Genomic DNA, 48,658 nt, shown 5'->3' with positions numbered 1-48,658 from the left:
GTCACCCGGCGCCTGGTACGTGGTGCCCGGCACCCCTGATCCGGACGCGGGGCACTCGGAGCCCGGCGCGGGGCGCCGCCACCTTGAGGCCCCGCCCGTACGGGGCACCGCGGGCCGATGCCCGCATGGCCTCGGGTCTCGCCCATCCGGCGCCTGGTATGTGGCGCCAGGTACCCGGTGCCAGGCACGTGGCGCCCGGCACCCGGAGCCCGGCGCCGGCCCCGGAGCCCGATACGCGGCGCCCGGCACGCGCCGCCGGCCCCCGCGTGTCAGGGCTTGCGGGCCACTCCCGCGTACACCGGCACGATGCCCTCCGCCTGGAGGGCCACGTCCTGCGGGTCGGGCCGCCAGCCGGAGACCGGGATCACGCCCGGACCCAGCAGCTCCAGGCCCTCGAAGAAGCGGGAGAACTCCGCCAGTGAGCGGGGGTGGAAGGGCGTGCCGCCGCGCCGGAAGTGGTTCGCCGCGTTCTCGATCGCCTCCGGGTTCAGGTCGGGGGTGACCTGGGAGAGGATCAGGTAGCTGCCGGGCGCGAGCGCGTCGACGTACCGCTTCAGCAGCCCGTACACGTCGTCGCCCGCCGGATCCTCGCCCAGGTAGTGGGTGAGCGCGACCAGTGACAGTGCCACCGGCCGGTCGAGGTCCAGGGAGTCGGCCGCGCGGCGCAGCAGGGCGTCGACGTCACGGACGTCGGCGTGCACGTAGTCGGTGGCACCCTCGGCCGAGCCGTGCAGCAGCGCCTGTGCGTGCCGCAGCACGATCGGGTCGTTGTCGGCGTAGACGATCCTCGACTCCGGGGCGACGGTCTGCGCCACCTGGTGCAGGTTGGGTTCGGTGGGGATGCCCGTGCCGATGTCCAGGAACTGGCGGACGCCCGCCTCGGCGACGGTGCGTACGGCACGCTGCATGAACCGGCGGTTTGCGCGCGCCCCGCGCAGCACCGTGCCGTCCACGGCGAGGATCTTGCGGGCCAGTTCCTCGTCCACGGGGTAGTTGTCCTTGCCGCCCAGCCACCAGTCGTACACCCGGGCCGGATGCGGCCTGCTGGTGTCGATGCGGACGGCGGCCTCGGACTCGGATCCGGTCATGCGCGGTCTTCTCCCGGTGAGTTGAGACGGTGGGACGGGTGGGACCAGCAGGGCGGTGCGGCGAGCGGGAACGGTCGGAAAGCGGTTCAGAACTGCGCGCGGACATCCCGCAGGAGTTTCAGGGTGTCCTGGGCCGACGCGGCGTGCGTCGTCATGTGGTCGAGGACCTCCAGATGTGCGGAGACCTCCTTGCGCGAGTCCAGGTACAGGGCGCCGGACAGGTACTCGGTGACGACCATGTCGGGCAGTTCGGGCTCGCCGAAACGGAACAGCGAGAACGGCGCGGACGTCCCCGGATGCGGGCCGCTCGCGAACTCCGCGACCTGGAGGGTGATCCGGTCGCGCTCCGCCAACTCCAGCAGTCTGTCGATCTGTTCGCGCATGACGCCGGCGTCGACGCTGACCGGCCGGCGCAGTACCGTTTCATCCAGGACGGCCCACAGATGGGGCGGGTTGGGGCCCTCGATCAGTCGTTGCCGGGCCAGTCGCAGCGACACGTGCCGTTCGAGCGCCTCCGGGCTCGTCACGCCGACCGTCCCGGCCTCCAGCACGGCACGCGCGTACCGTTCCGTCTGCAACAGCCCCGGCACGAAGTGGGGTTCGTAGGAGCGGATGAGGCGGGCCGCGCCCTCCAGGCTGACGTACAGGCTGAACCATTCCGGCAGGACGTCGTGGAACCGCTGCCACCAGCCGGGCCGGTTCGCCTCCTCGGCGAGCGTGACGAAGGTGCCGGTCTCCTCCTCGGACACCCCGTAGGTCTCCAGCAGCACCTGCACGTAGGGGATCTTGAGGGAGACCTCGGCCATTTCCATGCGTCGTACGGTCGCCGGGGCCACCCGCAGTGCGCGGGCCGCCGCCTCGCGGCTGAGGCCCGCCGCCTCGCGCAACTCCTGCAGCCGCCTGCCGAGCACCACCTGGCCCACCGTGGGCGCCGGCCGCCGTTCACTCACGCCACGTCTCCCCTGCGTGTCGAAACACGCCGGTCAGTGTGTCATGTTCCGGCTGTGCGGCGACAGGGACGACGGGGACTACAGGGACGACAGGGGCGGACGCGGGGCCCGCGCGGTGCATTACCTCAGGGGTAATCGACGGCAAGCCCGCGCGGACGGGATCGTGGGGGCAACGGGTTCCGGGGCGGCGCACTCCGCTCCGGAACCCGGTCCCACCAGGCCGTTCCCGACCTCGACGGAGGGTGATTCATCATGTCCGCAACCCAGCCCGCCACACTCACCGCACTCGCCCGCACCGCCGAGCCGCACAGCGCCCTGCGCCGCTTCCTCGCCCTCGACGCCCTGGTGACCGGAGCGAACGGCGTCGCCTACCTCGCCGCGTCGGGTCCGCTCGGCCGTCTCCTCGGCGTCGACTCCGCGCTGCTGCTGCCACTCGGTCTGGTCCTCACGGTGTACGCCGTCGCGGTCGGCCTGCTGGCCTCGCGCGCCCGTCCGGCCGCACTGCCGGTGAAGGCGGTCGTCGAGGGCAACCTCGCCTGGTCGGCGCTGAGTCTCGTCGCCCTCGCGCTGTGGCTGTCGCCGACCGCGACGGGGGCGGTGTGGACCGTGCTCCAGGCTGTGACGGTGGCCGGGTTCGCGGCGCTCCAGCACCTCGCTCTGAAAGCGCGCCGAGCCTGACGTCCCATCACATCATGAGGGAGTGCAGGTACTTGACCGTCGCCGGGTCGCCCGGGAGCAGTGTCTCGATGGCCAGCTCGGCGACCGTCACGTCCATCGGTGTGTTGAACGTGGAGATCGACGAGATGAACGACAGCGTCCGCCCCTCGTGCTCGATCAGCATCGGCAGTGCGAAGTACGCCGCCGGCTCGCCGGGTTCGCTCTCCGCGGCGGTCGCCGGAGCGGTATCCGCAACCGGATACGCGGCGACCTCCTCGTACAGTGCGCGCAGCGGGGCGGAGCGGTGCAGGGCGATCTGCCGTTCCATCTGGGCGAGCAGATGGCCGCGCCACTCGGGCAGATTGCGGATGCGCGGCGCGAGGCCCTCCGGGTGCAGCGTCAGCCGCATCGCGTTCAGCGGCGGCGCGAGCAGCTTCTCCGGGAGGCCGTCCATCAGCATGGTGATCCCGCGGTTGGCCGCCAGCACGTTGTACGTCGCGTCCACGACCAGCGCCGGATACGGCTCGTAGCCCTGGATCAGGCGCTCCATGCCGGCGCGCAGCGCGTCCAGCGCCGGATCGTCCAGCGGGGTCTCGCGGTAGCGGGGGGCGTAACCGGCCGCCACCAGCAGGGTGTTGCGCTCGCGCACGGGCACGTCGAGGTGTTCGGCCAGCCGCAGCACCATCTCCTCGCTGGGCCGGGAGCGGCCCGTCTCGACGAAGCTGATGTGCCGGGCCGAGGAGTCCGCGCGCAGTGCCAGTTCCAGCTGGCTGACCCGGCGTCGCTCCCGCCACGCCCTCAACAGGGGGCCGACGCCCCGTTCGGCCGGAGGCGCGGCGGAGCCGGGGGTGCCGGTCGTCAGAAGGGTCATGCGGTCGACCGTAGCCGAGAGGAGGGCGGACGACAGCGCCGCGCACCGGATGAGGTGGGGGCGGCCTTCCGGGGGGCGTCGTACGCCCCCGCGCCCCGCGCGCCCCTGTGCCCGAGGGTCCCGGCCGGACCGGCGGGAACCCTTCTGGCCAGGGCCGTCGCGGCCCTCCTGTGGCAGGCTGGACCGGTACCCGACACCCACCCCCCCCCAAGGAAGGGAGCCAGGTCATGGCCGTCGCACCGCTGTCGCAGCAGGAGATCGACGACCGGCTCGCCGAGCTGCCGGGCTGGTCCCACGAAGCCGGCCGCCTCACCCGTTCCTACCGCCTCGACTCCCACTTCGCCGCGACCGCCCTGGTCATCCATGTCGCCCAGGTGCAGGAGGAGCTGAACCACCACTCGGAGCTGACCCTCGACTACCACAAGGTGTCCCTCGCGGTGCACACCCACAGCGCGGGCGGGGCCGTCACCGACCTCGACTTCGAGCTGGCCCGCCGGGTGCAGGACCTGGCCCCGGCGCACGGGGCGCGGTGACACGCACGGCGGACGGGACGGGGGCCCACGTGCTGGACTACGACCGGGAAGCCGGCTGTTACGACGCCTCCCGCGGCGGCGAACCCCGGGCGGCCGCCGCCGCGGAGGCCGTCCTGGCCCTCCTGCCGGAGGGCACGCGCCGACTGCTCGACGTCGCCTGCGGCACCGGCATCGTCACCCGCAGACTCGCCGCCGGACGCGACGGCCTGCGGGTGACCGGCGTCGACCTCGCCGCGGCGATGGCCCGCCAGGCCGCCGTACGCCTGCCGGGCGCCGTCGTACGTGCCGACAGCCGCCGACTGCCCTTCCGGGACGGCGAGTTCGACGCCGTCAGCAGCGTCTGGCTGCTGCACCTCGCCGCCTCCGACGCGGACGGGCGGGCGATCGTCGCCGAGTGCGCGCGGGTACTGCGGCCCGGCGGCGTGTACGTCACCACCGTGGACAAGGCCGCCGCGCACAACGTGGGCAGCGACATCGACGCCGTCCTCGCCTCCCGCCCGCCCAGCGCGCCGGACGCGGCGGCGCTCGTCGAGTCGTACGCCGTCGGTAGCGGCCTCCTCCCGGCGGGGCGGGGCCGCTTCCCGGGCCGGGGGCAGGGCCGCAGTCCTCGCCGCACCGTCGCCGACCTGCGGCGCGGCTGGTTCGTCACGCTGCCGCCGGGCGAACCGATCGCGCAGACGTTCGCCGCGCGCCTGGCCGCGCTGCCGGACCAGGACCGGCCCCGGCCCGACCCCTGGTTCACCCTGAGGGCGTACCGGAAGCCGGGGGGAGCGCCGGCGGACGCGTGAAGTCCGCGATCCGGTTCGTCACCCGCGCGTCCCCGCGGTCGACCGGGAACGCCCGGTTCGTCACCCGGGTGTCCCCGCCGTCGGCCGGAAAGGCCTGCTCCCAGCGGGCCGCCTTCGGCGACGTCCCCCGAGGCCGTCCCACTGCGTGGAGTACCACGGAAACCGCACGCGCGCGTCCTTGCCGTCGTAGGTGTCCTCGCCGGGGAACTCGCCCCCGTCGCTCGAGTGGCGGCCGACGACGGGCGGGAACAGCCGACCGGTGTCGCTCGACGGCCAGTGCGGCGACCACTGCCCCGTCGACGGGTCGAACAGGCGCGGGGTCAGTCCCCTCGACCCGGGACAGGGCATGTCGATCTCGTCGATGTCCGGGGCGCCGTCGAACAGCGGCCGGCAGTGGCCGGTGCTCGGGAACTCCGGTTCCCGGGAGCTGCCGGGGGCGGGGAAGTCGGAGCGGCGGCGGTGGCCGCCCTGCCACCCACCGTGGAGGAAGCCGAAGTCGTGGGCGGGGCTCATGCGCGGTCTCCCGTGCTCCCCGCGGGCAGCGAGTCGGTCAAGTAGGCCTCCAGGTCGGGCACTTCGGGTGCGAGCAGATGCCGTACCCACGCGTCGCGCTCGTGCAGGAGGGGCGGCAGCTCCCAGACGCAGCCGATCCAAGGCCGGTCCGTCGGGACGAAGTGCGCCGGGTCGCGGTCCGGGCAGCCCAGCACCGGCTGGCCCGCGGCCGCGCCCCGGAAGTGCAGGACGTTGTCCCACACCCAGCTGTAGGCGTTGAGGTAGGCGCCGTCGTCGCCGCCCCGGTGCAGCACGACGAACGTGGCCGGCGGTGTCCCGTCCGGCTCCGGCAGCAGCTCCGGCAGGATCGCGTACGCTGCCCGCTCCACGTCGGGCGCGATGCCCGCCGGGTCGCCGGTCACGTGGTAGCGCTTGACGCGCCGCCCCGCCACCTCGATCGGCGGAGGCACGGTCAGCAGCTTCTCGGTGAATGCCATGGCGTGACGTTAGGGGCACTTCACTGACATCCTCTGTCAGTGAAGTCCAGCCGACTCGTCTCCATCCTGCTGCTGCTCCAGACCCGTGGCCGGATGACCGCCGCCCAGCTCGCGGCGGAGCTGGAGGTGTCGGTGCGCACGGTCTACCGGGACGTCGAAGCGCTGGGTGCGGCGGGCGTCCCGCTCTACGGCGACGCGGGCCACGCGGGCGGGTACCGGCTCCTCGACGGGTACCGCACCCGGCTGACCGGTCTCACCACCGAGGAGGCGGAGGCGCTGTTCCTGGCGGGTGCGCCCGGGCCCGCCGCGCAGCTCGGACTCGGTGCGGTGCTGGCCGCCGCCCAGCTGAAGGTGCGGGCGGCGCTGCCGGCGGAGCTGCGGGGGCACGCCGACCGGATCAGCGGGCGCTTCCATCTGGACGCGCCGGGCTGGTACGCGCGGGGGGAGGAGACGCCGTACCTGCCGGCGGTCGCCGACGCGGTGTGGAACAACCGGGTACTGGACATCGCATACCGTCGCTGGCGTACGCCCACCGATGTGGACCGCCGGCTGGAGCCGTACGGCCTCGTCCTCAAGGCGGGCCGCTGGTACGTCGTCGCCGGTCCCGGCCCGCGGACGTTCCGCGTCGACCAGATCCTCCGGCTCACCGACTCCGGGGAACGGTTCGACCGCCCGGACGACTTCGACCTGGCCGCCTACTGGACGGCGTACCAGCGCGACTTCCACGAGCGGCTGTACACCGCCGAGGCGGTGGTGCGGCTGGCGCCGGGCGTGACCCTGGCGCGGGCGACCCCCGTGGGGGACGCCGTGCGGAAAGGCACGGGGGAGGGCGCGGGCGCCGACGGCTGGACCGTCGTCACCGTCCCAGTCGAGTCCCTGGAGCGCGCGCACGACGAGTTGCTGCGGCTCGGCGCGGACGCGGAGGTACTCGCCCCGCCCGAGCTGCGGGCGCGCCTCGCCCGGACCGTGACCACGCTGGCCGCGCGCTACCGCGCCTGCCCCGGCGATCCGCCCCACGGTGTCGGCAACCCCCGGCCCGCCGGCGGCAACTGAGAGAGCGGAACCCGTCCGCCCTCCCGGGAGGTACGTCACGTGCAGCACCCGCACCCGCACCCGCAAACGCCCACACCCGCGCAGAACCGTCCGGGTCCGCCCGCGCACCGCAGACGACGCAGGACCGCCGTCCTCGCCGCCACGATCGCGGTGACCGCGCTCGCCGGCGCCGGACTCACCGCGCTCTCCACGGACAGCGCGGAAGCCGCCACCGCCCGCCAGGTCGAGAAGCTCGACCGGGGAGTCGTCAGCGTGTACACCGGCAGCGGCAACCTGGTCAGCTGGCGCTGGCTCGGCACCGATCCGAACGACGTGTCCTTCAACGTCTACCGGGCCGGGACCAAGGTCAACTCCACCCCCGTCACCGGCTCCACGAACTACTTCCACTCCGGAGCCCCCGCCCAGGCCGACTACACGGTCCGCGCCGTCGTCGGCGGCGTGGAACAGGCCGACTCCGTCCACGCGGTGCAACTGCGCACCGGCTACAAGGACGTGCCCATCACCCCGCCGGCCGGGGGCACCACCCCCGACGGCGTCGCCTACACCTACGAGGCCAACGACGCCTCCGTCGCCGACCTCGACGGCGACGGCGCCCTCGACTTCGTCCTCAAGTGGCAGCCCACCAACGCCAAGGACAACTCGCAGTCCGGTTACACCGGCAACACGATCGTCGACGCCGTCAAGCTCGACGGAACCCGCCTGTGGCGCGTCGACCTGGGCCGCAACATCCGTTCCGGCGCCCACTACACGCAGTTCCAGGCGTACGACTACGACGGGGACGGCAAGGCCGAGGTCGCCATGAAGACGGCCGACGGCACCCGGGACGGCACCGGCGCGGTCATCGGCAGCTCCAGCGCCGACCACCGCAACTCCAGCGGTTACGTGCTGTCCGGACCCGAGTTCCTCACCATGTTCAACGGCCAGACCGGCAAGGCGATGGGCACGGTCGACTACGCACCGGGCCGCGGCACCGTCTCGTCCTGGGGCGACTCCTACGGCAACCGCGTCGACCGCTTCCTCGCGGGCACGGCGTACCTGGACGGCACCCGCCCGTCGCTCGTCATGGCGCGCGGCTACTACACCCGTACCGTGATCGCGGCCTGGGACTGGCGGGGCGGCGCCTTCACCCGCCGCTGGACCTTCGACACCAGCTCCTCCACCAACTCCGGGAAGGGCTACGACGGTCAGGGGAACCACTCCCTGTCCGTCGCGGACGTCGACGCCGACGGCAAGGACGAGATCGTGTACGGCGCGATGACCGTCGACGACAACGGCAACGGCCTGTGGACGACCAGGCTCGGCCACGGCGACGCGGGCCACCTCGGCGACCTCGTCCCGTCCCGGTCCGGACTCGAGTACTTCAAGGTCTCCGAGGACACCAGCAAGCCGGGCTCCTGGATGGCGGACGCCCGCACCGGCCAGATCCTCTGGCAGACGGCGTCCGGCGCGGACAACGGCCGTGGCGTCGCCGCCGACATCTACGCCGGCAGCGCGGGCGCCGAGGCCTGGTCCGCCTCCGACACCACCCTGCGCTCGGCGACCGGCGCCTCCCTCGGCCGAGAGCCGTCCAGCGTCAACTTCGTCAACTGGTGGGACGGCGACCCCGTCCGCGAACTCCTCGACGGCACCCGCGTCGACAAGTACGGCACCTCCGGCGAGACCCGCCTGCTGACCGCCTCCGGGGTCCACTCCAACAACGGCACCAAGTCCACCCCGTCCCTGTCCGGGGACATCCTCGGCGACTGGCGCGAGGAGGTCGTCTGGCCGACCTCGAACAACACGGCCCTGCGCATCTACTCCACGCCGGTCGAGACCGCCACGAAGATCACCACCCTGCTGCACGACACCCAGTACCGCACAGCCCTGGCCTGGCAAAATACCGCCTACAACCAGCCGCCCCACCCGAGCTTCTTCATCGGCAGCGGCATGGCGACGGCCCCCAGGCCCACGGTCTACACACCCTGACGGTCCCGCGCGAAGGGCGCGTGCCGCTCGCGGCACGCGCCCCACGGGTTCGGTGGCTGCCCGGCCCGGGCCGCTCAGCTCACCGCGCAGTTCTGATCGCCCAGCTTGAAGGCGGCCGGTTTCGCGTTGGTGCCCGACCAGGTGCCCGTGAAGCCGAAGCTCACCGAGGAGCCCGCCGCCACGTTGCCGTTCCAGCCGATGTTCTTCGCGGTCACCGTGGCACCCGACTGGGTGTGTTCGGCGTTCCACAGCTGGGAGACCGTCTGCCCGCCCGGGAAGGCCCAGCTGAGCGACCATCCCGACCAGGCGCTCGTCCCCGTGTTGGCGACTCTCACGTCCGCCTGGAAGCCGCCGGACCACTGGTTGGTGATCGTGTACGTCACCGCGCAGGCGCCCGTCGGCGTCGGTCCGTACCGCCGCCCCCGCCGCCACCGCCTCCGGTGTCCGAGCTGTCGCCGTAGATCACGCCCCGGCCGTTCGTCGAGACGTACACCCGGCCGTAGACCCGCGGGTCACCCGTGATCGCGGCGCCGGTCCAGCCCCACTGGTGGGCGTCGTCGTTGATCCGCGTCCAGGTCGCGCCCTTGTCCGTGGAACGGAAGATGCCCCGCACGCCGGCGATCTGCGCGCTGGTGTAGAGCGTCTGGTACGAGGCGCCCGGGGCCGCCTTGCCGAAGCCGATCGTGTCGGCCTGCTGGACGCCGGACAGCTTGGTGAAGCTCGCGCCGCCGTCCGTCGAGTGCCACAGGCCGTACGCCCCGTCGCTCGCCCCGCCCGCCAGCCAGATGTCTCCCTTCGTGCCGGGCAGCGCCTGGAACCGCACGCTGTCCCCACTGGGCAGGCCGGTCGCGGGGGAGGCGGTGAAGGTCGCGCCGCCGTCCGAACTGACGTAGAACCTGCCCGACTTGAAGCCGTAGAACGTCCTGGCGTCGACGCGGTCGGACTCCACGATCGCGCCGGCCGGGATGCCGCTCGACGCCGACCAGGAGGTGCCGAAGCCCGTCGTGTGGTGCACGCCCGCGCCCGCCGGGCTCCACACGAAGCGGCTGCCGTCCGCCGCCGCGGCCACCGTCCCGCCGCCGCTCACCCCCGAAGGGTCGGTGCCCGCGAACCAGTTGGCGCCGTTGTCGGTGGAGAACGCCACATGCGGGCCCGAGTCGAGGTTCCCGGTCCGCACCACCGTGTTGGGGTTGGACTCGGCGAAGTCCAGGCTCGTCGTACTGGTGAAGTTCGGTGAACCGAACATCATCGACGGGACCTTGGTGAGGTCGGTGTGCCGGAAGCCGCCGATGTCGCCGAGCGCGCTGAGCAGCGGGGCGCCGGCCGGGGGAGCGGCGAGGTCGTTGACCGCGGTCTCCTCCAGGCCCTGCACCATCGGCTTGATGGTGAACTGGGTGCCGGAGTCCCAGTTGGTGAGGTTCTCCGTGCCGTAGACCGTCGCGCCCGTGCCGTACATCATCCGATTCGAGTCGAACGGGTCGATCTCCAGCGACTCCGTCATCCAGCCGAGTTTCGGCGCCTGCTCGGGCGGCGACGGGTTCGCGCCCCAGGTCAGCCAGGGGGACGAGGAGACGTCCATGGTGTAGCGGTTCTGGCGGGTGGGATACGACGAGTAGTCCCAGGCCTTCGTCCAGGTGCCGCCGCTGTCCGTGGAGCGGAAGATCTGGGTGTCCGGCCACCAGGAACTGTACGCGGTCGCCATCACCGTGCCGGGGCGCTGCCGGTCGAGCGTCAGCCCGCTGAAGCCGTAGTAGGTGTCGGCCTCGGCGACCGGGCTGATGTCGGTCCAGGTGCCGGTAGCCGTCGTGTACCGGTACAGCCGGCCCTTGCCGCCGTCGTAGGGGCCGCCCTTGTCGCTGTATGCGACGTACAGCTGGCCGTTGACGGTATCCAGTACACCCTTGTGCGCCAGATATCCCGTGGGCTGTCCGGCCACCCGAGACCAGGTCGCGCCCGCGTCCGTCGAGCGGTACACCGCGTTGCCGGTGTCCGCGACACCGACGTAGATCGTCTTCGTCGCGTTGCCGGACGTGCCCGTGGACTCGTCGAAGGTGACCCAGACGATGCCCTGGTTGTCGGACGAGTAGCCGCTGGTGTCGCTCGGATCCTGCACGTAGTTGCCCACGTTGGGGAAGTTCGCCACCTGCGACCAGGTGACACCCGAGTCCGTCGACCGCCACAGCCCCTTGCCGCTCGGCGCGCCCAGATACAGCACGCTGTTGCGGTTCGGGTCGACGGCGAGCCGCTCGCCCATGCCGCGGCCGGGCATGTTGCCGCCCAGCTTGAACGGCAGATCCGTCTTCTGCCAGCTCGCCCCCCGGTCCGCGGAGCGCATGACCGCCCCGTTCCCCGGGTCCCAGCTGTTGGTGTACGTGCCGACGGCCGCGTACACCCTGTCCGGGTCGACGGAGTCGGAAGCCAGGCTCACCACGCCCGTGTGGCCCCAGTTCGCCCAGCCGACCGAGTCCAGCAGCGGCGTCCAGGTCCTGCCGGCCTGCTGCCAGCGGTAGGCGCCGCCGATGTCGGTGCGGGCGTAGGCGAGGTTCTTCTCCTTGCGGTTGAAGACGATGCCCGGGACGAAACCGCCGCCGTCGATCCGGGCGTTCTTCCAGGTGTACGACTCCGCCGCCAGGGTCGTCGCGGGGGGAGCGCTGTCGGCGGCCAGTGCGGGCGGGGTGCCGGCGAGCAGGCCGGCCGCGAGTGCCAGCGCGGCCGTGAGGATACGGGTTCTTCGCACGGTGGGGGTCCTTCCTCGCGAAGCCAGGTGAGCCCGGATGAGGCCGGGGGAGGCCATGGGGAGGTCAGAGGTCAGAGGTCGGGTGAGGAGTCGTGCGGGAGTGGGCGTGCGGGAGGTGCGGTGAGGGAGGTGCGGTGCGGGAGGTGTCGTGCGGAGGTGCGACGACCGGGCGGTCCCCTGTGCGGGTGGGGACCGCCCGGCGCGGTACGCGGAGCCTTAGCGGGGGCTTATTCGAGAAGCTCCGCGTACGAGCCCATGGCCATGGCGATGTCCGCCTGGGCCCAGAACCGGTGGTACGTGAACACGGGCGCGGCTCCGCCCGCGAGGTAGCTCTCGATCTTCGACCAGGACGGGTCGTCCTCGTAGAAGGACCTGATCGAGTCGAAGGTCGAGGAGGCGCTGATCGGGTCGCCGTTCGGCATCGTGCCGGTCCAGCCGCTCGGGACGTACACGCCGTCGTCGAAGCGGTTGTAGTCGGCGCGGGTCTCGGGGACCGCGATGCCGAGAGCGTCCTGGTTGTTGTTCCACATGCCGTCCAGGAGCGCCTTGGCCGTCGACCCGGCCTCCGCGTCACCGGACCTGGCGGCGTAGTACGTCAGGGTCCTGGCGTACGCGGCGGCCACGCCGACGTCGTTGGTGTAGTCGGCGACGGTGACATGAAGTCCCGTGTTGGCGCCGGGACTCGACGCGTTCCAGGTGTCGGGCTGGCCCGACCACTGGAGGGTGGAGGGGATGAGGAAGGAACCGTCCGGGTTGACCGTGGTCTTGGACAGGGCCCAGTCGACCCACTTGTCCAGGACGACCTTGGCGTCGGCGTCCCCCGTCTGCTGGTAGTACTCCGCCACCCGCTCCATCGACCACGCCTGGAAGCCGAACCACTGGTTGGACGGCGGGTCGTGGTAGACGGGCTGCTGGTCGTAGTACATGCCGTAGAAGGTCGACTTCCCGGCCGGGGGAGTCGCGTAGCGGCCCGCCCAGCTGTTCGTCGCACCGCCCGCGATGGCGCCCTCGCTGGACTGGAGCCACCGGTAGAACTCCAGCTGCCGGTCCAGCGACTTCGCCCAGTCCGCCTGTCCCGTCGCCGACTTGGGCTTCAGGTCGGCGTAACTGCTCAGCGCGTAGGCGGCCAGGGGGTTCTGGTAACCGCCGTGCGCGTGGCTGGATCCGATGCGCCAGGCCCAGCCGGCACTGGTGTCGGTGGCGCCTCCCCACGCGTAGTACCAGGACAGCAGGTAGTGCGAGGAGTCCTTGCCGGTGCCCGCGGGGCAGGCCGACGGACCGACGCAGTTGCCGACCTTCTTGAAGTACTTGTCGTACATGGCGTAGCGCAGGTAGTCGCCCATCTTGGCCGCCTTGGCGAGGGTGGCCGAGACCTGGCTGCCCTTGCCCTGCTGCTCCGCCCAGATGTCCGCCCAGTACGCGGCCTGCACGGCCCGCGCGTCGGCGTCCGGGGCGTTGGTGAACTTCCACTGCTTGGCGTAGGACGCGTCACCGGTGAACAGGTCCAGGTAACCGTTCTTGCCGCCGTACTTGAAGGCGTCACAGGTCGGCTGTGGCACCGTCTCCCACACCGACTCCTGCGCACCGCGCTGGAAGGTGTTGATGTACGACGGGCCGGTGTCGGACGGGCCGGCCTCGCACTTGCCGGGGGAGTTGCCGAAGCCGTAGACGTTGTCGACGTCCTGGAGCCAGTGCATGGCGTAGACGTCGTCCGTGCCGTACGCCGTCTTCAGTTCACCGGCGATCGGGTCCGGTCCCACCGACACCGAGGCGTCCAGCTTCGCCGGATACTCGTTGGGCGTGTCCAGCTCCGGTGCGTACGTCGCCGGCTTGGACGCGTTGTAGAAGGAGTTCGTCGGCTGGTCGGCGTGGGTGGGGATCATGTACTTCTCCATGATCTCCCACGCGCCGTTGAACTTGGTCCAGTCGCCCGTGACCTTGCCGTACATCGCCTGCAGCCACAGCAGATAGCTGTAGGCCTCCGACGTGGTCTCGTGCCCGTGGTCCGGAGCCTCGACGATCAGCGTCTCCACCGAGTGGTACGGAATGCCCTCGGGGGAGAAGTAGCCGTTCGCCGGGTTGGTGATCTTGCCGTACAGCTCCAGGAAGCGCGCGTCGTACGCCTTCGACGCGGCGATCTGGGTCACCGTCACCGCGGCCTTCGCGTGCCCGGTCGCCGACGACTCGAAGGTCGCCGCGCCCGTGCCGGAACCGTTGCCCGTGATGGTCACCTTCTGCGCGGTGTTCCAGTTCGACGGGGTGAAGGTCAGGCTCGCGCCGCCGGTCACCGTGAGTCCCGTGTTGCCACCCGTCCGGGCGGTCGTCACGGTCACATTGGCCGACGGTTGCGTGGAAAGCCGTATCTCGTACGTTCCCGTCTTGCCCTGCTGGACGGCGAGCTGGGTGGTGGAGGCCACCACGGCCGGTCCCGAGGCGACCCTGATCCCCACCGGCGTGGACGACGCGGAGGCACCCAGACTGTCGTAGGCCTTCGCCACCAGCGAGTGACTGCCCACGGTCAACCCGGAGGCGGACAGTGAGTACGGCGCGCTGGTGTCGGTGCCCAGCAGTGCCGTGTCGTCGTAGAACTCGACTTTGGTGATGGTCGCGCCGTCGGCGGCCGCCGCGGTGGCCGCGAGCGGCACCGCGTCACCCTGGGTGTAGACCGCGCCCGCGGCCGGGCTGGTCAGCACCGTGATCGGCGGCTGGTGGGCGCCGGTGCACGGTGTGCCGTTGACCGAGAAACTCGCCGGAGCGGCGTTGCTGCCGCTGTAGGTGAACTGCGCCCCGGTGCTGACCGCCGCGCCGGCGGCGATCGTCCCGTTGTACGAGGCGTTGGTCACCGTGATCTGCTTGCCCGACTGCGACCAGCTGCCGTTCCAGCCGTTCGACAGCTTCTGGTCACCCGCGTAGGCGTATGCCAGGGTCCAGCCGCTGATCGGGTCCGTGCCGCGGTTGGTGAGGGTCAGATCCGCGGTGAAGCCGGAACCCCAGTCGTTCGTCTTGTAGTCCACGCTGCACTGGAGTGCGGCGGCCTGGGCGGTGGTGGTGATCGTGCCCAGCATGGTCAGGGGGAGCGCGAGGGCCGCCACGACGGCGGTCCACAGTCGCCGCGCCCTGCGGCGTCTGCGTGAGGGATCCATGGTGCTGGTTCCTCCTTGCGGCTCGGAGAAGGGGGAGGAGCAACAAGCCTTGAACCAGTGGGAGCGCTCCCGTAGTGGGGACGCGAGGGGGGTGGTCAAGGTGCTTGAAGAGTTCACCAGTGGGAGCGCTCCCATAGTGAGGATGCGGGTGTGAGCGGTCAAGGTGCTTGAAGAGTCGAAAAGATTCGACAGTCGAAGTTGAGGGAAAGTCAGTTGCTCCCCTGTTCTTTGCCGACACTTGGCGCTAACTTCGTTGACACCAGTGGGAGCGGTTCCATCAGTCGACACGTCCGTACCGACGTGCCCGAGCTGTCAGGAGTCGCTCATGCGACACCCCCCGCGTTCAGTACTTTTAGCCGTCGTCGGCACGGCCGCCCCCGCCCTTGGCACGGCTTTGCCGGTCGGGACGGCACAGGGAGCCACGCCTGCCGGACCGGCGGAGCCCGGTGACGAACCGCCCGCGCTGCGGGCTTCTCGGAACAGACCCGTGGACGCCGACGGCACGTCCGTCACCTGCTCGCGTACGGCGGTTCGTACCCGACGTGCACGCCGGCTGCCGGAAGCCGATGCGGACACGCACCACACACCGGCGTGCTGGAAATCGGCGCCTGGCACCTGCGAGAACGACCCGACCGTGGTGCTCGACCCGTTCAACGAGCCCTACCCCCGACCGAGCGACCTCCACGGCCGGCCAGGCGTGGCAGTGCCGGGCGGGGACGCCGGCACCTGCCCCGGCATCGGGTACGAGGCCGCCGGTATGCAGGATCTGGTCGACGCCATACGGTCCACCGGGGCCGAGGAACGTGGGCGACCTCGCCTCCCGACATGCGTACGACGTCAACTCCCGTGCCGACGAGAGCTGTCGGCACTCCAAACTCGGCCCCCCCGTCGCCGCCCAGGTTCCGCTGGTGGCAGGGGAGAACGGTGAGAACACCTGCTCGCGACGGTTCGCCGAACAGGTCATGCAGTGGTTCGACGACCGCGGACTGCCGTACGGGCCGGACCTGGAACACCTGGGACCGCTCCACCGGTCCGTCCCCGATCTCGGACCACGACGGGACCCCACCGCGTACGGCATCGGGCTGCGTGATCGTCCGCGCGCCCTGAACGGCTGGCACCGGCACCACCGCACCACCCGAGACCGCCAGGGACACGCGCACCACCGCAACCACCGCAACCACCGCAACCACTAGGGAAACGCGCACCCATCGACACCCGCAACCGAGAAGGAAACCCGCACTCATGAGCCGTAGCAGAACAGCGATACTCGCCGCGCTGGCGCTGGTCGCCGGGGCCTCCGGGACGGCACTCGCCGTCGTCCCCGGTGACGCCGGCATCGCCGCCGTGCCGTGCACCGTCGACTACAAGGTGCAGAACGACTGGGGAACCGGTTTCACCGCCAGCGTCACCGTCACCAACAACTCGGCCGCCAAGTCGAGTTGGGCCGTGAAGTGGTCGTACGCCGGGAACCAGAAGGTCACCAACGGCTGGAACGCGAAGGTCACCCAGTCCGGCACGGCCGTCACCGCCGCCAACGAGAGCTACAACGGCACACTGGCGACGGGCGGTTCGGCCAGCTTCGGGTTCCAGGGCACCTACAGCGGCAGTAACGCGCTCCCGGCGACGTTCACCCTCGACGGCGTCACCTGCAACGTCGACGGCGGCCCCACCGGCCCCGGTCCGACGGACCCCGGCCCGACAGGTCCCGGCACCAAGGTCGACAACCCCTACGCCGGCGCCAAGGTGTACGTGAACCCCGAGTGGTCGGCCAAGGCCGCGGCCGAACCGGGCGGCAGCCGCATCTCCAACCAGCCCACCGGCGTCTGGCTCGACCGCACCGCCGCGATCAACGGCGTCAACGGCGGCATGGGCCTCCGCGACCACCTTGACGCGGCGCTGACGCAGAAGGGCTCCGGCGAACTCGTCGTCCAGCTGGTCATCTACAACCTGCCCGGCCGTGACTGCGCCGCCCTCGCCTCCAACGGCGAGCTGGGCCCGACGGAGATCGACAAGTACAAGACGCAGTACATCGACCCGATCGCGGCGATCCTCGCCGACTCGAAGTACGCCGGGCTGCGCATCGTCAACACCATCGAGATCGACTCGCTGCCCAACCTCGTCACCAACACGGGCAGCCGCCCCACGGCCACCCCGCAGTGCGACGTGATGAAGGCCAACGGCAACTACCAGAAGGGCGTCGGCTACGCCCTGAACAAGCTCGGTGACGCGCCCAACGTCTACAACTACATCGACGCCGGACACCACGGCTGGATCGGCTGGGACGACAACTTCGCCGCCAGCGCCGCCATCATGAAGGAGGCGGCCACCACCGAGGGCGCCACCGTCAACGACGTCCACGGCTTCATCACCAACACGGCCAACTACAGCGCCCTGAAGGAGAACAACTTCACCATCAACGACTCGGTGGCCGGCAAGTCGGTCCGCGAGTCGAAGTGGGTCGATTGGAACCGCTACGTCGACGAGCTGTCCTTCGCCCAGGGCTTCCGCAACCAGCTGGTGACGACCGGCTTCAACTCCGGTATCGGCATGCTGATCGACACCTCCCGCAACGGCTGGGGCGGCACCGCCCGGCCCGCCGGTCCGGGCGCCACGACCAGCGTCGACACCTACATCGACGGCGGCCGCTACGACCGCCGCATCCACATCGGCAACTGGTGCAACCAGGCGGGCGCCGGTCTCGGCGAACGTCCGCAGGCGGCCCCCGCGGCCGGGATCGACGCGTACGTCTGGATCAAGCCGCCGGGTGAGTCCGACGGCTCCAGCAGCGCCATCCCGAACGACGAGGGCAAGGGCTTCGACCGGATGTGCGACCCGACGTACACGGGCAACCCGCGCAACGGCAACAACCTGTCGGGCGCCCTGCCCAACGCGCCGGTCTCCGGGCACTGGTTCTCCGCCCAGTTCCAGCAGCTGATGCAGAACGCCTACCCGCCGCTGCCGTAACCGCTCGCCCCGCCGGGGATCACCGCCCCGCTCCTCCCCGGCGCAAGTCCGCCGCTCCCGTCCGACGGGAGCGGCCGGGCCGCGTCACCTGGGAAACCGCTGTGGAATTTTTGCCGCCTCGGCAACAGTGGTGGCCTCCGGCCGGTGCGTCGGCGCACGCTGTCGGCATCACGGACGAGAGGCTGACCACCATGGCGCACCAGCAGAACGAACAGCACCGGCACGACGGCCACGCCCGCGACGGCCACGCCCACCACAGCCACGGGCATGGGCATGGGCACGGCACCGAGATCGACTGGGCCGCGATGGCCGCGCACCTGGAGGCCCAGGCCGAGCTGTTCACGCCTCTGTACGAGAAGGCCTTGTCCTGGCTCGGCAAGGAGGTGACCGAGCCGGGGCTGATCGTCGACGCCGGCAGCGGACCCGGCGTGGTGTCCTGCCTGTTCGCCGAGGTGTTCCCGGGTGCGCGGGTCATGGCCGTCGACGGCTCCGGACCGCTCCTGGAGCGGGCGCGGGCACGGGCGTGCCGACTCGGACACGGCGACCGCTTCGGCACGCTGACCGGCGAACTTCCCGCGGTGCTGGATGAGTTGGAGTACCCCGCCGACCTGATCTGGGCCGGTCGCAGTCTGCACCACCTGGCCGACCAGCGTGCAGCCCTCGCCGCGTTCGCCGAGCGGCTGGCGCCCGGCGGCACCCTGGCGATCATGGAGGGCGGCCTGCCGAGCCGGTTCCTGCCGCGTGACCTGGGGTTCGGCCGTCCCGGCCTGGAGGCGCGGCTCGACGCGCTGGAGGCGGAATGGTTCGCCCGGATGCGGGCCGACCTGCCCGGAGCCGTCGAGGAGGCCGAGGACTGGGCCGCGCTGCTGGGCGCCGCAGGCCTGAAGCGCCCCCGCAGCCGCAGCTTCCTGCTCGATCTGCCGGCCCCCGCCTCCGACCGGGCCCGCGGCTACGTCGCCGACCGTCTCGGCCGCCTCCGTGACATCTTCGGCGACACCCTCGATCCGGGCGACCGGGCCGTGCTCGACCGGCTGCTCGACCCGCGGGACCCGGCGGGCGTGCACCGCAGGCCGGACGTGTTCGTGCTGGCCGCCCATTCGGTGCACACCGCGGTCAAGTCGGTCTAGAAAAAAGGGACTTGACTTGGAGAGCGCTCCAAGTGATGGACTCCGTGCCGTTCACGCGACGCACAGGGGGTACACCATGAGCAGCTCTCCGGACAGGTCGGGAGCACCGGACGCGACGGCCGCACCCGTCGCCCTCATCACCGGCGGCGGCAGCGGCATCGGCGCCGCCGTCGCGCGGCGCCTGCTGGACGCCGGGTACCGGGTCACCGTGACGGGCCGTGGCGAGCAGCGCCTGCGCGCCTTCGCCGCGGAACTCGGCGACCCGGAGGGGCTGTCGACGGTCGTCGGCAGTACCTCCGACTACGACCACGTACAGTCGGCGGTCGACCGTACGCTCAAGGAATACGGTCGACTGGACACAGTCGTCGCCAATGCCGGCATCGCCACCCACGACTCCGTCGCCGAAGGCGACCCCTCCGGCTGGACCGACATGGTCCTGACCAACGTGCTGGGCCCCGCCTTCCTCGTCCGCGCCTCCATCGACGCGCTCAAGGAGACCCGCGGCCGGATCGTCCTGATCGGCAGCGTCGCGGGCTTCGTGCCGACCCCGGGCAACATCTACGGGGCGACGAAGTGGGCGGTGACCGGGCTCGCCGAGAACACCCGCCGGCAGGTCACCGAGTGGGGCGTCGGCGTCACCCTGATCGCCCCCGGCCGGGTGGAGACCCCGTTCTGGGACGGCTACGGCAGCCTGCCGCCCGGGCACCTGCTGACCGCCGACCAGATCGCCGACTCGGTCGTGTGGGCGATCCGCCGGCCCGAGGGGGTCGACATCAACACCGTCGTCGTACGCCCCGTGGGCCAGCCCAACTGACGTACGCCCGAAAAGGGCACGACCGGCACGCGAAGGGCGCCCCTCGAGGAGGGCGCCCCGGCTGCGCCGTCCCGCTGCCGTCCGGGGACTCAGCCGACGTCGAACGTGGCCGGGTCCGGCCCGATCCGCCGGTCCTCGTTCAGCGCGCTGATCGCGGCCAGGTCCTCGGTGTCCAGGCTGAAGTCGAACACCTCGATGTTCTCCTTGATCCGCGACGGCGTCACGGACTTCGGAATCACGATGTTGCCGAGCTGGACGTGCCAGCGCAGCACGACCTGGGCCGGGGTGCGCTCGTGCTTCTGGCCGATGGCGACGATCGCCGGCACTTCCAGCAGCCCCTTGCCCTGGCCCAGCGGGGACCAGGCCTCGGTGGCGATGCCCTGCTCCGTGTGGAACTCGCGCGAGGCGTGCTGCTGAAGGTGCGGGTGCAGCTCGATCTGGTTGACCGCGGGGATGACCGAGGTCTCGGCGATCAGCCGCTCCAGGTGCTCCGGCAGGAAGTTGGAGACGCCGATGGCCCGCGTGCGGCCGTCCGCGAGGAGCTTCTCGAAAGCCTTGTACGTGTCGACGTAGCTACCGCGGGCCGGCAGCGGCCAGTGGATCAGGTACAGGTCGAGGTAGTCCAGACCCAGCTTCTCCAGCGAGGCGTCGAACGCGCGGAGCGTCGCGTCGTACCCCTGGTCGCTGTTCCAGAGCTTGGTGGTGACGAAGAGGTCCTCGCGGGCCACGCCCGAGGCGGCGAGAGCCTTGCCGGTGCCCTCTTCGTTTCCGTAGATCGCCGCTGTGTCGATGCTGCGGTACCCGGCCTCCAGCGCGGTGGCCACCGCCCGCTCGGCCTCGTCGTCCGGCACCTGCCAGACACCGAAACCCAGCTGGGGCATCTCGACGCCGTTGTTCAGGATGATCGGGGGGACCTTGCTGCTCACTAGCTCTTGATCCTTCGGTTGTCCGTCAAGGGGTGTTCCCATGGTCAACGATCACGGGGCGTGATGCATTCCTGACCCCCGCATTCGCGGCCCGGAACGCGGGGTCCGGGCCGCGCGACCCGGAAGGCGCGGCGGGGTTCACGTCCGGTACAGCGCGTCGACCTCGTCGGCGTACGCGTTCTCGATGGCCTTGCGCTTCAGCTTCAGGGATGGGGTGAGCAGGCCGTGCTCCTCGGTGAACGGCTGGGCGAGGATGCGGAAGGTGCGGATCGACTCGGCCTGCGACACCAGGGTGTTCGCCGCCACGACGGCCCGGCGCACTTCCGCCTCCAGGTCCGGGTCGCCCACCAGTTCCGTGGGCGTCAGCTGCGGTTTCCTGCGCATCTGGAGCCAGTGTTCGACGGCTTCCTGGTCGAGGGTGACCAGGGCGGCGACGAACGGCCGGTCGTTGCCGACGACGATGCACTGGTTCACCAGCGGATGGTCCCGGACGCGTTCCTCCAGCAGCCCCGGCGAAACGCTCTTGCCGCTGGAGGTGACGAGGATCTCCTTCTTGCGGCCGGTGATGGTGAGGTAGCCGTCCTCGTCGAGGGAGCCGAGATCGCCGGTCGCGAGCCAGCCCTCGTGCAGGGTCTCGTCGGTGGCCTTGGGGTTGTTGAGGTACCCCTGGAAGACGTTGTCGCCGCGCAGCCAGATCTCGCCGTCGTCCGCGATGTGCACGGTCAGTCCCGGGATGGCCTGGCCGACGGTGCCGTAGCGGGTGCGTCCGGGCGGGTTGGCGGTGGCGGCCGCGGTGGTCTCGGTCAGGCCGTAGCCCTCGTAGATCTGCACGCCCGCGCCGGCGAAGAACAGGCCGAGCCTGCGGTCCATCGCCGAGCCGCCGGACATGGCGTGCCGGACGCGACCGCCCATGGCCGCGCGCACCTTGGAGTAGACGAGCTTGTCGAACAACTGGTGCTGCATGCGCAGGCCCGCCGTGGGGCCCGGTCCGGTGCCCCACGCCTTCGCCTCGACGGCCTCCGCGTAGTCCACCGCCACCTCGACGGCCTTCTCGAACGGCCCGGCCCTGCCCTCCCGCTCGGCCTTGCGGCGCGCCGCGTTGAAGACCTTCTCGAAGATGTACGGCACGGCGAGGAAGAACGTCGGCCGGAACGCGGCCAGGTCGGGCAGCAGGGCGGCGGCGTGCAGCTGGGGCTGGTGGCCGAAGCGGACCCGGCCGCGGATCGCGGCGATCTGCACCATCCGGCCGAAGACGTGCGCGAGCGGCAGGAACAGCAGGGTCGCCGCCTCGTCGCCCTTCCTGGAGTGGAACACCGGCTCCCAGCGCTCGATCACGGTGTCCGCCTCGAACATGAAGTTGCCGTGTGAGATGACACAGCCCTTGGGGCGGCCGGTCGTACCGGACGTGTAGATGACCGTCGCGGTCGAGTCGGGGGTGACGGCCTCCCGGTGCCGGTGCACGACCTCGTCCTCGATGTGGGCGCCGGCGTCGTACAGCTCGCGCACGCACCCCGCGTCCAGCTGCCACAGCCTGTGCAGCCGGGGGAGGCGGTCGATGACGGTGGCGATCGTCATCGCGTGGTCCTCGTGCTCGACGATCGCGGCGGTGACCTCGGAGTCGTACAGCATCCAGAAGCACTGCTCCGCCGAGGACGTGGAGTAGACGGGGACGACCTGGGCGCCGATGGTCCACAGGGCGAAGTCGAACAGGGTCCACTCGTAGCGGGTGCGCGACATGATCGCGACGCGGTCGCCGAACCGGATGCCCTGGGCGAGCAGGCCCTTGGCGAGGGCGAGGACCTCGTCGCGGAACTCGGCGGAGGTCACGTTCCGCCACTCGCCCCGCTCGTCCTTGCGGCCCAGCGCGACGCGCCGAGGGTCGTCCTGGGCGTGCTGGAACACGACGTCGGCCAGACCGCCCACCGGCGGTGCCGACGCCAACGGAGGGTTGGTGTACTCGCGCAAACCCCGCACCCCGCTTCCCATGGCCGCACAGCGCCGTGAAAGCTACCCCACCCCCGCGCGGGGCGGGAGGGGTCCGGAAAGCGAGCGACGCTCTTGTCCGCGCTGGTCAGTGCGGGAAAATGGGCTCACATGCGGAAGGGTCGGACAGAAAACTGACTGAGGAGTAAGTTTCGGTGCCGTAATCTCCACCGAATCTGCCCGACCCGCTTACGGGGCCCGGCCCGCTTACGGTGCCGACCCGTTTACGGTGCCGGCCCGCTTACGGGGCCCGGCCCCCGCGCGAGAAGCCGGTGGCGCGTCGGTGCCCTCCCCCGGTCCAGCGCCGGAGCAGCCGATTCCGTCACACCGTCACCCCTCGTCGCGGGCCGAGGCCGGGGCCGCTGGTCCGGGCGTCAGCCGGGACCGCTCGTGCGGTCCGTGCCCGCCGGGCGCGACCCGCCCCGGTGCAGCCGGTCGCCGCCCGCCAGGATCGCCGCCGCGAGCGCGTCCGCCGCCCCCTGGGCGGCCGTACGCCGCCGCCCGTGCACCAGGACGAACTCGACCCGGCCCAGCTCGGGCAGGCCCGCCCGCTCCGGGACGCGCACCAGGCCCGGCGGGATCAGACCGCGCGAGTGCGCCATCACGCCCAGGCCCGCGCGGCCGCCGCGATGAGCCCGTTCAGGCTGCCGCTCGTGCACGCGATCCGCCACGCCCGCCCCTGCCGCTCCAGCGCCTCCAGGGCGAGGGCGCGGGTGATCCCCGGCGGCGGGAAGACGATCAGCGGCACCGGCCGGTCGGCGTGCAGCCGCAGCCGGTCCGCGCCGATCCACACCAGCTCGTCGTGCCGGACCAGCTCGCCGCGCGGGTCCTCGGGGCGCCGCTTGGCCAGCACCAGGTCCAGTTTCCCGGCCGCGAGCTGCTCGTGCAGCGTGCCGGACAGCTCCACGGTCAGCTCCAGGTCGACCTCGGGGTGGTCGTGCCGGAAGCCCTCCAGGATCTCCGGCAGCCGCGTCAGCACGAAGTCCTCGGAGGCGCCGAAGCGCAGCCGGCCGCGCAGCCGGGTACCGGTGAAGAAGGCTGTCGCCTGCTCGTGCACCTCCAGGATGCGGCGCGCGAAGCCCAGCATCGCCTCGCCGTCCTCCGTCAGCTCGACCGAGTGCGTGTCGCGGGTGAACAGCGTCCGCCCGGTGGCGTCCTCCAGCCGGCGTACGTGCTGGCTGACGGTCGACTGGCGCAGCCCGAGCCGCCGGGCGGCCTGCGTGAAGCTCAGGGTCTGGGCGACCGCCAGGAAGGTGCGCAGCTGGGACGGCTCGTACACACCGGCCACCGTACCGGCTATCACGCCGCGCGATGACAGTGAGAGCGGTATACCGGATTCCCGATCACGGGGCCTGGGAGGACGATGGACGGGGGCCCCGCGGTCCCGCGGCACACGGACGAACGAGCAAGAACGATCAACGAGCGAGAACGAGCAAGTGGAGCACCGTGAAACGCCTGCGCTGGCCGAGCTGGATGCCGATCGACCCGTACATCCTGCTGTTGCTCGGGACGGTCGGTCTCGCGGCGCTCCTACCGGCCCGCGGTACCGCCGCCGACGTGGCCTCCGGCGCCTCGACGGCCGCGATCGCCTTCCTGTTCTTCCTGTACGGCGCCCGCCTGTCCACCCGGGAGGCGGTGGACGGGCTCAGGCACTGGCGCCTGCACGCCACCGTCCTCGCCTGTACGTTCGTGATCTTCCCCCTGTTGGGAATGGCCACCCGCGGCCTCGTCCCGGTGATCCTCACCGACCCGCTCCACCAGGGACTGCTGTTCCTGACCCTGGTCCCGTCGACCATCCAGTCCTCGATCGCCTTCACCTCGATCGCCCGCGGCAACGTGCCCGCCGCGATCTGCGCCGGCTCCTTCTCCTCACTGGTCGGCATCGTCGTCACACCGCTGCTCGCGGCCGCCCTGCTCGGCAGCAGCGGCGGCTTCTCGGCGGACTCCGTCGTCGAGATCGTGCTGCAACTGCTCGTGCCGTTCCTGGCGGGCCAACTGCTGCGCCGCTGGATCGGCGGATTCGTCACCCGGCACAGGAAGGTCCTCGGCTACGTCGACCGCGGCTCGATCCTCCTCGTCGTCTACACCGCGTTCGGCGAGGGCATGGTCCAGGGCATCTGGCACCAGGTCAGCCCCGCCCGGCTCGCCGGTCTGCTGGCCGTCGAGGCCGTCCTGCTCGCGGTGATGCTCGCGCTGACCTGGTACGGCGCCAAGGCGCTGCGGTTCGACCGGGCGGACCGGATCGCGATCCAGTTCGCCGGCTCCAAGAAGTCCCTGGCCTCGGGACTGCCCATGGCGAGCGTCCTGTTCGGCGCGCACGCCTCCCTCGCCGTACTGCCCCTGATGCTCTTCCACCAGATGCAGCTCATGGTGTGCGCGGTCATCGCCAAGCGCCGGTCGCACGACCCGGAGGCGGAGGCGGACGCCGGGGCGGAGACGGAGACGGCGGCGGCGAGGGCCTGAGGCGGCGGCGCGAGGGTCTGGGGGTCTGGGACGGCGGCGCGAGGGTCTGAGGCGGGGCCCCTACGACGCAGGGGGCGCTCCCCGCCGGTCGGAGCCCCGCCGCCGTGCCGCGGGCAGCCGCGTCAGCCCCGCGCGGCCGCGGTCCGCAGGGCGATGCGGTCCTCGCCCGCGTACACGTTCATGGAACTGCCCCGCAGGAAGCCCACCAGCGTCAGTCCCGTCTCCGCCGCCAGGTCCACCGCGAGCGAGGACGGCGCCGACACCGCCGCGAGCATCGGGATGCCCGCCATCACGGCCTTCTGCGCCAGCTCGAACGAGGCCCGGCCCGACACGAGAAGGATGGCCCGGGACAGCGGCAGGCCGCTGTCCCGCAGGGCACGGCCGACCAGTTTGTCGACCGCGTTGTGCCGGCCGACGTCCTCGCGGACGTCCAGCAGTTCGCCGTCCTCGGAGAACAGGGCCGCCGCGTGCAGACCGCCGGTTCGGTCGAAGACGCGCTGGGACTCGCGCAGCCGGTCGGGGAGGACGGCGAGGAGTTCGGGTGCGACGCGGAGCGGGGGAGTGTCGGCGATGGGCCACCGGGTCGTCGTACGGACCGCGTCCAGGCTGGCCTTGCCGCACAGCCCGCAGGAGGAGGTCGTGTAGACGTTCCGCTCGAGGGTGATGTCGGGGATGGTGACACCGGGTGCCGTGCGCACGTCGACGACGTTGTAGGTGTTCGACCCGTCCACGGTCGCCCCGGCGCAGTAGACGATGTTCTGCAGATCGGATCCCTCGGCCAGTACCCCCTCGCTGACCAGGAATCCGGCGGCGAGCGCGAAGTCGTCACCGGGTGTGCGCATGGTGATGGCGAGGGGCTTGCCGTTCAGCCGTATCTCCAGCGGCTCCTCCGCGACCAGCGTGTCCGGACGGCTGGACACCACTGAGTCGCGGATGCGGAGCACCTTGCGTCGTTCGGTGACTCGTCCCATGTCGTCAGCCCCGGTTCTGTACGTGCTGGTAGCCGAAACGGCCCTTGATGCAGAGGTTGCCGTGGGTCACCGGGTTGTCGTGCGGCGAGGTGACCTTGACGATCTCATTGTCCTGCACGTGCAGCGTCAGGTTGCAGCCCACACCGCAGTACGCGCACACGGTCGTCGTCCGGGTCTGGGCCGACTCGTCCCAGGTGCCCGCCGCCCGCCGGTCGAACTCCGACCTGAACGACAGCGCGCCCGTCGGACACACCTCGATGCAGTTCCCGCAGTACACGCACGCCGAGTCGGTCAGCGGCGCGTCGTGCTCGACGGCGATCCGGGCGTCGAAGCCACGGCCCGCGACGGAGATCGCGAAGCTGTTCTGCCACTGCTCACCGCAGGCGTCGACGCACTTGTAGCAGAGGATGCACTTGTCGTAGTCGCGGACGTAGAGATCGTTGTCGACCCGGGGTTCCTCGTTCACGCGGGCCGCGTCGGGGCCGAAGCGGTCCGGTTTCGCCTCGTACTCCTTGATCCACTCCGCTGCCATCGGTGTCGTGGACAGATCGACCGAGGACGCGAGGAGTTCGAGGACCAGCTTGCGGCTGTGCCGGGCGCGTTCGGTGTCGGTGCGGACCTCCATGCCGGGCTCCGCCCGGCGGGAGCAGGCCGGGACGAGGGTGCGCGAGCCCTCGACCTCCACGACGCAGAGGCGGCAGGCGTTCTTCGGGGCGAGCGTGTCGCCCTGGCACAGGGTCGGCACGTCCTTCCCTGCCGCGCGGCAGGCGTCCAGGATCGTCGAGCCCTCCGGGGCGCGCACCGGTTCCCCGTCGATGGTGAACTCCAGCAGGCGGCGGGGGATCCCCAGCGGTGTCACGGTCATTCGTACGCCCCCAGACGGTCGATCGCTGACTCCACGGCGTTCCACGCGGTCTGCCCGAGACCGCAGATCGAGGCGTCCCGCATCGCGCGGCCGACCTCTCTGAGCAGGGCGACGTCCTCGGCGGCCGCCGCCCCCGTGCGCTCCACGATCCGGTGCAGCGCCTCCTCCTGGCGGACCGTCCCGACCCTGCACGGCACGCACTGCCCGCAGGACTCGTCGCGGAAGAACTCGGCGATCCGCAGGAGGAGCCGGGGAAGCGGAACGGTGTCGTCGAAGGCCATCACGACCCCGGAACCGAGGGAGGTGCCTGCCTCGCGGGTGCCCTCGAACGTGAGCGGGAGGTCCAGTTCGTCGGGGCGTACGAAGCCGCCGGCCGCCCCGCCGAGCAGAACCGCGCGCAACCGGTCCCGGACGCCCGCCGACTCCAGCAGTTCGCCCAGCGTGGCGCCGAACGGCAGCTCGTGGACACCGGGCCGCTCGACCGCGCCCGACACGCAGAACAACTTGGGGCCGGTGGACCTCGCGGTGCCGATCGCCGCGTACGCCGCGGCCCCCATGGTCAGGATCGGCAGGACGTTGACCAGGGTCTCCACGTTGTTCTCGACCGTCGGCCTGCCGAACAGGCCCTTCTCCACCGGGAACGGCGGCTTCGAGCGCGGCTCACCCCGGTAGCCCTCGATCGAGTTGAACAGGGCGGTCTCCTCACCGCAGACGTAGGCGCCCGCGCCGCGCCGGATCTCGATGTCGAAGGAGTGGCCCTGACCGAGGATGTCGTCGCCGAGCAGCCCACGGGCACGCGCCTGGTCGACGGCATGCTGCATACGGGATATCGCCCGCGGATACTCGCCGCGCAGATACAGATAGCCCCGGTGCGCGCCGACCGCGTACGCCGCGATCGTCATCGCCTCCACGAGCGCGTACGGATCGCCCTCCATCAGCACCCGGTCCTTGAACGTGCCCGGTTCCGACTCGTCGGCGTTGCACACCACATAGTGCGGACGGTCGGGCTGGGACGCCGTCGCCTGCCACTTGCGGCCGGTGGGGAAGGCGGCACCACCGCGTCCGACCAGCCCGGAGTCGGTGACCTCCCGGATGACACCGGCCGGGCCGAGGGCGAAGGCCTCGCGCAGAGCCGTGTAACCGCCGTGCGCCCGGTAGTCGTCGAGCGAGGACGGGTCCACCGCACCCACGCGGCGCAGCAGGACCAGCCCGTCCTGTCCCGCCTGCGGGACCGCCGTCTCCGCGGGCGGTTCCTCCGGCGCCGAGTCCGGCGCGCTCGCGGCCAGCACGGCCTCGCGCACGGTCGCCGGCGCCGCCACCGCCGTACGCACCGGGTCGCCCGCCCTGATCGCCAACGCGGCCGGGGCGCGTTCGCACAGGCCGAGGCAGGGGCCGCGCTCGACGTGGACGCCGCTGCCGGGGCCCAGCCCCGCCTCGATCCCGGCGCACAGGTCCTGCGCGCCGGCGGCCGTGCACGCCAGGTCCGTGCAGACGTGCAGGACGGTCGCCGGGCGGGGCCGGACGGAGAACATCGCGTAGAAGGTGGCGACCCCGTACGCCTCCGCCGGCGGCACGGTCAGCCGGCGGCACAGGTAGTCGAGGGCGCCCTCGCTGATCCAGCCGACCCGGTCGTTGATCGCGTGCAGCCCCGGCAGCAGCAGGTCGCGCCGGTCCCGCGCCGCGCGTCCGCCGCGCGCCCACCTGAGGTCGGCGTCGCTGCGGTCGGCACCCTCCCAGGAGGACTGCGGAGGGCCCAGCAGGGCGTCCACGGCCGCTCGTTCCTCGTCGGTCGGTTTGCTGTCGCCGAAGTGCAGGTCCACACCGTCACCTCACGTGGGTCGGGACGTAGGCCGGGACGGAGGCCGGCGCCGGGAGCTTCTCGATCCGGATCGCCGAGGCCTTGAACTCCGCCGTCCCCGCGATCGGGCAGTTCGCCTCGATCGTCAGCTGGTTGGTGTCCACCTCGTCGGGAAAGTGCATCGTCATGAACGCCAGTCCGGGCCGCAGCGCGGTGTCGACCCACACCGGCGCCGTCACCGACCCGCGCCGGGACGACACCCGCACCTCCTCCCCGACCACGACCCCGAGGTGCTCGGCGTCCTCCGGACACAGCTCCACGAACTCTCCGCGCCGCAGCGGGGAGGCGTAACTTCCGCTCTGCACACCGGTGTTGTAGGAGTCGAGGCGCCTGCCGGTGGTCAGCCGGATCGGGTACTCCTCGTCCGTGAGGTCGACCGGCGGATCGTGCCGCACGATCCCGAAGGCGCCCGGGGACCGCGCAGTTCCGGCTCCTTCTCCCACAACCGCCCGTGCAGATAGGTGGACTCGACCCGCTCGGTGCTCGGACAGGGCCACTGGATGCCCTGGTGCTCCGCCAGCCGCTCGTACGTCATCCCGTAGTGGTCCGGCGACACCGAACGCAGCTCGTTCCACACCGACTCGGCGTCGGCGTACTTCCAGTCGTGGCCGAGTCGGGACGCCAGATCGCAGAGGATGTCGATGTCCTCGCGGGCCTCGCCGGGCGGCGTCACGGCACGCCGCACGCGCTGAACCCGGCGTTCACTGTTGGTGGTGGTGCCCTCGGTCTCCGCCCAGCCGGCCGTCGCGGGCAGCACGACGTGCGCCAGCTCGGCCGTCTTCGTGAGGAAGATGTCCTGCACGACGAGGAAGTCCAGCGAGGTCAGCCGCCGCACCGCCTGCTCGCTGTCGGCCTCCGACTGCGCCGGGTTCTCGCCGATGCAGTAGACGGCCTTCAGCCCGCCCTCCTCCATCGCCTCGAACATCTCCGTCAGGTTCATCCCGTAGTGCGGCTGGATGACGGTGTCCCAGGCCGCCTCGAACTTCAGCCGGGTGTCCGGGTCGAGGATGTCCTGGAAGCCGGGCAGCCGGTTGGGTATGGCGCCCATGTCGCCACCGCCCTGCACGTTGTTCTGCCCGCGCAGGGGCTGGAGCCCGGAGCCGTACCGGCCGACGTGGCCGGTGAGCAGGGAGAGGTTGATCAGCGCGCGCACGTTGTCGGTGCCGTTGTGGTGCTCGGTGATGCCGAGGGTCCAGCAGAGCTGCGCGCGCTCGGCGCGGGCGTAGGCGTGGGCCAGGTCCCGGATCGCGGCGGCCGGTACGCCGGTCACCTTCTCCGTCAGGGACAGCGTCCACGGCTCGACCAGCGCCCGGTACTCCTCGAAGCCGCTGGTCGCCCGCTCGATGAAGGTGTGGTTCGCGAGCCCGGCGTGGATGATCTCGCGGCCGACTGCGTGGGCCATGGGAATGTCCGTGCCGACGTCGAGACCGAGCCAGCTCTCCGCCCATTCGGCGGTCGACGTCCGTCGCGGGTCGACCGCGTACAGTCGACCGCCGTTGTGAATCCCCTTCAGCACGTGCTGGAAGAAGATCGGATGCGCGAACCGGGCGTTGGAACCCCACATCACGATGACGTCCGCGTGCTCGATCTCCTCGTACGACGACGTCCCGCCGCCGGAACCGAAGGCCGCCGACAGGCCGGCCACGCTCGGGGCGTGACAGGTGCGGTTGCAGGAGTCGACGTTGTTGGTGCCCATGACGACCCGGGCGAACTTCTGCGCCACGTAGTTCATCTCGTTGGTGGCGCGGGCGCAGGAGAACATGCCGAACGCGCCGCGCGCGTCCGCCAGGCCCCGGGCCGTCCGGTCCAGCGCCTCGTCCCAACTCGCCTGCCGGAAGGGTTCGTCGAGGGAGTCGCGGACGAGCGGGTGGGTGAGCCGTGCGTAGGTCTTCGGGGTCCGGTCGCGTTTCCTCATGCGGCGCTCCTCAGCGCGAGCAGGTCCGAGATGGCGTGCACGGTGCGCAGGGTGGGCACCTCGACGCCGGTGATCTCCGCCAGTTCGACGACCGCCGCGAGGAGGACGTCGAGTTCCAGCGGCTTGCCGCGCTCCAGGTCCTGGAGCGTGGAGGTGCGGTGGTCGCCGACCCGCTCGGCGCCCGCGAGGCGGCGCTCGATGGAGACGCCCACCTCGCAGCCGAGGGCCTCGGCGACGGCGAGTGTCTCGCGCATCATCGTCTCGATGACCTGGCGGGTGCCGCCGTGCAGGCACATCTGCCGCATGGTGGCGCGGGCCAGCGCGCTGATCGGGTTGAAGGAGATGTTGCCGAGCAGCTTGAGCCAGATGTCGTTGCGCAGCTCGGGTTCGACCGGGCACTTCAGCCCGCCCGCCCGCATGGCCTCGCCGAAGGCGGTGCAGCGCGCGGACACGCTGCGGTCGGGTTCGCCGATCGAGAACCGGGTGCCTTCCAAGTGCCGCACGACGCCCGGCCCTTCCAGTTCGGTGGCGGCGTACACCACACAGCCGACGGCCCGTCCGGGCGCGAGCACCGCGCTGACCGTGCCGCCGGGGTCCACGCTCTCCAGACGGTGACCGTCGTGGGGGCCGCCGTGCCGGTGGAAGTACCACCAGGGGATGCCGTTCTGGGCGGCGACGACCGCCGTGGTGTCGTGCAGCAGTGGCTCGATCAGCGGCCCGCACGCCGCGTACGAGTGGGCCTTCAGGCCGAGGAAGACGTAGTCGACCGGGCCGATCTCGGCCGGGTCGTCGGTGGCATGCGCGCGGGCGGTGAAGTCACCGCGCGCACTGAGCACCCGCACCCCGTCCCGCCTCATGGCCGCCAGGTGCGGTCCACGGGCGACGAGGTGCACATCGGCGCCGGCGCGGTGGAGCGCGGCACCGACATAGGCGCCGATCGCACCGGCGCCGAGAACTGCGACTTTCACGGGAGCACTCCGTTCGGTTTGAGGGATACCGCGGAGGTGGAAGAGGCCGGCCGCAACCAGGCCGAATTCTGTCGACGGAATATTGTCTACAGTATGGAGGTGGGTCCAGCAAGGGTGCGCGCGCGGTCCCTACCGTTCACCGCATCCCGCATACCGTTCACCGCATACGGCGGATGCGCCGACTTTCCAACTCCCGTACGGCTGCCTACCGTCCGGGATCATGAGTCCCCCGGTCGCACCCCTGGGCTGGAGCCGCTGGCTCGTCCCGCCCGCCGCCCTCTCCGTCCACCTCTCCATCGGCCAGGCCTACGCCTGGTCCGTATTCAAGCCGCCGCTCGAATCCGCGCTCGGCCTCAGCGGCACGCAGAGCGCGCTCCCCTTCCAGCTGGCGATCGTCATGCTCGGCCTCTCCGCGGCGTTCGGCGGCACGCTCGTGGAGCGCAACGGGCCGCGCTGGGCGATGACCGTCGCCCTGATCTGCTTCTCGTCCGGCTTCCTCATCTCCGCGCTCGGCGCCGCCACCGAGCAGTACTGGCTGATCGTCCTCGGCTACGGCTTCGTCGGCGGCATCGGCCTCGGCATCGGTTACATCTCGCCCGTGTCCACACTGATCAAGTGGTTCCCGGATCGGCCCGGTATGGCCACCGGCATCGCGATCATGGGCTTCGGCGGCGGTGCGCTCATCGCCTCGCCCTGGTCGGCGCAGATGCTGGAGTCGTTCGGCTCCGACCACTCCGGGATCGCGCTGGCGTTCCTCGTCCACGGGCTGTCGTATGCCGTGTTCATGACCCTGGGCGTCCTGCTGGTGCGCGTGCCACGCCCCGCCGGGCCGGGCGCGCAGGGCGACCCCGGCGCCGCGGCGGGCGTGCAGGTCTCCGCCCGCACCGCCGTGCGCACCCCGCAGTTCTGGTGCCTGTGGGTCGTGCTCTGCATGAACGTGACCGCCGGCATCGGCATCCTGGAGAAGGCCGCCCCGATGATCACGGACTTCTTCGCCGACACCTCGACGCCCGTGTCCGTCACCGCCGCGGCGGGCTTCGTCGCCCTGCTCTCGGCCGCCAACATGGCCGGCCGCATCGGCTGGTCGTCGACCTCCGACCTCATCGGACGCAAGAACATCTACCGCGTCTACCTGGGCGTCGGCGCCCTCATGTACGCGCTGATCGCCCTGGTCGGCGACTCCTCCAAGCCCGTGTTCATCCTGTCCGCGCTGGTGATCCTCTCCTTCTACGGCGGCGGCTTCGCCACGATCCCCGCCTACCTCAAGGACCTGTTCGGGACCTACCAGGTCGGCGCCATCCACGGGCGACTGCTCACCGCCTGGTCGACGGCCGGCGTCCTGGGCCCGCTGATCGTGAACTGGATCGCCGACCGGCAGGAGGAGGCGGGCAGACACGGCTCGTCCCTCTACACCGCGTCCATGGTCATCATGATCGGGCTGCTCGTCGTCGGCTTCGTCGCCAACGAACTCGTCCGCCCCGTCCACGCCCGCCACCACCACGTCCCCGCCCCGAAGGAGGCCGCCGATGCCGCAGCCGACGCCGAAACCGGCTCCCCGACCGGTTCCGCGACCGATGTCGCAGGAGCCAGGCCCCAGCAGCCCGAATCCGCCTGACCGGCGACCGCTGACCGCCTTCGCCTGGCTGTGGGTGGGCGCACCGCTCGCCTACGGGCTGTACGAACTCGTACGGAAGGCCACGCAGCTGTTCACCGGATAGCGGGCGGGGCATCCGTCGCCGTGGCCCGACCGCCACGGCGGACGGATGTCCGGGCGGGGCGGGGATAGCGGGAAGCCGACAAGCCCGGCGCGGGTTTCCTGTCGCTTCACGTGCCCGCGTACCCGTGGGTCACTGATCAGACTGGGGGATTCCCGCTACCCAGGCAACGAGGGGGACCCCCCAATGAACGGCTCGCGCATCGCCGCCGTCGGTCACTACCAGCCCGCCAAGGTACTCACCAACGAGGACCTGGCGGAACTGGTCGACACCAATGACGAGTGGATCAGGAGCCGGGTGGGTATCCGCACGCGCCACATCGCCGGACCCGACGAGCCGGTGGACGAGCTGGCCGCGCACGCCGCCGCCAAGGCGCTCGCGGCGGCCGGTCTCACCCCCCAGGACATCGACCTGGTCCTCGTCGCCACCTCCACCGCCGTGAACCGCTCGCCCAACATGGCCGCCCGGGTCGCCGCCCGCCTCGGCATCCCGGGGCCGGCCGCGATGGACGTCAACGTGGTGTGCGCCGGGTTCACCCACGCGCTCGCCACCGCCGACCACACGGTCCGCGCGGGCGCCGCGACCCGTGCCCTGGTCATCGGCGCCGACAAGATGTCCGAGGTGACCGACTGGACCGACCGCACGACCTGCGTCCTGGTCGGCGACGGAGCGGGCGCCGCCGTGGTCGAGGCCTGCCCCGTCGGCACCGAGCCCGGGATCGGGCCCGTGCTGTGGGGGTCGGTGCCCGAGATGGGCCACGCGGTGCGCATCGAGGGGCAGCCGGCCCGGTTCGCGCAGGAGGGGCAGAGTGTCTACCGGTGGGCGACGACCCGGCTGCCGCCGCTCGCGAGGGAGGCCTGCGAGCGGGCCGGTCTCGTTCCGGAGGAGCTGGCCGCCGTGGTTCTCCACCAGGCGAACCTGCGCATCATCGAGCCTCTCGCGGCGAAGATCGGCGCCGTCAACGCCGTGGTCGCGCGTGATGTCACCGAATCGGGCAACACCTCCGCGGCGAGCATCCCGCTCGCCTTCTCCAAGCTGGTGGAGCAGGGCGCGATCACCAGTGGTGATCCGGTCCTGCTGTTCGGTTTCGGCGGCAACCTCTCGTACGCCGGGCAGGTCGTACGCTGCCCGTGACGGGCGGGTGTCGCGTATCCGGGCGACAGATGTGACGCGGTCGTCCACGCCCGGCTCTGGCTACAGTGAGCCGTAGACTGTAGACGAAAGACAATCGATACTGGCTTTCCGGCTGCCGGCGCCCGGCGCTGCCCAGGAGGGGGACCGACCGATGTTGTCGACAGGACTGCCGCAGGGTGCGGTGCCCAAGCTCGAACGCCCCGGCCCGCTGCGCGAGCGCGTGTACGAGGCCCTGCTCGAACTCATCACCACCCGCGCTCTCCAGCCCGGCCAGCACCTCGTCGAGAGCGAACTCGCCGGTCACCTCGGCGTCTCCCGGCAGCCGGTGCGCGAGGCGTTGCAGCGGCTGAACACCGAGGGCTGGGTCGATCTGCGACCTGCCCAGGGCGCGTTCGTGCACGAGCCGACCGAAGAGGAGGCCGACCAACTCCTCACCGTCCGTACGCTGTTGGAGGCAGAGGCGGCCCGGCTCGCGGCCGCGAACGCCGACAAGGCGGGTCTCGACGCTCTGTACGATCTCCAGGCGCAGGGCATGCTGGCGGTGGCCTCCGACGACGTGGACCGGGCCGTCCTCCTCAACGCCACGTTCCACGCGAAGATCATGGAGCTGGCGGGCAACGCGGTCCTCGCCGAGCTGGCGGGACAGGTCGACCGGCGTGTGCGCTGGTACTACACGCCCATCGCCCGACAGCGCGGTCACCAGTCCTGGATCGAACACCGGGACCTGATCGCCGCGATCGCGGAAGGCGACGAGCAGCGCGCCACCCAGCTCATGCGCGAACACACCGAACACACGCGCCGCTCGTACCACGCCCGCCAGAGGGCGTAACCCGGCGCCGAACCGTCACCGGCACCGCTCTCGCCACCTCTGCCGCCGCTCCGCCGCCACTCACCCGTGCCCTGCGTGCCCTCGACGCGCCGCAGGGCACTTCTTTGTCCTGTGAGTGGAGAAAGTTGACGGCAATCCGTGCACGACTTCTTCCCACTCCCGGCAACCGCTGCTACGTTCCCCTCGAAAGCACGACAGCAGGCGGCCGATCGAGACGGGGAGGGGTTCGTGAGGCGCATGACGGCACGACCCGCGAACGCCCACCAGGCCCGGCTGCTGCGGCTGTTGCGTGACGGAGGTCCCAACTCCCGCGCCCAGCTGGGCGACCAGGTCGACCTGTCACGGTCCAAGCTGGCCGTGGAGGTGGACCGGCTGCTGGAGACGGGGCTGGTCGTGGCCGACGGACTCGCCGCCTCGCGTGGTGGCCGCCGCTCCCACAACGTCCGGCTCAATCCCCAACTCCGTTTCCTCGGTGTCGACATCGGCGCGACCTCGGTCGACGTCGCCGTCACCAACGCCGAACTGGAGACGCTCGGACACCTCAACCAGCCCCTCGACGTACGGGAGGGTCCGGTCGCGGTCTTCGAGCAGGTGCTCGCCATGGCCGCGAAGCTCAAGGCGACGGGACTCGCCGAGGGCTTCGACGGCGCCGGCATCGGCGTCCCCGGCCCGGTCCGCTTCCCCGAGGGCGTACCGGTCGCGCCGCCGATCATGCCCGGCTGGGACGGCTTCCCCGTGCGGGAGGCGCTCAGCCAGGAACTCGGCTGCCCGGTCATGGTCGACAACGACGTGAACCTCATGGCGATGGGTGAGCAGCACGCGGGTGTCGCCCGCACCGTCGCCGACTTCCTCTGCGTCAAGATCGGCACCGGTATCGGCTGCGGCATCGTCGTCGGCGGCCAGGTCTACCGCGGTACCACCGGCAGCGCGGGCGACATCGGGCACATCCAGGCCGTGCCCGACGGCCGCCCCTGCGCCTGCGGCAACCGCGGTTGCCTGGAGGCCTACTTCAGCGGCGCGGCCCTGGCCCGCGATGCCATGGACGCCGCCCAGCAGGGGCTTTCGGCGGAACTCGCGGCACGGCTGGCGACGAACGGCGGCCTCACCGCCGTCGACGTGGCCGCCGCGGCAGCCGCGGGCGACGCCACCTCCCTGGACCTGATCCGCGAGGGCGGCAACCGCGTCGGCCAGGTCATCGCCGGGCTCGTCTCGTTCTTCAACCCCGGCCTGGTGGTGATCGGCGGCGGGGTGACCGGCCTCGGCCACACCCTGCTCGCCGCCATCCGCACCCAGGTCTACCGCCAGTCGCTTCCGCTGGCGACCGGCAACCTCCCCATCGTGCTCGGCGAGTTGGGCCCCACCGCCGGCGTCATCGGCGCGGCCCGCCTGATCAGCGACCACCTGTTCTCTCCCGCGTAGCCACCCTGCTCGTCCCGGCGACCCGTACCCACCCGCGTAGCCACCGTTCGTACCGGCCGATCCACCTCAGTCCTCTCACGAACCTCCACCGCCCTTCGTAGGGCACCGCCGTCCCAGCGCACTGCTCCGCCCTGCCCTGCTCCACCCCGCTCCACCCCAAGAGCGTCCGATTCCTGGCGTTCTGCCCTGACTCCGGCCCGCACGCCCGCCGAGGGGAACCCACATGGCACCAGTACCACCGCTGCTCAGCATGTCCGGCATCACCAAGTCGTTCCCCGGCGTCCGGGCCCTGGACGGCGTCGACCTCGACGTCCAGGCCGGTGAAGTGCACTGCCTGCTCGGCCAGAACGGGGCCGGCAAGTCGACCCTGATCAAGGTTCTGGCGGGAGCCCACCAGCCCGACGGCGGCACCATCCGCTGGCGGGGCGAACCCGTCGTCCTGCGCTCGCCGATCGCCGCCATGCGTCTCGGCATCGCCACCATCTACCAGGAACTCGACCTGGTGGAACACCTGTCGGTGGCGGAGAACGTCCACCTCGGCCACGAACCCACGGCCGCCGGTTTCGTCGTCCGCCGAAGGCTGGCCCGTCAGTCGACCTCGGCCCTGCTCAAGCGACTCGGGCACGCCGAGATCGATCCCGCCCGCCTGGTGGGCGAGCTGTCCGCGGCTCAGCAACAGGTGGTGTCCATGGCGCGGGCCCTGTCCCACGACGTCCGGCTGATCGTGATGGACGAACCGTCCGCCGCCCTCGACCCCGACGAGGTCGACAACCTCTTCCGGATCGTCGGCGACCTCACGGCGGACGGCGTCGCGGTCGTCTACATCTCCCACCGCCTGGAGGAGATCCGCCGCATCGGCGACCGCGTCACCGTGCTCAAGGACGGCCGGGCGGTGGCCGGCGGGCTGCCCGCGAAGACGACTCCCACCCGCGAGGTCGTCGCCCTGATGACGGGCCGCAACGTCGGGTACGTCTTTCCCGAGCGACCGGCGGACGGCGTGCCGCCGACCGGCGCGAAGCCCCTGCTGGAGGTGCGCGGACTGGCCAGGGAGGGCGAGTTCGAACCGATCGACCTCGACCTGCGGCCGGGGGAGATCGTCGGCCTGGCCGGGCTGGTCGGCTCCGGACGCTCCGAGATCCTGGAGACGATCTACGGCGCACGCAAGCCCACCGCCGGCCAAGTCCTGGTGGACGGGCGGCCGTTGAGGCCGGGCAGCGTGCGGGCCGCCGTACGCGCCGGGCTGGGTCTCGCCCCCGAGGAGCGCAAAGCCCAGGCCCTGCTGATGCTGGAGTCCGTCACCCGCAACGTCTCCGTCTCCACCCTCTCCCGCTTCTCACGCGCCGGCTGGATCGACCGCGGTGCCGAACAGGGCGCCGCCCGCGCCGCGACCCGCGAACTGTCCCTGCGACCCGACAACCCGTCCGTGCCGGTCCGGACCCTGTCCGGCGGCAACCAGCAGAAGGCCGTCCTGGCCCGCTGGCTGCTGCGGGGCTGCCGCGTCCTGCTGCTCGACGAGCCCACTCGCGGGGTCGACGTCGGCGCCCGCGCCGAACTGTATGCGGTCGTCCGTCGGCTGGCCGACGAAGGCCTCGCCGTGCTCATGGTCTCCAGCGAGGTGCCGGAGGTCCTCGGCCTCGCCGACCGCGTCCTGGTCCTCCGCGAGGGACGCGTGGTCCACACCGCACCCGCCCGCGAGCTGGACGAACACCGTGTACTCGACCTCGTCATGGAAGGAAGTCCGGCGTCATGACGCAGCCCGTCTCCCCGCCGCGGGGCAGCACCGACAAGGTGCCCCAGGCCCAACTCCCCGCCTGGCACGGCCTCGTGGCCCGTGCCGACATCCGCACCCTCTCCCTGCTCGGCGTCCTCGCCGCACTCGTCGTGATCGGCGGCATCACCAAGCCCGACGAGTTCCTCGACACCCGAAACCTGCAACTCGTCCTCACGCAGGGCTCGGTGATCGGTGTCGTCACGGTCGGCATGACCTTCGTCATCACCTCCGGCGGCATCGACCTCTCGGTCGGAGCGATCGTCGCCCTCGCCTCCGTCTGGGCGACCACACTCGCCACCCAGGAGTACGGTTTCGGCGGCATCCTCTTCACCTCCGTCCTCGTCGGCCTCGGCTGCGGCCTGGTCAACGGCCTGCTCATCGCCTACGGAGGCATGGTCCCGTTCATCGCCACCCTCGCGATGCTCGCCTCCGCCCGCGGACTCGCCCTGCAGATCACCGACGGCAAGACACAGATCGTCACCTCCGAGAGCATCCTCGACCTCGGCGAGCGTGACTCCTACGTCCTCGGCGTGCCGCCCCTCGTCATGGTCTTCGCAGTCGTGACGATCATCGGCTGGCTGGTGCTGAACCGCACCACCTTCGGCCGGCGCACCGTCGCCGTCGGCGGCAACGCGGAGGCCGCCCGCCTCGCCGGCATCGACGTACGCCGCCAGCGGCTGTACCTCTACCTGCTGTCCGGGTTGTGCTGCGGCATCGCCGCCTTCCTGTTGATCATCCTGTCCGGATCGGGTCAGAACACCAACGGCAACCTCTACGAACTCGACGCCATCGCCGCCGCGATCATCGGCGGCACCCTGCTCAGCGGAGGGCGCGGCACCATCGTCGGCTCCGTGCTGGGCGTCCTGATCTTCACCACGATCACCAACATCTTCGCCCTGAACAACCTGCAGAGCGACGTCCAGCAGATCGCCAAGGGCGCGATCATCGTCGCCGCCGTGCTGGTCCAGCGCCGTACCGCGAGCACGACCTGAGGAAAGGGTTCACCGCCATGCCAGAGCCGATGAGATTTCCGAGCCGCTTCGCCAGCCGCCGAGGTCTGCTCCTCGGGACCGCCGCCGTCTCGGCCGGCGCCCTGCTGACCGGTTGCACGAGCAATGGCCCCAAGGACGAGGAGCCCGCCGCCGACACCCGGCCGGCCGCCGACGACAAGCCCGGCAAGCAGGTCACCATCGGCTTCGCCGGACCCCAGGCCGACCACGGCTGGCTCAACGCCATCAATGACAACGCCAAGAACCGGGCCGAGAAGTACTCCGACGTCACCCTGGAGATCACCGAGGGTTCGAACGACACCGCTCAGCAGATCGGCCAGATCGAGACCCTCATCAACAAGAAGGTCGACGTGCTGGTCGTCCTGCCCGCCGACGGCAAGGCCCTCACCCAGGTCGGTCTCCAGGCGATGCGCGCGGGCATCCCGGTCGTCAACCTCGACCGGATCTTCAACACCCCCCAGGCGTACCGTTGTTGGATCGGCGGCGACAACTACGGCATGGGCCTCAGTGCCGGCCACTACATCGGCGAGAAGCTCAAGGGCAAGTCCGACGCCCGGGTCATCGAACTCGCCGGCCTGGACAACCTGGAACTCACCAAGCAGCGCACCCAGGGCTTCGACGACGCGCTGAAGAACTATCCCAACATCAAGAAGGTGGCCCGTCAGGCCGCCGACTTCACGGTCGAGTCCGGGCAGGCGAAGATGGCCCAACTCCTCCAGGCACAGTCGAAGTTCGACGCGCTGTGGAACCACGACGACGACCAGGGCGTAGGCGCGTTGCGCGCCATCGAACAGGCCGGCCGCGACGACTTCATGATGGTCGGCGGCGCGGGTGCCCTCTCCGCCTTCCAGGCGATCAAGCAGGACAACGGCGTCCTCAAGGCCACCGTCCTCTACCCGCCCACCATGGCCGCCTCCGCCATCGACCTCGCCCGTGCCCTCGGGCAGAGCAAGGGTGTCGGCGGCCTCGCCGAGTACGAGATCCCCGCCTCGATCACCCTCTACTCGGCGGTGGTCGACAAGGAGAACGTCGACCAGTACATGTCCACCGGCTTCCGGTGAGACACGGGCTCCGCCCGGCCGGCCGGCCGACCCGCGCCGGTCACCGGGCGGAGGCCACCGGGGCGCGCCGGTGACCGGGGAACCGCTTCCACCCCCCGCTTCCACCCCGTTTCCGCCTCGACTCCCGCCGGCTCCCGCCGGGCGCACGCCGTCGGCTCCCGGCAGCGGTGCGCGGCGCAGTGATACGCGCCCCAGGGGGTGCGGCGGACCGGGACGCATGCGGGGGAGAGGGGCGTGTCCCGGCGGGGCGGTGCGTGCGACAGCGGGCCGTACCGGGGTGCGGACCGACGAGCGACCCGACCGGTGAGGCGTCCCCACCGACGGCCCGACCCGAGCCGCCCGCCCGGCAGGCCCCACCCCCCACCGTGCCACGACGACGAGGAGGACACCTGCATGGAACAGCCGCAGCAGTCAGCGGGCCCGGAGGAGGCCGGCGCGGAGGCCGGCAAGCCCCCGCTCCGCGTCGGCATGGTCGGCTACGCCTTCATGGGCGCCGCCCACTCCCAGGGCTGGCGCACCGCGGGCCGCGTCTTCGACCTGCCCCTGCGCCCGGTGCTCACCGCGCTCTGCGGCCGCGACGCCGCCGCCGTCCGCGCGGCGGCCGACCGGCACGGCTGGGCGACGACCGAGACCGACTGGCGGGCGCTGATCGCACGCGACGACGTGGACCTGGTCGACATCTGCACACCCGGCGACAGTCACGCCGAGATCGCGCTCGCCGCGCTGGCCGCCGGCAAGCACGTCCTGTGCGAGAAGCCGCTGGCGAACACGGTCGAGGAAGCCGAGACCATGGCGCACGCTGCCGAAACCGCTTTCACGACACGCGGTCGGCTGGCTATGGTCGGCTTCAACTACCGCAGGGTCCCCGCCACCGCGCTGGCCCGGCGCATGGTGGCCGAGGGGCGGCTCGGCCCGCTGCGGCACGTCCGGGTGACGTACCTCCAGGACTGGCTCAACGACCCGGAGTTCCCGCTGACCTGGCGGATGCGCAAGGAGCTGGCGGGCTCCGGCTCCCTCGGCGACCTCGGCGCGCACATCGTCGACCTCGCACAACACCTGGTGGGGGAGCGGCTGGCCGGGGTCTCCGCGCTCACCGAGACCTTCGTGCGACAGCGGCCGCTGCCCGGCGGGCCGAGCAGCGGCCTGGCCGGGGCCACCGGTGGGGCAGCCCACGGCACCGGCACGGTCACCGTCGACGACGCCGCCGTGTTCACCGGCCGCTTCACCTCCGGCGCCCTCGCCTCCTTCGAGGCGACCCGCTACGCCACCGGCCGCAAGAACGCCCTGCGCCTCGAACTCAACGGGGAGCGCGGCTCGTTGGCCTTCGACCTGGAACGCCTCAACGAACTGTGGTTCCACGACGCCACCGAGCCCGCCGTCCACGCCGGCTTCCGCCGCATCCTCGTCACCGAGCCGGACCACCCCTACCTGGACGGCTGGTGGCCACCCGGCCACGGCCTCGGCTACGAGCACACCTTCGTGCACCAGGCGCGCGACCTCGTCCACGCCATCGCCGAGGGCCGGGTGCCGGAACCCTCCTTCGCGGAGGGACTCCAGGTCCAGCGCGTCCTCGCGGCCGTCGAGGAGAGCGCCGAGAAGAACTCCGTCTACACCCCGATCGCCGACTGAGGAGGCTCGCAGCATGCCCCGCAGATTCACACTCTTCACCGGCCAGTGGGCTGACCTTCCCCTGGAGGAGGTCTGCCGCCTCGCCCGCGACTTCGGCTACGACGGTCTCGAACTCGCCTGCTGGGGCGATCACTTCGAGGTCGACAAGGCCCTGGCCGACCCGACGTACCTCGATTCCAGGCGGGCCCTGCTCGACAAGTACGGCCTGCGCTGCTGGGCCGTCTCCAACCACCTCGTCGGCCAGGCGGTCTGCGACGCCATCATCGACGAACGCCACCAGGCCATCCTGCCCGCCCGGATCTGGGGCGACGGCGAACCGGAGGGCGTCCGGCGACGGGCCGCCGCCGAGATCGCCGACACCGCCCGCGCGGCGGCCGCGTTCGGCGTCGACACCGTCATCGGCTTCACCGGCTCCGCCATCTGGCACCTGGTCGCCATGTTCCCGCCCGCCCCGGAAACCATGATCGATCGTGGTTACGAGGATTTCGCCGAGCGCTGGAACCCGATCCTCGACGTCTTCGACGCGGAGGGCGTGCGGTTCGCGCACGAGGTCCACCCGAGCGAGATCGCCTACGACTACTGGACGACCGTACGCACACTGGACGCGGTCGACCGTCGACCGGCTTTCGGCCTGAACTTCGACCCCAGCCACTTCGTGTGGCAGGACCTCGACCCGGTCGGCTTCCTGTGGGACTTCCGCGACCGCATCTACCACGTGGACTGCAAGGAGGCCCGCAAGCGCCTCGACGGCCGCAACGGCCGCCTCGGCTCCCACCTGCCCTGGGGCGACCCGCGCCGCGGCTGGGACTTCGTGTCAGCCGGCCACGGCGACGTCCCCTGGGAGGACGTCTTCCGGATGCTGCGCTCGATCGACTACCGCGGCCCGGTCTCGGTGGAGTGGGAGGACGCCGGCATGGACCGGCTCCAGGGCGCCCCCGAGGCACTGAGACACCTCAAGGCCTACGACTTCGAGCCGCCGTCGGCCTCCTTCGACGCGGCGTTCGGCAACTGATCCCAGGCTCATCACCGGTCTTCCGGGATGACGGCGCATCCCGGCGCAAGCACCCGCACGTACATCCGGCCCCACCCTGGAGGCACCCGTGCACGGGAACGATCGCACCACCCGCACCACCGGCACCGGCAGACACCAGACCCGCAGACGACGTCCCTCGCTGCACAGGGCGATCGCCCTGTTCGGCGGCGCCCTGCTGGCCGGGGCGTCACTCGGCCTCACCGCACCCCAGGCCGGCGCAGCCGTCGCCGGCCGGGAAGCCCCCACCTCGGTCTCGGCCCCGACCTCGGTCTCGGCCCCGACCTCGGCCGTCGCCGCGGAGGACTTCCAGCAGGTCACCCTCGCCAAGGGTGAGGCGGAGGTCGGCGAGCCCATGTCGCTCGCCGTCCTCCCCGACCGCTCCGTCCTGCACACCTCGCGCGACGGCGAACTGCGCCTCACCGACGCCGCCGGCAACACCCGCCTGGCGGGCAAGCTCGCCGTGTACTCCCACGACGAGGAAGGCCTCCAAGGCATCGGCGTCGACCCGCAGTTCAGCACCAACCGCTTCATCTACCTGTACTACGCTCCCCCGTTGGACACCCCGGCCGGAGACGCCCCCGAGACCGGGACGGCCGCCGACTTCGCGCCCTTCGACGGCGTCAACCGGCTCTCCCGGTTCGTCCTGAGGACCGACGGAACCCTGGACACCGCCAGCGAGACGAAGATCCTCGACGTGCCGGCCTCCCGCGGGCTGTGCTGCCACGTCGGCGGCGACATCGACTTCGACGCGGCGGGCAACCTGTACCTGTCGACGGGTGACGACACCAACCCCTTCCAGTCGGACGGCTTCACGCCCATCGACGACCGCCCGAACCGCAACCCCGCCTTCGACGCCCGGCGTTCGTCGGGCAACACCAACGACCTGCGCGGCAAGATCCTGCGCATCAAGGTGAACGCCGACGGTTCGTACACGGTCCCCGACGGGAACCTCTTCGCACCCGGCACGGACAGGACGCGGCCCGAGATCTACGCGATGGGTTTCCGCAACCCGTTCCGGTTCAGCGTCGACAGGGAGACGGGCATCCTCTACGTCGGCGACTACGGCCCGGACGCCGGGTCCGCCGACCCGGCCCGCGGCCCCGCCGGACAGGTGGAGTTCGCACGTGTCACCCGCCCCGGAAACTTCGGGTGGCCGTTCTGCACGGGCGACAACGACCCGTACATCGCCTACGACTTCGCGACCGGAGTATCCGGTGAGCCGTTCGACTGCGCCGCCCCGAAGAACACCTCGCCCCACAACACCGGCCTCACCGACCTGCCGCCGGCCCAGCCCGCCTGGATCCCGTACGACGGCGGTTCGCTGCCCGAGTTCGGCAGCGGCTCGGAGTCGCCGATGGGCGGCCCGGTCTACCACTACGACCCGGCGCTCGACTCACCCGTGAAGTTCCCCGAGGCCTACGACGGCGACTTCTTCGCCGGGGAGTTCGGCCGCCGCTGGATCAAGCGGATCACCAGCGACGCCGACGGCACGGTGCAGGCGATCAACGACGTACCGTGGACCGGCACCCAGATCATGGACATGACCTTCGGTCCCGACGGCGCGCTGTACGTCCTCGACTACGGCGTCTCCTGGTTCGGCGGCGACGAGCACTCCGCCCTGTACCGCATCGAGAACGCCACCGACGGCCACTCCCCCGTCGCCCGGGCGACGGCCGACCGCACCTCTGGCCAGGCGCCGCTCAGGGTGCGCTTCTCCTCCGCCGGCACGACGGACCAGGACGGTGACGCGCTCACGTACAGCTGGGACTTCGGCGACGGTGCCACCTCCACCGCGACCGATCCCACGCACCGCTACCGGAAGAACGGCACCTACACCGCCACGCTCACCGCGAAGGACCCGAGCGGACGCACCGGAAGCGCGAGCGTGCAGGTGGTCGTCGGCAACACCGCACCCAAGGTCACCCTCGAACTCCCGCGGACGGGCAGCTGTTCAGCTTCGGCGACGCCATCCCGTTCAAGGTGCGCGTCACCGACCCGGAGGACCGCACGATCGACTGCTCGAAGGTCAAGGTCACCTTCGTCCTCGGCCACGACAGTCACGGCCACCCCGTCACCTCGGCGAACGGCTGCACCGGCACCGTCCAGACCAGCGCCGACGGCGGCCATGACGACGACGCCAACATCTTCGGCGTGTTCGACGCCGAGTACACCGACGGCGGAGGCGGCGGCCAGGCGGCGCTCACCACCCACGACCAGAACCTGCTCCAGCCCCGCCACCGTCAGGCCGAGCACTTCGGGGACTCCTCCGGCGTCACGGTGACCACCCGCGAATCGGCGCACGGCGGCCGGACGGTCGGCGCGATCTCCTCCGGCGACTGGATCTCCTTCACGCCGTACGTCCTCGCCGACGCCAAGAAGCTCACCGCCCGCGTCTCGTCCGCCGGGTCCGGCGGAACCCTCGAGGTCCGCGCCGGCTCGCCCACCGGCACCCTGCTGGGCAGGGCGACCGTGCCGGCCACCGGCGGCTGGGACACCTACCAGGACGTCAGCGCCGGCCTGTCCCGCGCCCCGAGGGGCACGACCACCCTCCACCTCGTCTTCAAGGGGAGCGGTTCGGGAGCCCTCTACGAGCTGGACGACTTCACCTTCACCACAGGCTGAGAGGAGGCTCTCATGCGCTCAACCGGCCGACTGGCCACGTCACTTGCGGGAGCCGCCCTGCTTCTCGGCGGTTTCACCCCGCCCGCCGTCCCGCACGCCCCGTCCACCGCGGACGCACGCGTGCTGGTCTTCTCCAAGACGGCAGGCTTCCGGCACGACTCGATCCCCGACGGCATCACCGCGCTCAAGGAGTCGGGCGGAACCGCGGGCTTCGCCGTCGACGCCACCGAGGACGCGGGCGCCTTCACGCCCACGAACCTGCGGCGCTACGACGCGGTGGTGTTCCTCTCGACCACCGGAGACGTCCTCGACGACACCCAGCAGCGCGCCTTCGAGGACTACATCCACCGCGGTGGTGGCTACGTCGGCATCCACGCGGCAGCCGACACCGAGTACGACTGGCCCTTCTACGGCGGCCTCGCCGGCGCCTACTTCGAGTCCCACCCGGCGATCCAGCCGGCCACCGTCGACGTCGAGGACCACGCCCACCCGGCGACCTCGGACCTCCCGCGGTCCTGGATCCGCACCGACGAGTGGTACAACTACCGCTCCAACCCCCGCGACCGGGCGCACGTCCTGGCCTCGCTCGACGAGTCCTCCTACTCCGGCGGCACCATGCGGGGCGACCATCCGATCGCCTGGTGCCAGGACTACCAGGGCGGCCGCGCCTTCTACACCGGCGGCGGGCACACGAAGGAGTCCTACGCGGATCCGGTATTCCGTAGACACCTGGTCGGCGGAATCCTGTATGCGGTCGGCGAGACCCAGGCCGACTGCCGACCGGAGAACGGATACCGTCCACTCTTCGACGGCAGCTCACTGGACGGCTGGCGGCAGGCCGGCCCCGGCTCCTTCACCCTCGACGACGACGGCACCCTCACGTCGTCGGGCGGGATGGGCCTGCTCTGGCACGCGACCTCGGGCTTCTCCTCGTACTCCCTGAAGCTCGACTGGAGGATGGCGAGCGCTTCCGGCGACGACAACTCCGGTGTGTTCGTCGGCTTCCCGCCCTCCGACGACCCCTGGTCGGCGGTGAACAACGGCTACGAGATCCAGATCGACGCCACCGACGTACCCGAGAGGACCACGGGGTCCGTCTACGGCTTCCGGTCCGCCGACCTGAAGAAGCGCGACCGTGCGCTGAACCCGCCGGGGGAGTGGAACACGTACGAGATCCGCGTCGAGGGCGAACGTCTGCGCGTGTGGCTCAACGGCGTGAAGATCAACGATTTCACCAACACCGATCCGACCCGGAGTCTGCGCGACGGTCACCTCGGTCTCCAGAACCACGGAGCCGACGACCAGGTGTCCTTCCGCGACGTCCGGATCAAGGAACTGCCCGTCAAGGGCTCCTGAACGGCGGCGGGCGGAGGACGCCGGACCTCCGCCCGCCGTCACCACCGCTGCCTTCTGCATGCTTCTTCGCCGCTCGCCGCTCGCTACACCCTCGGTGCTCCCCCCCGGCGCTCACCTCTCCGCGCTCACCTCTCCGCGCCCAGCTTCGCGCACGACAAGGAGGCCGCTCATGTCCGCGCCCCGCCAACTCCCCCCTCGTATCGGCGTCTGGCTGATCGGGGCCCGCGGCTCCGTCGCCACCACCGTCGTGGCGGGTTGCGCCGCCCTGACCGCCGGACTGCGCCCGCCGACGGGCCTGGTCACCGAGACCCCCGCCTTCGCCGACAGCCGACTGCCGCCCTGTCCTCCCTCGTCTTCGGCGGACACGACACACTGGACTGCCCGCTGCCCAAGCGCGCCGAACAACTCGCCGCCGGCGGCGTCCTCCCGCCCGGCCTGCCGGCCGCCGTCGAGGCCGAACTCGACGCCGCCGAGGGGGAGATCAGGCCGGGCGGCCCCCTCCCGGGGGAGACCCGCGACGAGGAACAGCTGATCGCCGCCTTCGCCACGGACATGCGCGACTTCGTGCGACGGAACGGACTGGCCCGCGCGGTCGTGGTGAACGTCGCCTCCACCGAACCCGCCCCCACCGGACCGGCCCTGCCCGCCAGCTCGCTCTACGCAGCGGCGGCCCTGCGCGCCGGCTGCCCCTACGTCAACTTCACGCCCTCGACCGGCCTGCACCACCCCGACCTGGCCACCCTCACCGCGTCGAGCGGTCTGCCGTACGCAGGGCGCGACGGAAAGACCGGGCAGACGTTGCTGCGGTCCGTCCTCGGGCCGATGTTCGCCCAGCGGGCCCTCGCGGTGCGGGCCTGGTCCGGCACCAATCTGCTGGGCGGCGGCGACGGAGCCGCCCTGGCCGACCCGGCGGCCGCCGCCGCCAAGAACGCCGGCAAGGAACGCGTTCTCGCCGACACCCTCGGCACGGTCCCCGAGGGCCAGGTGCACATCGACGACGTGCCCGCCCTCGGCGACTGGAAGACCGCCTGGGACCACATCGCCTTCGACGGTTTCCTCGGCACCCGCATGATCCTCCAGACCATCTGGCAGGGCTGCGACTCGGCTCTCGCCGCCCCGCTCGTCCTGGACCTGGCCCGTCTCCTCGCCCGCGCCCACGAGCGGGGTCTGTCGGGCCCCCGCCCCGAACTCGCCTTCTTCTTCAAGGACCCCGTGGGAGACGCACCGGCGTCCCTGGCGGAGCAGTACGCGGAACTGGAGAGCTTCGCCCGACGGCTGAGCGAGGAGGACGGACGGTGAGCGGGGGAGACGCGGTGGGCGCAGGAGAGACGGTGGGTGCGGGACAGGCGGTGGGCAAAGGACAGGTGGTGGGTGCGGGACAGGTGGTGGGTGCGGGACAGGCGGTGGGCGCAGGGCAGCGGTGGGCGCAGGGCAGGTGGCGAGCAATGGGC

At 71.3% G+C, this 48,658-nt stretch carries 32 protein-coding genes and 6 pseudogenes; 23 read left to right on the top strand and 15 right to left on the bottom strand.

Annotated features, from left to right (window positions below; genetic code table 11):
* Positions 1 to 269: 269 nt before the first annotated feature.
* Together BM536_RS24990 and BM536_RS24985 are read right to left on the bottom strand one after the other, a co-directional pair.
* Positions 270 to 1,088 carry an SAM-dependent methyltransferase gene (locus tag BM536_RS24990; protein WP_073495945.1) on the bottom strand — a complete coding sequence of 273 codons (819 nt, stop codon included), beginning with the start codon at positions 1,086 to 1,088 and terminating at the stop codon, positions 270 to 272.
* An 86-nt stretch (positions 1,089 to 1,174) separates the two neighbouring features.
* A complete protein-coding gene (locus tag BM536_RS24985) occupies positions 1,175 to 2,038 on the bottom strand; it encodes a helix-turn-helix domain-containing protein (RefSeq protein ID WP_073495943.1) in 864 nt (287 codons plus the stop codon).
* A gap of 252 nt (positions 2,039 to 2,290) precedes the next feature.
* On the opposite strand from BM536_RS24985, the gene BM536_RS24980 reads away from it, so the two are divergent.
* On the top strand, positions 2,291 to 2,716 hold the full coding sequence (locus tag BM536_RS24980; protein ID WP_073495942.1) for a hypothetical protein: 426 nt from the start codon (positions 2,291 to 2,293) through the stop codon (positions 2,714 to 2,716).
* 7 nt (positions 2,717 to 2,723) lie between these two features.
* Here the strand turns inward: BM536_RS24980 and BM536_RS24975 are convergent, their stop codons facing one another.
* A complete protein-coding gene (locus tag BM536_RS24975; RefSeq protein ID WP_094103537.1) occupies positions 2,724 to 3,566 on the bottom strand; it encodes a helix-turn-helix domain-containing protein in 843 nt (280 codons plus the stop codon).
* Between the two features lie 227 nt (positions 3,567 to 3,793).
* On the opposite strand from BM536_RS24975, the gene BM536_RS24970 reads away from it, so the two are divergent.
* Together BM536_RS24970 and BM536_RS24965 are read left to right on the top strand one after the other, a co-directional pair.
* Positions 3,794 to 4,099, top strand: a complete 306-nt coding sequence (locus BM536_RS24970) for a 4a-hydroxytetrahydrobiopterin dehydratase (RefSeq protein ID WP_073495940.1) — start codon at positions 3,794 to 3,796, stop codon at positions 4,097 to 4,099.
* A gap of 29 nt (positions 4,100 to 4,128) precedes the next feature.
* Positions 4,129 to 4,887 carry a class I SAM-dependent methyltransferase gene (locus BM536_RS24965; RefSeq protein ID WP_094103634.1) on the top strand — a complete coding sequence of 253 codons (759 nt, stop codon included), beginning with the start codon at positions 4,129 to 4,131 and terminating at the stop codon, positions 4,885 to 4,887.
* Between the two features lie 60 nt (positions 4,888 to 4,947).
* On the opposite strand, the gene BM536_RS24960 is transcribed toward BM536_RS24965, so the two are convergent.
* Positions 4,948 to 5,400: a hypothetical protein gene (locus BM536_RS24960; RefSeq protein WP_342748838.1), complete on the bottom strand. Its 453-nt coding sequence runs from the start codon at positions 5,398 to 5,400 to the stop codon at positions 4,948 to 4,950.
* On the bottom strand, positions 5,397 to 5,876 hold the full coding sequence (locus BM536_RS24955) for a hypothetical protein (RefSeq protein WP_073495938.1): 480 nt from the start codon (positions 5,874 to 5,876) through the stop codon (positions 5,397 to 5,399). The genes BM536_RS24960 and BM536_RS24955 overlap by 4 nt, the downstream gene beginning before the upstream one ends.
* 39 nt (positions 5,877 to 5,915) lie before the next feature.
* On the opposite strand from BM536_RS24955, the gene BM536_RS24950 reads away from it, so the two are divergent.
* Both BM536_RS24950 and BM536_RS24945 read left to right on the top strand, forming a co-directional pair.
* Positions 5,916 to 6,929 (top strand): helix-turn-helix transcriptional regulator, encoded by a 1,014-nt coding sequence (locus BM536_RS24950; RefSeq protein ID WP_073495937.1) that lies wholly within the window; start codon positions 5,916 to 5,918, stop codon positions 6,927 to 6,929.
* 39 nt (positions 6,930 to 6,968) lie between these two features.
* A complete protein-coding gene (locus BM536_RS24945; protein ID WP_425444675.1) occupies positions 6,969 to 8,894 on the top strand; it encodes a rhamnogalacturonan lyase in 1,926 nt (641 codons plus the stop codon).
* Between the two features lie 74 nt (positions 8,895 to 8,968).
* Here the strand turns inward: BM536_RS24945 and BM536_RS24940 are convergent.
* Positions 8,969 to 11,631: pseudogene (locus BM536_RS24940) on the bottom strand (cellulose binding domain-containing protein).
* Between the two features lie 227 nt (positions 11,632 to 11,858).
* Positions 11,859 to 14,774, bottom strand: coding sequence for a glycoside hydrolase family 48 protein (locus BM536_RS24935; RefSeq protein WP_073495935.1), 2,916 nt, complete (start codon positions 14,772 to 14,774; stop codon positions 11,859 to 11,861).
* Between the two features lie 539 nt (positions 14,775 to 15,313).
* On the opposite strand from BM536_RS24935, the pseudogene BM536_RS43155 reads away from it, so the two are divergent.
* From BM536_RS43155 to BM536_RS24915, 4 genes and pseudogenes are all read left to right on the top strand, one after another.
* Positions 15,314 to 15,886, top strand: a pseudogene (locus BM536_RS43155) (cellulose-binding protein); the annotation flags it as partial.
* 130 nt (positions 15,887 to 16,016) lie between these two features.
* Entirely contained in the window at positions 16,017 to 17,738 is a 1,722-nt protein-coding gene (locus BM536_RS24925; RefSeq protein ID WP_073495931.1) for a glycoside hydrolase family 6 protein, read from the top strand.
* Between the two features lie 191 nt (positions 17,739 to 17,929).
* A complete protein-coding gene (locus BM536_RS24920; protein ID WP_073495929.1) occupies positions 17,930 to 18,865 on the top strand; it encodes a class I SAM-dependent methyltransferase in 936 nt (311 codons plus the stop codon).
* Positions 18,866 to 18,941: 76 nt separating this feature from the next.
* Positions 18,942 to 19,679, top strand: coding sequence for an SDR family oxidoreductase (locus tag BM536_RS24915; RefSeq protein WP_073495927.1), 738 nt, complete (start codon positions 18,942 to 18,944; stop codon positions 19,677 to 19,679).
* An 89-nt stretch (positions 19,680 to 19,768) separates the two neighbouring features.
* On the opposite strand, the gene BM536_RS24910 is transcribed toward BM536_RS24915, so the two are convergent.
* The 3 genes and pseudogenes from BM536_RS24910 to BM536_RS24900 all read right to left on the bottom strand — a co-directional run bounded on the left by BM536_RS24910 (position 19,769) and on the right by BM536_RS24900 (position 23,867).
* On the bottom strand, positions 19,769 to 20,605 hold the full coding sequence (locus BM536_RS24910) for an aldo/keto reductase (RefSeq protein ID WP_073495926.1): 837 nt from the start codon (positions 20,603 to 20,605) through the stop codon (positions 19,769 to 19,771).
* A 138-nt stretch (positions 20,606 to 20,743) separates the two neighbouring features.
* Positions 20,744 to 22,570: an AMP-dependent synthetase/ligase gene (locus BM536_RS24905; RefSeq protein ID WP_073495924.1), complete on the bottom strand. Its 1,827-nt coding sequence runs from the start codon at positions 22,568 to 22,570 to the stop codon at positions 20,744 to 20,746.
* 392 nt (positions 22,571 to 22,962) lie between these two features.
* Positions 22,963 to 23,867, bottom strand: a pseudogene (locus BM536_RS24900) (LysR substrate-binding domain-containing protein).
* Positions 23,868 to 24,061: 194 nt separating this feature from the next.
* On the opposite strand from BM536_RS24900, the gene BM536_RS24895 reads away from it, so the two are divergent.
* The gene (locus tag BM536_RS24895; RefSeq protein WP_245873812.1) at positions 24,062 to 25,051 is read left to right on the top strand and encodes a bile acid:sodium symporter family protein; all 990 of its coding nucleotides are present in this window, start codon (positions 24,062 to 24,064) and stop codon (positions 25,049 to 25,051) included.
* 122 nt (positions 25,052 to 25,173) lie between these two features.
* Here BM536_RS24895 and fdhD read toward each other — a convergent pair whose 3' ends face one another.
* The 5 genes and pseudogenes from fdhD to BM536_RS24870 form a co-directional block, all read right to left on the bottom strand.
* A complete protein-coding gene (gene fdhD / locus BM536_RS24890) occupies positions 25,174 to 26,022 on the bottom strand; it encodes a formate dehydrogenase accessory sulfurtransferase FdhD (RefSeq protein WP_073496312.1) in 849 nt (282 codons plus the stop codon).
* A gap of 4 nt (positions 26,023 to 26,026) precedes the next feature.
* Positions 26,027 to 26,887: a 2Fe-2S iron-sulfur cluster-binding protein gene (locus tag BM536_RS24885; RefSeq protein ID WP_073496310.1), complete on the bottom strand. Its 861-nt coding sequence runs from the start codon at positions 26,885 to 26,887 to the stop codon at positions 26,027 to 26,029.
* Complete coding sequence (locus BM536_RS24880) at positions 26,884 to 28,707, bottom strand: NADH-ubiquinone oxidoreductase-F iron-sulfur binding region domain-containing protein (RefSeq protein WP_094103535.1); 1,824 nt, start codon at positions 28,705 to 28,707, stop codon at positions 26,884 to 26,886. Before BM536_RS24880 ends, BM536_RS24885 begins: the two co-directional genes overlap by 4 nt.
* A 4-nt stretch (positions 28,708 to 28,711) precedes the next feature.
* Positions 28,712 to 30,660: pseudogene (locus BM536_RS24875) on the bottom strand (molybdopterin oxidoreductase family protein).
* Positions 30,657 to 31,628: a 2-dehydropantoate 2-reductase gene (locus tag BM536_RS24870; RefSeq protein ID WP_094103534.1), complete on the bottom strand. Its 972-nt coding sequence runs from the start codon at positions 31,626 to 31,628 to the stop codon at positions 30,657 to 30,659. Before BM536_RS24870 ends, BM536_RS24875 begins: the two are co-directional and overlap by 4 nt.
* A 220-nt stretch (positions 31,629 to 31,848) precedes the next feature.
* On the opposite strand from BM536_RS24870, the gene BM536_RS24865 reads away from it, so the two are divergent.
* From BM536_RS24865 to BM536_RS24810, 13 genes and pseudogenes are all read left to right on the top strand, one after another.
* Positions 31,849 to 33,243 carry an OFA family MFS transporter gene (locus BM536_RS24865; protein WP_079275114.1) on the top strand — a complete coding sequence of 465 codons (1,395 nt, stop codon included), beginning with the start codon at positions 31,849 to 31,851 and terminating at the stop codon, positions 33,241 to 33,243.
* Positions 33,203 to 33,346 (top strand): MFS transporter small subunit, encoded by a 144-nt coding sequence (locus BM536_RS44950; RefSeq protein ID WP_425444673.1) that lies wholly within the window; start codon positions 33,203 to 33,205, stop codon positions 33,344 to 33,346. The genes BM536_RS24865 and BM536_RS44950 overlap by 41 nt, the downstream gene beginning before the upstream one ends.
* Before the next feature lie 183 nt (positions 33,347 to 33,529).
* Complete coding sequence (locus tag BM536_RS24860; RefSeq protein WP_073496308.1) at positions 33,530 to 34,477, top strand: beta-ketoacyl-ACP synthase III; 948 nt, start codon at positions 33,530 to 33,532, stop codon at positions 34,475 to 34,477.
* A gap of 151 nt (positions 34,478 to 34,628) precedes the next feature.
* A complete protein-coding gene (locus BM536_RS24855) occupies positions 34,629 to 35,306 on the top strand; it encodes a GntR family transcriptional regulator (RefSeq protein ID WP_073496306.1) in 678 nt (225 codons plus the stop codon).
* Between the two features lie 237 nt (positions 35,307 to 35,543).
* The gene (locus BM536_RS24850; RefSeq protein WP_073496304.1) at positions 35,544 to 36,725 is read left to right on the top strand and encodes an ROK family transcriptional regulator; all 1,182 of its coding nucleotides are present in this window, start codon (positions 35,544 to 35,546) and stop codon (positions 36,723 to 36,725) included.
* A gap of 223 nt (positions 36,726 to 36,948) precedes the next feature.
* Positions 36,949 to 38,475 (top strand): sugar ABC transporter ATP-binding protein, encoded by a 1,527-nt coding sequence (locus BM536_RS24845; protein WP_073496302.1) that lies wholly within the window; start codon positions 36,949 to 36,951, stop codon positions 38,473 to 38,475.
* On the top strand, positions 38,472 to 39,488 hold the full coding sequence (locus tag BM536_RS24840; RefSeq protein ID WP_073496300.1) for an ABC transporter permease: 1,017 nt from the start codon (positions 38,472 to 38,474) through the stop codon (positions 39,486 to 39,488). The genes BM536_RS24845 and BM536_RS24840 overlap by 4 nt, the downstream gene beginning before the upstream one ends.
* A gap of 29 nt (positions 39,489 to 39,517) precedes the next feature.
* The gene (locus tag BM536_RS24835) at positions 39,518 to 40,567 is read left to right on the top strand and encodes a substrate-binding domain-containing protein (RefSeq protein ID WP_425444672.1); all 1,050 of its coding nucleotides are present in this window, start codon (positions 39,518 to 39,520) and stop codon (positions 40,565 to 40,567) included.
* Positions 40,568 to 40,960: 393 nt separating this feature from the next.
* Positions 40,961 to 42,196 (top strand): Gfo/Idh/MocA family protein, encoded by a 1,236-nt coding sequence (locus tag BM536_RS24830; protein ID WP_073496314.1) that lies wholly within the window; start codon positions 40,961 to 40,963, stop codon positions 42,194 to 42,196.
* A gap of 13 nt (positions 42,197 to 42,209) precedes the next feature.
* Positions 42,210 to 43,208: a sugar phosphate isomerase/epimerase family protein gene (locus BM536_RS24825; protein ID WP_094103533.1), complete on the top strand. Its 999-nt coding sequence runs from the start codon at positions 42,210 to 42,212 to the stop codon at positions 43,206 to 43,208.
* Between the two features lie 88 nt (positions 43,209 to 43,296).
* Positions 43,297 to 45,851 (top strand): annotated as a pseudogene (locus BM536_RS24820) (PQQ-dependent sugar dehydrogenase).
* A gap of 12 nt (positions 45,852 to 45,863) precedes the next feature.
* A complete protein-coding gene (locus BM536_RS24815) occupies positions 45,864 to 47,207 on the top strand; it encodes a ThuA domain-containing protein (RefSeq protein WP_073496297.1) in 1,344 nt (447 codons plus the stop codon).
* Between the two features lie 169 nt (positions 47,208 to 47,376).
* Positions 47,377 to 48,506: pseudogene (locus tag BM536_RS24810) on the top strand (inositol-3-phosphate synthase).
* The last annotated feature ends 152 nt before the right edge of the window (positions 48,507 to 48,658 follow it).

It is taken from the genome of Streptomyces phaeoluteigriseus, assembly GCF_001896135.2.
Taxonomy (GTDB): Bacteria; Actinomycetota; Actinomycetes; order Streptomycetales; family Streptomycetaceae; genus Streptomyces; species Streptomyces phaeoluteigriseus.
This window is presented reverse-complemented; position numbering and strand designations above follow the sequence as displayed.

Bases quoted from the DNA above. Each gene is read 5' to 3' on its own strand.
- BM536_RS24990 (WP_073495945.1), bottom strand. From the start codon at position 1,088: ATGACCGGATCCGAGTCCGAGGCCGCCGTCCGCATCGACACCAGCAGG.
- BM536_RS24860 (WP_073496308.1), top strand. From the start codon at position 33,530: ATGAACGGCTCGCGCATCGCCGCCGTCGGTCACTACCAGCCCGCCAAG.
- BM536_RS24935 (WP_073495935.1), bottom strand. From the start codon at position 14,774: ATGGATCCCTCACGCAGACGCCGCAGGGCGCGGCGACTGTGGACCGCC.
- BM536_RS24825 (WP_094103533.1), top strand. From the start codon at position 42,210: ATGCCCCGCAGATTCACACTCTTCACCGGCCAGTGGGCTGACCTTCCC.
- BM536_RS24840 (WP_073496300.1), top strand. From the start codon at position 38,472: ATGACGCAGCCCGTCTCCCCGCCGCGGGGCAGCACCGACAAGGTGCCC.
- BM536_RS24915 (WP_073495927.1), top strand. From the start codon at position 18,942: ATGAGCAGCTCTCCGGACAGGTCGGGAGCACCGGACGCGACGGCCGCA.
- BM536_RS24970 (WP_073495940.1), top strand. From the start codon at position 3,794: ATGGCCGTCGCACCGCTGTCGCAGCAGGAGATCGACGACCGGCTCGCC.
- BM536_RS24975 (WP_094103537.1), bottom strand. From the start codon at position 3,566: ATGACCCTTCTGACGACCGGCACCCCCGGCTCCGCCGCGCCTCCGGCC.
- BM536_RS24815 (WP_073496297.1), top strand. From the start codon at position 45,864: ATGCGCTCAACCGGCCGACTGGCCACGTCACTTGCGGGAGCCGCCCTG.
- BM536_RS24855 (WP_073496306.1), top strand. From the start codon at position 34,629: ATGTTGTCGACAGGACTGCCGCAGGGTGCGGTGCCCAAGCTCGAACGC.
- BM536_RS24925 (WP_073495931.1), top strand. From the start codon at position 16,017: ATGAGCCGTAGCAGAACAGCGATACTCGCCGCGCTGGCGCTGGTCGCC.
- BM536_RS24830 (WP_073496314.1), top strand. From the start codon at position 40,961: ATGGAACAGCCGCAGCAGTCAGCGGGCCCGGAGGAGGCCGGCGCGGAG.
- BM536_RS24960 (WP_342748838.1), bottom strand. From the start codon at position 5,400: ATGAGCCCCGCCCACGACTTCGGCTTCCTCCACGGTGGGTGGCAGGGC.
- BM536_RS24895 (WP_245873812.1), top strand. From the start codon at position 24,062: ATGCCGATCGACCCGTACATCCTGCTGTTGCTCGGGACGGTCGGTCTC.
- BM536_RS24845 (WP_073496302.1), top strand. From the start codon at position 36,949: ATGGCACCAGTACCACCGCTGCTCAGCATGTCCGGCATCACCAAGTCG.
- BM536_RS44950 (WP_425444673.1), top strand. From the start codon at position 33,203: ATGTCGCAGGAGCCAGGCCCCAGCAGCCCGAATCCGCCTGACCGGCGA.
- BM536_RS24920 (WP_073495929.1), top strand. From the start codon at position 17,930: ATGGCGCACCAGCAGAACGAACAGCACCGGCACGACGGCCACGCCCGC.
- BM536_RS24885 (WP_073496310.1), bottom strand. From the start codon at position 26,887: ATGACCGTGACACCGCTGGGGATCCCCCGCCGCCTGCTGGAGTTCACC.
- BM536_RS24835 (WP_425444672.1), top strand. From the start codon at position 39,518: ATGAGATTTCCGAGCCGCTTCGCCAGCCGCCGAGGTCTGCTCCTCGGG.
- fdhD (WP_073496312.1), bottom strand. From the start codon at position 26,022: ATGGGACGAGTCACCGAACGACGCAAGGTGCTCCGCATCCGCGACTCA.
- BM536_RS24980 (WP_073495942.1), top strand. From the start codon at position 2,291: ATGTCCGCAACCCAGCCCGCCACACTCACCGCACTCGCCCGCACCGCC.
- BM536_RS24955 (WP_073495938.1), bottom strand. From the start codon at position 5,876: ATGGCATTCACCGAGAAGCTGCTGACCGTGCCTCCGCCGATCGAGGTG.
- BM536_RS24850 (WP_073496304.1), top strand. From the start codon at position 35,544: ATGACGGCACGACCCGCGAACGCCCACCAGGCCCGGCTGCTGCGGCTG.
- BM536_RS24865 (WP_079275114.1), top strand. From the start codon at position 31,849: ATGAGTCCCCCGGTCGCACCCCTGGGCTGGAGCCGCTGGCTCGTCCCG.